This window comes from Clavibacter michiganensis (assembly GCF_002151125.1).
Classification (GTDB): domain Bacteria; phylum Actinomycetota; class Actinomycetes; order Actinomycetales; family Microbacteriaceae; genus Clavibacter; species Clavibacter michiganensis_C.
In genome coordinates this window covers 167,638-223,375 of sequence record NZ_MDJZ01000017.1, presented here as the reverse complement: position 1 = coordinate 223,375, position 55,738 = coordinate 167,638, and the positions used below count along the sequence as shown (strand labels likewise).

The window sequence follows — 55,738 nt, the reverse complement described above, 5'->3', positions numbered from 1 at the left end:
CCACTCGTCGAGCGTCAGCTCGCGGCTGCGCTGCCGGTAGCCGTCCTCGATCCGGCGCATCTCGCGCACGAAGCCGGGGCCGCGCACCATGAGCGACACCTCCATGTTGAGGCTGAACGAGCGCATGTCCATGTTGCTCGACCCGATGACGGCCACGTCGTCGTCGATCGTGAAGTGCTTGCTGTGCAGGATGTACGGGGCCCGGTACATCCAGATCCGCACGCCGGCCTTCAGCAGCTCCTCGTAGTACGAGCGCTGCGCGTGGTAGACCACGGGCTGGTCCCCGATCTCGCTCACGAACAGCTCCACCGACAGCCCGCGCTGCACGGCCGTGGTGATGGCGTACCGCATCGAGTCGTCGGGCACGAAGTACGGCGACGTGATGACGATCCGCTCCTGCGCGTAGTAGAGCAGCGCGTTGAACAGCCGCAGGTTGTTCTCGCCCGGGAACCCGGGGCCGGAGGGCACGACCTGGCAGTCGAGCTCCTCGTCGACGTCGGAGGCGGCGATCTCGATGGGCTCGGTCTCGCGCACGAGCAGCTGGTCGGTCTCCGCGTACCAGTCGGTGATGAAGATCGCGTTGAGGCCGCTCACGATGGGGCCCTCGAGGCGGGTCATGAGGTCCTGCCACTTGAGGCCGCGCTTGCGGTTGACGACCTTGTTGTAGCTGCGGTGCACCATGTTCTGGGATCCCATGAAGCCCACGCGCCCGTCGACCACGAGCACCTTGCGGTGGTTGCGGAGGTCCGGCCGCTGGTAGCGCCCGCGGAGCGGCTGCACGGGGAGCATGAGGTGCCAGTCCGCGCCGATGGCCGTGAGCTTCCGCGTCGTCCGCTTGTAGCCGGGCGCGCGCAGCGAGGCGATGTGGTCGAGCAGCACGCGCACGGTGACGCCGCGTTGCACCGCGCGCTCCAGCGCGTCGAAGAAGGGGGCGCTCGTGACGTCCCACGCGAGGATGTAGAACTCGACGTGCACGTAGCGCGTCGCCTTCTCCACCTCCGCGGTCATCGCGGCGATGGACTCGTCGTAGTGGCTGTAGAGCTTCGCCCGGTTGCCGCCCACGAGCGGCATGGATCCCAGCGTGCGGTTGAGCTCCACGACCGAGTCGAGCCAGCTCGGCCACGAGTGCTCGCGCGTGACGCGCTCGATGCCCTCGGTCGACTCGATGATGAACCGGTTGATCTCCTGCTGCTTCTCGCGGCGCCGCTTCGGCAGCCGGGTCGAGCCGATGAGGAGGAACAGGAAGATGCCGAGGTACGGCAGGAAGAAGATCGCCATCAGCCACGCCATGGCGGTCGACGGCCGGCGGTTGCGGGGGATGACCAGCAGGGCCACCACGCGCACGATGAAGTCGATGACGACCGCGATCCCCGCGAGGACGAGGGTGGTCATCGAGGCTTCCATCAGCCGGAGTCTATCCGGGGCGTCCCGCGGCCGACGGGGCGGGGGGGGCTCGACGGACACGCGCCCGGAGCCCCCGCGGATCAGCGGAAGTTGACGAACTGCAGGTCGAGGTCGACGTCGGCGCCCTTGAGCAGCGCGATGGTCTGCTGCAGGTCGTCGCGGCTCTTGCTCGAGACGCGGAGCTCGTCGCCCTCGACGCGGCTCTTGATGCTCTTCGGGCCCTCGTCGCGGATGATCTTGCCGAGCTTCTTCGCGTTGGCCTGGTCGATGCCCTGCTTGAGGGTGACCTCGATCCGGTACTCCTTGCCGGAGGCGAACGGCTCGCCCTCCTCGAGGCTCTTGAGGCCGATGCCGCGCTTGATCATCTTGGTCTGCAGCACGTCGAGGATCGCCTTCACGCGCTCCTCGCTGGACGCCTTCATGAGGATGGTGTCGCCGCTCCACTCGATGGAGGCGCCCACGTTCTTGAAGTCGTAGCGCTGCTCCACCTCCTTCTGGGTCTGGTGGACGGCGTTGTCCGCCTCCATGCGGTCGACCTTGCTGACGACGTCGAACGAGGAATCTGCCATGCCGACCATGTTAAGGGACGCGCGCCGCGGGGCCCACGGGGGCGGCGGCCGGGCGATTTCGGTTCGCGGGGCGGCGACCGCTATCATCGACGAGCGTCTCCGGTCCGTGATCACACAGGTCGGGTGCGCATGGCGAGTTACCCTAGCGGCCAAAGGGATCTGACTGTAAATCAGACGGCTCAGCCTTCGGGGGTTCGAATCCCTCACTCGCCACCGCACGGAACGGCCCCGCTCGCACGGGGCCGTTCGTCTGCCCCGCCGCATCCGTCGGGGCCCGCCCGCGCCGGCAGAGTCGCCCGCGCGCCCGACGACCTGGATCCACCACCGATGTTCCCCGCCGCCCCCGGCCCACGCACGCGCGCCCTCGGCACGTCCGGCGTCGTCGTCTCGACCCTCGGCCTCGGCACGAGCGGCTTCGGCTGGACCGCCGACCGCGACGAGGCATGGGCGATCCTCGACGCCTACCGCGAGGAGGGCGGCACGTTCGTCGACACCGCGTCCTCCTACTCGCAGTGGGTGCCCGGCCACGCGGGCGGCGAGTCGGAGGCGATCATCGGCGGCTGGCTGGCCGCGCGCGGCTGCCGCGACGACGTCGTGGTCGGCACCAAGGTCGGCAAGAGCCGGGACGCGCCCGGCACGTCGGCCGACTCCATCCGCCGCGGGGTCGACGCGTCGCTCCGCCGCCTCGGGACGGACCGCGTCGACGTGGTGCACGCCCACCTCGACGACACCCGCACCCCGCTCGAGGAGACGGTCGCCGCGCTGTCCGACCTCGTGAAGGAGGGCAAGGCGCGGCTCGTGGGCGTCTCGGGCTTCTCGCCCGACCGGCTGGAGCAGGCGCTGGCGCTGGCCCACGGATCCGGGGCGGTCCCGGTGGGCGTGGTGCAGGAGGAGTACAGCCTGCTGGCGCGCGAGCGCACGGAGGGGCGGCTGCAGGCGGTCGTCCGGCAGGAGGGCGTCGGCCTCGTCGCGCACAGCGTGCTCGCCAAGGGCTTCCTCACGGGCAAGTACCTGCCGGGCGCGCCCGCGGTGCCGTCGGCCCGCGCGCTCGACGCGGAGCAGTACATGTCGCCCGCCGGTCACGCCACCGTGCGGGCCGCGGAGGAGGTCGCGCGGATGCGCGGCGTCACGGTCGCCGAGGTCGCCATCGCGTGGGTGCTCGGGCGGCCCGGGATCGCGAGCGCGCTGGTCGGCGCGCGGACGGCCCGGCAGATCCGGCAGCTGATGCCCGCCGCGCGGCTCGTGCTCGACGACGACGAGGTGTCCCGGCTCGCGTCGGCCGCCGCGCGCGCCACGCGCGAGGCGAGCGCCTGAGCCGCGCGGCGCGTCCCGCCGGCTGACGGTCGACGACGGCCGCGAGGATCCGCCGCGCGCGGCCGCCCGTATCCTGGGGCGACCGCCGCCCGAGCCCCGAGGAGATCCGCCCGTGTCCCGTCCCTGGCCCGAGGGCTCCTACATCGCCGCCCTGCTCGTGATGACCACCGCGACGGGCGCCATCGACGGCGTCAGCTACCTGGCGCTCGACCGCGTCTTCACCGGCAACATGACCGGCAACGTCCTCTTCATCGGCTTCGGGCTGGTGGGCGTCGCCGACATCCCCGTGCTCAACAACATCGTGGCGCTCGTGGCCTTCATGCTGGGCGCCGTGATCGCGTCGCGCATCACCCGGCGCGCGCCCACCGACGTGCACCTGCCGCGCTCCTCCGTCTGGATCCTCGTCACCGGCACCCTGCTCACCCTCGCGCTCGCCGTCGTCTGGCTCGCGGTCGGGACGCTCGACACCGGGATCATGATCGCCATCACGGGCTTCCTCGCGCTGCTGCTGGGCGCGCAGGCGGCCGCCGTCAAGAGCATCGGGCTGCGCGACCTCTCGACCGTGGTCGTCACCATGACGATGGTGAACCTGTCGTCGGACAGCCGCGTCGCGGGCGGGACCGGCGCCGCCTGGGCCCGTCGCATCGGCGCGATCGTCTGCATGGGGCTCGGCGCGCTGGTCGCGGCGCTCATCACGACGCACGTCGGCGGCGCCTGGGCGCTGCTCGCGGCCGGCGGCCTCATGGTGCTCGGCGTCGTCCTGCTCTGGAACGCCCGTCGGATCGAGCGGAAGCGCCTCCGCGAGGCCGCCGCACCGACCTCCGACGAGCGCGCCGCGGCGTCGCCGGCCTGACCCCGGGATCCCGCCCGGCCGCCGCGGCCCCTCTGGCAGGCTGGACGCATGACGACCCCCGGTGACACCGCGCTCCTGACCATCGCCCGCGACATCGCCACCCGCGCCGGGGAGCTCGCGCTCCGCCGCCGCCGCGAGGGCGTCGAGGTCGCCGCCTCGAAGTCGAGCCCCGAGGACATCGTCACGCACACGGACCGCGAGACCGAGGACCTCATCCGCCGTGCCCTGCAGGACGTGCGCCCCGACGACGGCTTCCTCGGCGAGGAGTCCGAGGGCACGTCGGGCACGTCCGGCCTCACCTGGGTCGTCGACCCCATCGACGGCACCGTCAACTTCCTCTACGGCATCCCCGCGTGGGCCGTGAGCATCGCGGTGGTCGAGGGCGAGGCGGATCCGCTCACCTGGACCGCCCGCGCCGGCTGCGTGGTGAACCCGACGCTCGGCGAGGTCTACACGGCGACGGCGGGCGGCGGATCCGCGCTCGACGGCCGTCCGCTCGCCGTCAACGCCGGCGTCCCGCTGTCCCTCGCGCTCGTGGGCACGGGCTTCTCCTACGGCGCCGAGAAGCGGATGCAGCAGGGGCGCGTGATCACCGACCTGCTCGGCGAGGTGCGCGACATCCGCCGCATCGGCGCCGCGTCGCTCGATCTCTGCGACGTGGCGGCGGGCCGGACGGACGCCTACTTCGAGCGCGGGCTGAAGCCGTGGGACCACGCGGCCGGCGCCCTCATCGCGGCCGAGGCCGGCGCGCGCGTGACCGGGATCGACGGCGGACCCGCCTCCGCCGAGCTCCTGATCGCGGCGGATCCGGAGCTCGCGCGCGCCCTCGAGGAGCGGCTGGAGCGCCCGCGCGCATAGCCCCAGAAGGCCCTCCCGCGCATCCCCCGGGTGGCGCGAATCCCTTCCGGCGGTTAGCCTTTACCGATCCGTTACACGACGACCGGGTACGAACCGGTCGTACGCGCACGCCCCGACCGCCGTCGGCCGGCACCGCGCAGCACCTGTCCCTCGCACTAGGAGTCCTCCGATCCTGTCCGTCCTCCACGCCTCGCGTGCCCCCCAGCCCTCCGTCCGGCGGCCCTCGTGCTGACCCCCGACGAGACCGCAGGGGCCGTGTACCCGACGCGACGCGAGCGGCGCGAGGCCGAGCGCCGGGCGGCCGAGGCGGCCCAGGCCGGATCCGCACCCGCGCCCGCGGCCGACGCCCCGCCGGCGACCGAGCCCGCCGTTCCCGCGGACGCCGCGGTCGAGCAGCACGCGGACCCGGTCGCGACGGCGCAGCCCGCGCCCACCGAGCAGCAGGTCGCGACGGCGCAGCCCGCGCCCGCTCCCCGCATCGTCCACGTCGCGGTCGAGGCGCCCGCTGTCCCCACCACGCACCTCCCCGCGGTGGCCGAGCAGGCCGCCGTCGCGGAGGCCGTCACGCTCGCGACCCGCGCCCGTCGCATCCGCGCCGCCCAGGCCGCCGCGCCCGAGTCGCGCCGCTCCTCGTACGTGCCCGCGAAGCGCGCCAGCGTCCCCGCCGCCGCCCCGCACGCCCGGATCCGCGGACGCCGCGTCCCCGCGTCCACGCGCCCCGCCCTCGCCGCCCCGGCGCCCGAGGCCGCCGCCGGCCGCCGTCGCTCGAATGCGTCGCGCGGGCTCACGCTGCTCACCATGGCCTTCGTCGCGACGGTCACCATCGCGACCTCGCTGCCGTCCTCCGCGTTCCTCACCGGCCAGGACATGGCTCAGGCGACCGTGGTCACGGACTCCCCGGCCACCTCCGTCCCCAGCCAGAGCATCGCGCTCTCCGCCGCCCCCGAGGCGCGGGTCGTCGGCGGCACCGACGACGCGTTCACGGCCACGACGCCGCAGCAGATCATGCTGGCCCAGACGTCGAAGGGCGCGGGCGCCTTCACGAACGACATCAACGGCACCATCCAGTGGCCCTTCGCCTCGGGCGTGCCCATCAGCGGCGTCTTCGGCAAGCGCATCGCGCCCTGCTCCAACGGCTGCTCGAGCAACCACCAGGGCGTCGACTTCGCGCCGGGCATGGGCGCGCCGATCCAGGCGATCGCCGACGGCGTCGTCCGCGAGGCCGTGAACAGCGACACCGGCCTCGGCGTGCACCTCGTCATCGACCACGTCATCGACGGGCAGCTCGTCACGAGCGTCTACGGCCACCAGCTGCCGGGGTCCCTGCGCGTCAAGGCGGGCGACCCGGTCAAGGTCGGCCAGCAGATCGGCCAGGTCGGCAACACGGGCGCGTCCACCGGCCCGCACCTCCACCTCGAGATCCGCATGGCGGACGGCACCGCGGTGGATCCCTTCGCCTGGCTCCAGGAGCACGCGAACTAGCCGACCCGCTCCACCGACGACGACGCCCCCCGGCCCGAAGGCCAGGGGGCGTCGTCGCGTCCGGAGGACGGCCGTGCGGTCAGTCGCGGATCAGCCACACGGTCGTGTCCGACGGCACGGCGTCGCCGTCGAGCGGCCGGCTGGCGAGCAGCACGCGCCCCTCGGGCAGCGGCACGGACGCGGCACCGAGGTTCGCGATCACCGTGACGCCCGCGCTCGCGAACGCGATCACGTCGTCGCCCTGGGCGGTGATCCACTCGAGCGTGCCCAGCGCGAGGCCGTGCTCGCGGCGCAGCAGCAGCGCCTCCGTGTAGAGCGAGAGGGTGGAGGAGGGATCCGCCTGCTCGGTGTCGCGCGCGAACCGGTCCCAGTCGTCGGGCTGCGGCAGCCAGCTGGCGTCGCCGTCGCTGAAGCCGTAGGACGGCTTCCCGGCCTCCCACGGGATCGGCACGCGGCAGCCGTCGCGGCCGTAGCGCTCGCCCGCGGTGCGGTGGAAGGTCGGATCCTGGCGCGCCTCGTCCGGCAGCCGGATGTCCTCGGGCAGCCCGAGCTCCTCGCCCTGGTAGACGTACGCGCTGCCGGGCAGCGCGAGCATGAGCGCGCTGGCGGCGCGGGCGCGGCGGAGGCCGAGCTCCTCGTCCACCGTCACGGTCGACCGCGGGCCGACTCCGACGCCCTGCGGGTTCTCGCCCGAGAGCGCGAGACGGCTCGCGTGCCGCACCACGTCGTGGTTCGAGAGCACCCAGGTGCTCGGCGCGCCCACGGAGGAGAAGGTCGCGAGCGACGCGTCGATCGTGCGGCGGAGCGCCGCGGCGTCCCACGGCGTCTCGAGGTAGCTGAAGTTGAAGGCCTGGTGCATCTCGTCGGGGCGGACCCAGTCGGCGAGCTTCGCCAGCGGCTCGACCCACGCCTCGGCCACCATCGCGCGGTCGCCCTCGTAGGAGTCGAAGATCTCGCGCCACTCGCGGTAGATCTCGTGCACGCCCTCCTGCGCGAAGTACGGCGGCGGGGGAGCGGGCTGGTCGTCCACGCCGCCGGCGCCGCCCATGCTGCCCTGGCCCTCGGGCGGCGTGTAGTCGGGGAGGCCGGGCGCCTTGACCATGCCGTGCGCCACGTCGACCCGGAAGCCGTCGACGCCGCGGTCGAGCCAGAAGCGGAGGATCTCGCGGAAGCGCTCGCGCACCCACGGGTTCGTCCAGTCGAGGTCCGGCTGCGAGGAGTCGAACAGGTGCAGGTACCACTGGCCGGGCGTGCCGTCGGGCTCGGTGAGGCGCGACCAGGCCGGCCCGCCGAAGATCGACTCCCAGTTGTTCGGGGGCAGCTCGCCGGCGGCGCCCTTCCCGTCGCGGAGCATGTAGCGCGCGCGCTCCTCGCTGCCGGCGGGGGAGGCGATCGCCTCCTGGAACCAGCGGTGCGCGGAGGAGGTGTGGTTGGGGACGATGTCGACGATCACGCGGAGGCCGAGCTCGTGCGCGCGGCGCTGCATCCGGTCGAAGTCGTCGAGGGTGCCGAACAGCGGATCCACCTGGCAGTAGTCGGCCACGTCGTAGCCGGCGTCGTTCTGCGGCGAGAGGAAGAAGGGGGAGAGCCACACGGCGTCGACCCCGAGCTCGCGGAGCGCGGGCAGGCGCTCGGTGATGCCGGGCAGGTCGCCGATGCCGTCGCCGTCGGAGTCGGCGAACGAGCGCGGGTAGATCTGGTAGATGACGGCGGTGCGCCACCACTCGGATCCGGTGCCGTGCTGCGGGGTGCTGTCGGGATGGGCCGAGGTGTCGTCCCGGGCAGCCGTGGTCGGGGCTGTGGGAGCAGGCGAAGTCATGCATCGAGCCTAGGTGACGGCCCCCGAGCGGTCCCGCGCAGCGCACGGCCGCCCGGGCCCGCGGGCCGCCGGGCCGAGCCCGGATGCGGCAGCGCGCGGAATAGCCGGGCGACGGCGCGCGCTGGGGAAGGGGGCGGCCACCGCCCCATCACCGGACGAAGGAGATCAGCAATGACGGACCCCGCACGCGTGCCCCTCGGATCCAGCGGCCTGGAGGTGTTCCCGCTGTCCTTCGGCGGCAACGTCTTCGGATGGACGGCCGACGAGGCCACCTCGTTCCAGCTCCTCGACGCCTACACGGCGGCCGGCGGGAACTTCGTCGACACCGCCGACGTCTACTCGGCGTGGAAGCCGGGCAACTCCGGCGGCGAGTCCGAGGAGATCATCGGCCGCTGGCTCGCGTCGCGCGGCCGGCCCGACGGCCTCGTCATCGCCACCAAGGTCGGGGCGCACGAGGCCGCGAAGGGCACGTCGCGCGACAGCGTCCGCCGCGGCGTCGAGGCCAGCCTCCGCCGGCTCGGCGTCGACGCGATCGACCTCTACTACGCCCACGTCGACGACCGGGACACCCCGATCGAGGAGACCGTGACGGCGCTCGCCGAGCTCGTCGCCGAGGGCAAGGTCCGCGCGATCGGCGCGTCCAACTTCACGGCCGAGCGCCTGCAGGCGGCGCTCGACGTCTCCGCGCGGGAGGGGATCGCCCGCTTCGAGGTCCTCCAGAACCGCTACAACCTCGTCGCCCGCGACGACTACGAGGGGGAGCTCGCCGACCTGCTCGTCCGCGAGGGCATCGGATCCGCCCCGTACTCGAGCCTCGCCAGCGGGTTCCTCACCGGCAAGTACCGCGGCTCCGAGGTCGACAGCCCCCGCGCCGGCACGGCCTCGAAGTACTACGACGACCACGGCCGTGCCCTCCTCGAGGTGCTCGACCGGGTCGCCGAGGCCCACGGCGTCTCCGTCACGACGGTCTCGCTCGCGTGGCTCCGGGCCCAGCCCTCGGTCACCGCGCCCATCGCGAGCGCGCGCGACCTCACGCAGCTGCCGGACCTCCTCGCCTCGGTGGAGCTCGAGCTGACGGCCGGCGAGCTCCGGGACCTGTCCGCGGTCTGATCCTCCGCTCGCCCGTCGGCCGTGCCCCGGTCCGGGGCCGTCACGCGTCTCGCGGGCGGTCCCGGACCTGCTATCGTCGTATGGTTCCAGCGCGTCTCCGACGCGCCCGGGCACGCCCCCATAGCTCATTGGTAGAGCACTTCCTTGGTAAGGAAGAGGTAGTGAGTTCAATCCTCACTGGGGGCTCGATACCTCAGTCGGCCGCGGTCGACGACGAGGGTCATGGCGGGGTAGCTCAGGTGGTTAGAGCACACGGCTCATAATCGTGGTGTCGCGGGTTCAAGTCCCGCTCCCGCTACGGAAGCGCGGGTCCTCACACGGATCCGTCCTCCTCGATAGGCCCCGGACACCTCTCGCCAGGTTCCGGGGCCTTTCCTCTGCCCGCGTGTCCTCCCGCGGCGCCCGGCCTTCCGGCGTCCCCGGCCACGGCGTAGCCTCCGGGCATGACCCATCACGAATCCCCCGACCACCCCGACCACGCCACGGGCGCCGAGCACGACGACGTGCTCTACAAGACCCAGGGCAACCCCGTCCCCGACGCGCACGACGAGGAGCGCCGCGAGGCAGCCGCCGGCGGCGACTACACCGCGAGCGAGTCCGAGGAGGAGAAGGAGGCCCGCGAGGGCGACGCCTGATCCGCATCCCGCGCCCCGAGCGCACGAGGGCCGCCGCGACGCGTTCGCGGCGGCCCTCGTGCGTCCCGTGCGGCTCGGCCCGACGGGTCGCGACCGGCCGTCCCGGCACCCGCCGAGGAGCTCGATCGAGGCGACACGCCGGGCCGACGCGGACGCGGGATCACGCTCGCCTGCCCGGATCCGCATGACGACGCGGAAGGCGCCGCGACACGCCGAAACACTAGATGTAGTGGAATGACAGGTCTGTAGTTCGGGTTATATAGTGGAGAACCTCACCGCCCCACCGGGTGGCCGAGCACACCGGATCCTCGCGAAGACGCGGATCCGGAGGCCATCGGGGCGAGAGCCACGAGACCTGAGGAGCCGCACCGGCGGTTCCCGACCAGACACAACGGGAGGCACCCATGGACTACGACAACAACGACACCGTCGGCGGTTACGCGATCCCCGTCGACCCCATGGAGCTCCTGCAGTGCGACTCCTGCCAGTAGGCAGCTGACGCCGCAGCGGCAGCATCGCGGACCCGGGCCCCGGTCCCCACGAGGAGTGGGGGCCGGGGCTCTCGCATGCCCGGCGGTCGCCCGTCCGCCCGGGCGCGCGGACGGCCGCCGCGTAGGATCGTCCGGTGCCAGTGAATCCAGAGCTCCAGGGCCGCGTGCTCCCCGCCGCCGCCCCGTACCTGGTGGGACGCGAGAAGGTGCGCGAGTTCGCCCGCGCCGTCGGCGCCACCCACCCCGTCCACCTCGACCCCCAGGCCGCGCGTGCCGCGGGCCACGCCGACGTGGTCGCGCCGAGCACCTTCCCCGTGGTCGTGCAGGAGGCGACGCTCGCGCAGCTGCTCGCGGAGCCCGACGCCGGCATCGACTTCAGCCGCGTGGTCCACGGCGAGCAGGCCTTCACGTACTCGCGGCCCGTGGTCGCGGGCGACGAGCTCACCGCGACGCTGACCGTCACGAAGGTGGCGACCCTCGGCGGCAACGCGATGGTGACCGCCGAGTCCGCGATGGTCGACGGATCCGGCGCCCACGTCGTCACGGCCGTCTCCACCCTCGTGGTCCGCGGGGACGACGCGTGAGCGCCGCGGCCGGCGCCGTGCCCGTCCTCGCCGACCTCGCCGTGGGCGACGTCGTCGCCGAGCGGTCCCTGCACCTCACGCGCGACTCCCTCGTCCGCTACGCGGGCGCGTCGGGCGACTTCAACCCCATCCACTACCGCGACGACGTGGCCGCGTCGGTCGGGCTGCCCGGCGTCCTCGCGCACGGCATGCTCACGATGGGTCAGGCCGTGCAGCCCGTGGCCGACTGGGCGGGCGATCCGTCGCGCATCGTCTCCTACGGCGTGCGCTTCACGCGCCCCGTGGTGGTGGATCCCGCCGACGGTCAGGCCCTGACGGTCGTCGCCAAGGTGGGCGCCATCGACGCCGAGGCCGGGACCGTCCGCATCGACATCGCCGTCTCGGTCGAGGGCAAGACGGTGCTGGGCCGCGCGCAGGCGCAGGTCCGGCTGGCGTAGGGCCCCCGTGACGATCGAGACGCACCGCGACGCGCCGCTCGCCGAGCTCACCACGCTGCGCGTGGGCGGGCCGGCGGAGGAGCTCGTGACCGTGAGCGAGCGCGACGAGCTCGTCGACACCCTCCTCGGCCTCTGGGCCGTGGGCGAGGACTGGATGGTCCTCGGCGGCGGATCCAACTCCCTCATCTCCGACGAGGGCGTCGCCGGCACGGTCATCCGCATCGCGACCCGCGGCGTGGAGGTCGGCGAGGAGCGGGCCGACGGCACCGTCCTCGTGCGCGTGCAGGCGGGCGAGCCGTGGGACGCGCTCGTGGCCCGCACGGTGGCCGACGGCCTCGCGGGCCTCGAGGCGCTGTCCGGGATCCCCGGATCCACCGGCGCCTCCCCCGTGCAGAACATCGGCGCGTACGGCCAGGAGGTCGCGGACGTGCTCGAGGGCGTCGACTTCCTGGACTACGAGACGGGCGAGGTCGAGCGGCTGGGCGCCGCGGACCTCGGCCTCGGCTACCGCACGTCGTCGCTCAAGCGCGGCCGGGTCGGCGTGGTGCTCTCGGTGGACTTCGCGCTCACCCGCGGCGAGGGCCCCGACGCGCTCGGCCTGCCCGTCGCGTACCCGCAGCTCGCCGGCGCGCTGGGCGTGGAGCTCGGCGACCGCGTTCCCGTGGCGCGCGTGCGCGAGACCGTGCTGGCGCTCCGCGCGTCCAAGGGCATGGTGCTCGACGACGCGGATCCCGACACCTGGAGCGCCGGGTCCTTCTTCACGAACCCCATCGTCAGCGCCGCCTTCGCGCGCACGCTGCCGGCCGACGCCCCGCGCTGGCCGCAGGAGGACCCGCCCCAGGACCTCGTCGTGCCGCTCGGCGACGCGTGGGAGGTCGCCGACGCGATCGAGCGCGAGGCCGCCGCGCGCCGCCGCCGCGAGCCCGCGGGCGTCAAGCTCAGCGCCGCGTGGCTCATCGAGCGCTCGGGTGTGCGTCGCGGGTTCCGGCTGCCGGGATCCGGTGCGGCCGTCTCCTCGAAGCACACGCTCGCCCTCACCAACCGCGGCACCGCGACCGCGGAGGACGTCGCCGCCCTCGCGCGCTACGTGCAGGGCCGCGTGATGAGCGAGCACGGCGTGATCCTGCAGCCCGAGCCCGTGCTGGTCGGCCTGTCTCTCTAGGGGCGGGCCGACCCGCTCGGTCCGGGCGGCGGATCAGGCCAGCAGGTCGCGGATCCGGCGCACGCCCTCGAGCAGCGCGTCGTCGCCGAGCGCGTAGCTGAAGCGCAGGAAGCCGCTCGGGCCGAACGCCTCGCCGGGCACCGCGGCGACCTCCGCCTTCTCCAGCAGCACGTCGGCCACCTCGAGCGAGGTGGTGGGCGTGACGCCGTCGATGTCGCGGCCGAAGAGGCCCGTGACGTCGGGGTAGACGTAGAACGCGCCCTGCGGGGTGGGCGTGACGAAGCCGGGGATGGCGTCGAGCTCGGCGACGATGGTGCGGCGTCGGCGGTCGAAGGCCTCGCGCATCCGGTCGACGGTGTCGCGCGGGCCGCGGAGCGCCGCGACGGCCGCGCGCTGCGAGACGTTCGAGACGTTCGACGACAGGTGCGACTGCAGGTTGCCGGCGGCCTTGATGGCGTCGGCGGGTCCCACCATCCATCCGACGCGCCAGCCGGTCATGGCGTAGGTCTTGGCGACGCCGTTGACGAGGATCGTGCGGTCGGCCAACGCCGGCACGACGTCGACGATGCTCGCGGCCTCGGCGCCGTCGTAGACGAGGTCCTGGTAGATCTCGTCGCTGATGACCCAGAGGCCCTTCGACTCGGCCCACTCGCCGATCTCCCGGGTCTGCTCCCGCGAGTAGACGGCGCCCGTGGGGTTCGACGGCGAGACGAAGAGGAGCACCTTGGTGCGCGGGGTCCACGCGGCCTCGAGCTGCTCGACGGTGACGAGGTAGCCCTGGTCGGCGCCCGCGAAGACGTCGACGGGCACGCCGCCCGCGAGTCGGATGGCCTCGGGGTAGGTGGTCCAGTAGGGCGTGGGCACGAGGACCTCGTCGCCCTGGTCGAGCAGCGTCTGGAACGCCTGGTAGACGGCCTGCTTGCCGCCGTTGGTGACGATGATCCGGTCGATGCCGACGTCGAGGCCCGACGACGCACGGGTCTTCTCGGCGATGGCCTCGCGGAGGTCGGGGAGGCCGGCGGCGGCGGTGTAGCGGTGGTTGCGGGGATCCCGCGCCGCCTCCACCGCGGCCTCGACCACGTAGTCGGGCGTCGGGAAGTCGGGCTCGCCCGCGGCGAAGCTGATGACGGGGCGTCCGGCGGCCTGCAGGGCCTTGGCCTTGCCGTCGACCTTGAGGGTCGCGGACTCGGCGATGGATCCGATGCGGGTGGAGACGCGGCTGAGGGGGACGGTGCTCTGCGGTTCGGCCATGCTGACGAGCATAGGGATGCGGGCCGGGCGCCACGCGGGGCCGCCGGGTCGCTTCGGCGGCCGGCCCGACCGGGTGCCCGCGGATGCTGGTACACTCGTCCGGGTCGGTATCTCCGCCATGCTCTTCCGCGCCTTCTTCCCACCGTGCTCGCACGGTCGAGGAGCGCAGGGGCAGGCGGGTGTCGACGCAGAGGGTGGTGGCTCAATTGGTAGAGCAGCGGTCTCCAAAACCGCAGGTTGCAGGTTCGAGTCCTGTCCGCCCTGCTAGATGGAACGGGTCCCCGGGCGCGTGACATCGCGGCTCGCCCGAACTCCGGGCGCAGCCGAGCAATGCAGGAAGGGACCCACGCGTGGCGCGGAAGATCGTCGACGAGCCGAGCGAGGAGATCGTCGCGCAGGCTCGCGAGCAGCGGGACGCGCGACGCAACCCCTTCGCCCGGCTGGTGCTCTTCATCAAGCAGGTCGTGCAGGAGCTCAAGAAGGTGGTCACCCCCACCCGCAAGGAGCTGCTGACGTTCACGGGAGTGGTGCTGGCCTTCGTCATCGTCATGATGGTGATCGTCTCGCTCCTCGACCAGCTGTTCGGGTACCTCGCCATCGTGGTGTTCGGCAACGGCGCCTAGCACCAGGGCCTCCACGCGGAGGCGGCACGGGCCGGAGGGCGGGCGGCGCAGAGGATCCACGGATCCGGGCGCCGCGGAGCACGAGCGGCCGGAGCGCGGCGGATCCCCGCAGGAGCGCGGCCCGGTGCCCGAGAGCAGCACGGCACGACGAACGGCAATGCACGACGAAGAACGAGGGAAGTAGATCCATTGGCTGAGAGCAAGCGCGACGACGTCGACCTCGCCCCCGCGGCGGAGCAGTCCTCCGAGGTGGACGAGGTCCAGGAGGGCCACGCCATCGAGTCCTCCGAGGAGAGCTCGGACGCGGCGGAGCACACCGCCCTGCACGTCGAGGGCGACACCGTCGAGACCGACCTGACGGCGGCGCTCGACGCGATGGAGTCCGTCGAGGACCCCGAGGCCGACGCGGTCGTCGAGGACGCGCTCGACGTCGACTCGCCCGACGAGGCCGAGGCCGCCGTCGAGGCGACCGACGACGAGGCGGAGGAGGAGGCGGCCGAGGAGGCCCTCGAGCCCGCCGACGTCACGCCCGCCACGGCCGACGACATCGCCGAGGCCGAGGCCGACCTGGTGCCCGACGCCGACGCGTCCGAGGACGCCGCCGACGTCGACCCCTACGAGGACTTCCGCAAGGAGCTCCGCTCCAAGCCGGGCAAGTGGTACGTCATCCACTCCTACGCGGGCTTCGAGCGCCGCGTGAAGAGCAACATCGAGAACCGCATGGTGTCGCTCAACATGGAGGACGACATCTACCAGATCGAGGTCCCGATGGAGGACGTCGTCGAGATCAAGAACGGCCAGCGCAAGATGGTCAACCGCGTGCGCATCCCGGGCTACGTGCTCGTGCGCATGAGCCTCAACGAGGACAGCTGGTCGGTCGTCCGCCACACCCCCGGCGTCACGGGCTTCGTCGGCAACGCCCACAACCCCACGCCCCTCCGCTTCGAGGAGGCCTTCTCCATGCTGAAGAGCCTCGTCGAGATCAAGGAGGTGGCGCAGGTCAAGGGCCAGCCCACCAAGGGCGGCCAGGCGCAGCGCGTCATCGCCGCCGAGGTCGACTTCGAGATCGGCGAGACCATCACGATCAAGGAGGGCTCGTTCGCGGGCCTCCCCGGCTCCATCAGCGAGATCAAGCCCGAGAGCGGCAAGCTCACGGTGCTCGTCTCCCTGTTCGAGCGCGAGACCCCGGTCGAGCTCAGCTTCGACCAGGTCACCAAGCTCTAGGCGGTCGGGCCGCGCGGCCCGCTCGATCTAGCAATCAAGAAGAAGGAAGAGAAATGGCACCGAAGAAGAAGGTCACGGGTCTGATCAAGCTGCAGATCAAGGCCGGCGCCGCCAACCCCGCACCGCCCATCGGGCCGGCGCTGGGACAGCACGGCGTCAACATCATGGAGTTCTGCAAGGCGTACAACGCCCAGACCGAGTCGCAGCGCGGCAACGTCATCCCCGTCGAGATCACCGTCTACGAGGACCGGACGTTCACGTTCATCCTGAAGACGCCCCCGGCAGCGGAGCTCATCAAGAAGGCCGCCGGAGTCGCCAAGGGCTCGGGCACGCCGCACACGGTCAAGGTCGCGAAGCTCACGATGGACCAGGTCCGCGAGATCGCCGAGCAGAAGCAGGCCGACCTCAACGCCAACGACATCGACGCCGCGGCGAAGATCATCGCCGGCACCGCCCGCTCCATGGGCATCACGGTCGAGGCCTAGCCTCCACCACCCAAGTGGATCCCGTCCGGGATCCGCTCCAGCATCACGCGGGAGAGCCGGCCAGGCTCACATCAACCGCACTCTCGAATCAGGAGACACGAATGGCGAAGTCAAAGGCCTACCGGGCCGCAGCCGAGAAGATCGACCTCACCAAGGCGTACACCGCCTCGGAGGCCGTCGAGCTCGCGCGCGAGACCGGTTCCAGCAAGTTCGACAGCACCGTCGAGGTCGCGCTCAAGCTCGGCGTCGACCCCCGCAAGGCAGACCAGATGGTCCGCGGCACCGTCATCCTTCCTCACGGTACCGGCAAGACCGCTCGCGTCATCGTCTTCGCGACGGGCCCCGCGGCCGAGGCGGCCATCGCCGCCGGAGCCGACGAGGTCGGCGGCGATGAGCTCATCGAGAAGGTGGCGGGCGGCTACACGTCGTTCGACTCCGCCGTCTCGACGCCCGAGCTCATGGGCAAGGTCGGTCGTCTCGGCAAGGTGCTCGGCCCGCGTGGCCTCATGCCCAACCCGAAGACCGGCACGGTCACCCCGGACGTCGCGCGCGCGGTGTCCGACATCAAGGGCGGCAAGATCGAGTTCCGCGTCGACAAGCACGCGAACGTCCACTTCGTGGTCGGCAAGGCGAGCTTCTCGCCCGAGCAGCTCTCGGAGAACGTCGGCGCCGCGCTCGAGGAGATCGTCCGCCTCAAGCCGTCCTCCTCGAAGGGCCGCTACGTGCAGAAGGCCACGGTCTCCACGACCTTCGGCCCCGGCATCCCGGTGGACGTCAACTCCATCTAGCCCCACCGCGCGGAAGCGCACGCACGACCAGCAGCACAGGAAGGGCCCGCCTCGGCGGGCCCTTCCTTCGTTCCCGCGGGTCTCGGCTGCCTAGGCTCTCCAGGGTGAGCATCCCGGATCCCGCCGTCGCCCCCTCCGCCCCGTCCCTCCGCGTCGCCGCGCCCGCGGACACGGACGACGTGGCCGCGCTCGCGGCCCGCACCTTCGCGCTCGCGTGCCCGCCGACCACGACGGCCGAGGCGATCGCGGAGCACATCCGGACCGTGCTCTCGCCCGCGCGATTCCGGGCGCACCTCGCGGATCCCGCGCGCCGGGTGGTGGTCGCCGAGGTCGACGGGCAGACGGTCGGGTACACGATGGTCGTCGCGGCGCCGCCGGCCGATCCCGACGTGGCAGGCGCCCTGCGGCTGCGGCCGGAGATCGAGCTGAGCAAGGTGTACGTCGAGGCGGGATCCCACGGCGTGGGGGTCGCGCGGCCGCTCATGGCGGAGACGCTGCGGATCGCGCGCGAGCTCGCCGGCGAGAGCGGACGGGATGCGGGGGCCGGGATCTGGCTCGGCGTCAACGAGCACAACGCGCGCGCCATCCGCTTCTACGAGCGCAGCGGCTTCCGCATCGTCGGGACGCGGTCGTTCCGGCTATCGGACGCGGTGGAGACGGATCACGTGATGGAGCGCGCGCTCGTCGCGACGGCCTGACGCGCGGGGCGGTCCCGGATCGGCTGCGCGCCACGTCGAGCGCGCCCGCGACCGTCGCCGCGGTCAGCCCCGCGCCACGTTGAGCACGACCTTGCCGCGCGCGTGGCCGCTCTCCATGTGGCGGTGCGCCTCGGCCGCGTCCTCCAGGTCGAAGACCTCGTCGACGTAGACCTTGATGTCGCCCGACTCCAGCAGGCGCGAGATCACCGCGAGGGTCTGGCCGTCGGGTGCGACCTCGTAGTGCGTCGCGCGCACGCCGGCCGCGCGGGCGTCCTGCACGAGGGTCGGCCAGCCCCGCACGGGCGCACTCACCAGCAGGCCGCCGCGGCGGAGGACCTGGAGGGATCGGGTGCCGGTGTCGTCCGTGCAGTTGCCGACCAGGTCGATCACGACGTCGACGTCGGCGAGCACGTCCTCGAAGCGGACCTGCGTCCGGTCGATGACCTCGTCCGCCCCGAGCTCCGCCAGCCAGTCGACGTTGCGGGGCGAGCCCGTGGCGACGACGCGGGCGCCGAAGTGGCGGGCGAACTGCACCGCGAAGTGGCCGACGCCGCCCGCGCCCGCGTGGATCAGGACGACCTGGCCCTCGTGCGCCTTGCCGATGTCGACGACCATGCCCCACGCGGTGAGGGCGCTCACGGGCGTCGCGGCGGCCTCGACGTGCGAGAGGCGCGCGGGCTTGCGGGCGAGGCTCACGCTCGGGACGGCGATGTAGGGGGCGTAGCTGCCGGGCATCCGCGGCACCATGGCGAGGCCGAACACCTCGTCGCCCGGATGCAGCGCGTGGTCCTCGTAGGGAGACTCGACCACGACGCCGCTGAAGTCGCGGCCGAGGACCGCGGGCAGGCTGCCGAGCGTCGGGCCGCCGGGCTCGCCCGCGCGGAGCCGGAGGTCGATGGGGTTGACGCCCGCGGCGACGACCTTGACGAGCACCTCGGAGTCGAGGCGGTGCGGCACCGGGACGTCGGCGAGGTGCAGCACGTCGGGTCCGCCCGTCTCCGTCACGACGACCGCGCGCATGGTCTCGCCGTGGGGTGCGAGGGCGACCGCGGCGGCCGCCCGGTCCCGCTCGGCCTCGGCGGCGACGCCGGCTCTCGACTGGACGACCTGGCTCATCGTGCGACCCCTCCTCGGAACGCGGCGACATGGTGGATCCCACTGGCCCCCGCTCGTCCAGTGAAGTCGCCGAGTGAGTCGGGCGTGTTTCCGCGGTGTTCCCCGGGCGAGAAGAATGCGCGGGAGCGGTCGCGGTGTCGGGCGGGTGGCAGCCGGATCAGGCCAGGCCGCGGGCTCCCGCCGGTGCGTTGGCCATCCGCACGATGAGGGCGATGAGGTCGTTCGCGCGCGCCACGAGCGCGGCGATCTCGGCCTCGTCCCGGTCGATCCACTTCCACTTCGGGATGTCGTGCACGGGCACGAAGTCCACGTGCTGCTCCCAGACGATGAGCGAGCGCTCGGCGCCGAGGACGTACTGCTGCCACCAGATCTGGCGCAGGTAGTTGCGCGGGATGCTGCGCCACGGCTTCGCGGTGGTCTTGATCTCGGCGAGCTCGAGCCGGCCGTCGGCGCGGAGGCCCACGCCGTCGGGGGTGGCGAGGTGGCGCCGCTGGCCCGGCGCGTGGAAGAGGTGCGCGCTCGGCACGATGCCGTGCTCCGCCTCGACCCAGCGGGCGATCTCCGGCTCGCGTTCCCGTCCGTGGTCGGTGTAGCGGTTGCCGCCGAAGCCGGATCCGTAGAGCTTCTCGAGCGCGACGGCCTGCAGCGACGCGTCGGTCGCGAGGCGCGCGACGTCGGTCGCGGTGATGCCGAAGCTGCGGGCGCGGAGCCAGGCGACCCGATCCGACGAGTGGGCGACGATGCGCGTCAGGTGCGGCGGGGGAGGGGGCGGCGCGGGGGCGGCGGGGGCGAGGTCGTCCTCCCAGGGGAAGGCCAGCATCTCGTCCGTCACGGGCTCCAGGGTACGCGCCGGATCCGACCCGGACGGCCCCGACGCGGGCGGATCGTGCCGCGATCCGGACCGGTTGTCAACAGGTGATGCGCATCTGCCCAGGGCACGGAGGATCGTGCTAGAAAGACGTCGTCCCACCCACCCAGAGGAAGGAACGGCAATGTCACTGCTCATGGAGACGGCGGCCCCGGCACCGTCGCGCACCACCGCACCCGAGGTCGCGCCCGCGGCCGGAGGCCACGAGACGTCCGACGCGCTGCTGGCGGAGGCCTTCGGCTTCACCATCACGCACCGCGGCGCGGAGGAGGAGCTCGTGATGGGCGACGTCACGCTGTGCTGCAGCACGACGTGCTCGTCGAGCGGCAGCGGCCACCAGCAGCCTCGCTGATCGCCCGCGCATGGATTCGTCGACCACGTACTCGGTGAGTCCCCGCTACGCCGCCGGGGAGGTGGAGGACACCCTCCACCTCCTCGGGGGTCGTGAGCTGGTCTCCCTGCAGCTGCCCTCGGGCGACGCCGTCTCCGCGGTGTCGCGTCTCCTCTCCCGTCCCTTCACGCGCGCCGACGTCGACCGCGCGTTCGCCGCCCACGCCCCGGCGGTGGCCCGCCTGGTCGACGAGCTCGTGCTGCGCGACGTCGTGGTCGGGGCGCCGGCCGGCTCCGCGGCATCCGTGCCCGACGAGCTCGCGCACGTCCTCGACGAGGCGCGGCGCAACGGCGGCGACCGCACCGGGCTCGGGCCCGTGCGCGATCCGGCCTCGCCCGCCCAGGTGGCGCTCGTGGGCGACATGATCCCCTCGCTGCTCACGGGCCTCGCGGAGGCCCTCCCCTCGGCCGAGCTCGGCGACGAGGCCGACGCCGACCTGGTCATCGCGGCCGGATCCCGGTCGGTCCTCCGCGACGTCGGGGCGCGCATGCACGCCGCCGGTCGCGCGTGGCTCCCGGTGCACCCGTTCGACGGCCGGTTCCAGCTCGTCGGGCCGGTGATCGTCCCGGGCGAGGGGCCGTGCCTGGAGTGCGTCGCGCTGCGCTGGGCGTCGACCACGCCGTTCGCGGCGGACCACGCCGCGGCGGCCGACGCGGTCGCCGTCGTGCCGCGCGACCCGAGCCTGGACGCCATCACGGCGGGGTTCGCCGCGCGCTACGCCGCCCGGTGGATCCACGCGCACGACTGGCTCGTCGCCAGCACCGTGCTCGTCATCGAGCCCAAGGTCATGGAGGCGGAGGCGCACGCCGTCTTCCGGGTCGCGCGCTGCGGCACGTGCGGTCCCCGTCCCTACGCGGGCATCGTCTCGCCGTGGCGGGCATGAGCCGCGGCGGCGCGGGCGTCGTCAGCCCGTACACCGGCCTCGTCGAGCACGCGCATCCCATGGCCTTCACGCCCGACGCCATCCCGGACGCGCTGTACTCGGGCCGGTCCGCCGACACGGAGTTCCTCACCGGCACGCCGTCCGAGCGCTTCAGCATGGGGCCCGGCGGATCCCGGCTGGAGGCCCGCCGGTCCTGCATCGGCGAGGCGGTCGAGCGCATGTCGCTCGCGGGCGCGCCCGGCGGATTGTGCGCGCCGCTCGGCGCCGACGCCCGCCAGGTGGGGCCGGACGCCTTCCAGCGCTTCCACCCCGCGCAGCGGGAGGATCCGTCCTTCCACTACGAGCGCGCCGAGCAGGGCGACCTCCTCACCTGGATGCCGGCGCGCTCCCTGCACGGCGGCGCGACCGTGCACGTGCCCGCGCAGCTCGTGGTGTTCGACGACCCGCACCGGGCCGACGGGCACCGCGAGCCGCACGTGGAGCCGGCGACGTCGTCCGGGGTCGCGGCGGGGCCGCACTTCGGGTTCGCGGCCGGCCGCGCCGTGCTCGAGCTCGTGGAGCGCGACGCGTTCCAGCGGATGTGGCTGCGCGGATCCACGCCCCCGGCCTTCGACTGGCGCGGCAGCCCCCGGCTGACCGCCGCCACGCTGCGCGAGCTCGAGCGCCTCGAGGAGCTGTGCGGCCGGTTCGGCGCGTCGTTCACGGTGCGCGTGCTGGACGCGGCCGCCGACGTGCCCGTGCTGCTGGCCGTCATGCGCAGCGACCGGATCGGGGTCGCGGTGGGCTGCGCGGCCGACTTCCGGCTCGACCGGGCCGTGCTCAACGCGGTCCGCGAGGCGCTGCACACGCACAACTGGTGCCTGCGGCTGCTGGCGGAGCCGACGATCGACCCGGCGGACGTGGTCGAGTTCGAGGACCACATCCGGCTGCACTGCCGCCCATCGGCACGCGGTCTCACCGCCGCGCTCGACGCGTCGGACGAGCGGGTCGCAGCCGTCGGCGGCCCGGCCAGCTGGGCCGCGGTGGTGACCGGGCTCGATCGCGAGGGCATCGAGGTGCTGCTCACGGAGATCACGGCCCCCGAGGTGCGCGCCGCCGGCTTCCACGTGGTGCGGGCGCTCAGCCCCGACCTCGTGGCGCTCGACGTGGTCCACGCGGCCCGGTTCCTCGGGCACCCGCGCCTCTACCGGCGGTGGCGCGACGGGCCCGCCCTCGACGGGCCGGCCGACCTCGTCCCCGTCCCGCACCCGTTCCCGTGACCGCCCGCGCCCGCGTCCCCGCCGGCGTCGTCCGGCCCACCGCCCGCAGCACCAGGAGGATCCCATGAGCACCATCGAGACCGACGCCGCACCCGACCGGGTGGCGGCCCCGACGGATCCGTCCGCCCCGGCGCATCCCGGTGGCGCCGCGTCCGCCCGGTCCCTCGGGAGCGTGGGGCCGATCTTCAGCGTCGGAGGCGCCGTCGACCGGCAGGCGGGCGACCCCGCGGAGGACTTCCACGAGGCGTCGAAGATCACGCGGATCACCCACCCCGGCTGGACCGACGTCCGGTACGCGCACCAGATGGCACAGGAGGCCCAGGGCGTCGCGGACGCCGGCCCGGGCGGTGCCACCTCCGCGCCGCGGCTGCTCCCCGCGCTCCCGCTGCCGCGTGCGCTCCCGCTCCGGCACGAGCTGGGCGCGACGCTGGCGGCGCGCCGGTCGGCGGATCCGCGCACGCTCGGGCGTCCGGTCGATCTCGCGGACCTCGCCACGGTGCTGCGGCTGGCGTACGGCCCGCGGGGCGGCGGCACGCCGGGTCGGTTCGTCCCGTCGGGCGGCGGGCTGTACCCGCTCGACCTGCACGTGGTCGCGCGGTCGGTCGTGGGGCTCGAGCCGGGGATCCACCAGCTCGACCCCCTGGAGGAGACGCTCGTCGACGTCTCCGGGCTCGACCGCGACGGGCGGCTCGCGCGCTTCCGCCGGGCAGCGCCCTCGCTCATGGCGCCCATCCCGGAGACCGCCGCGGTGACCGTCGTCATCACGGGCAGCTTCGAGCGCTCCCGCTGCAAGTACGGGCTGCGCGGCTACCGGCTCACCCTGCTCGAGGCCGGGCACGTGGGGCAGAACGCGCTCCTGGTCGCGACGGCGCTCGGGCTGCCGGTCCTCGGCTGGGTCGGCTTCGTGGACCACGAGCTCGACGCGGTGCTCGGACTCGACGGCGTGACGCAGTCGTCCCTGTACGCGATCTCCTTCGGCGGCGCCGAGCCGGGCGCGCGGCGCCTGGCGCGGGAGGAGGCGTCGCATGACTGACGCGGTGGAGCTCGACGGGATCACGCGCACCTTCGGTCGGACGCGCGCGCTCGACGGCGCGTCCTTCTCGCTCGCACCGGGGCTCGTGCACGCCCTGCTCGGGCCGAACGGATCCGGCAAGACGACGGCGATCGACGTCCTGACCGCCACCCGGCGCCCGGACGCGGGCCGGGCGCGCGTGCTCGGCCACGACGTGCGGCGCGGCGGGCCCACGGCGGCGCTGGTCGCCGTGATGCCGCAGGCGCTCGCGTTCCCCGAGTACCTCACGGTGCGCGAGGTGCTGGCGCTCGCCCTCGTGCCGCACGCCGGCGCGCTCACGCCGGCCGCGGCGATCGACCGCTTCGACCTCGACCGCCTCGCGGCGCGCCAGACCGGCGGGCTGAGCGGAGGCGAGCGCCGACGCGTCGCCCTCGCCTGCGTCGTGGGCGCGGGCACGCCCGTCGTGGTGCTCGACGAGCCCTCCGCGGCGCTCGACATCCCGGGTCGGGCCGCCGTGCGCGACGCCATCGCCGCGGTCCGCGACTCCGGGCGCACCGTGCTCCTCGCGTCGCACGACATGGAGGAGGTGGCGGCGCTCGCCGACACCGTCGTCTGCCTCGACCACGGTCGCGTCGTCGGGCACTGGACCGCCGCCGACTTCCGCGGGCTGACCGGCGTGCGGCGGGTCGGCTTCGACGCGACCGCCGCCGAGGCGCGGCGCCTGCGGTCATGCGGCGCGGTGCCCGAGGCGGGGGAGGAGCCCCGCGGCCTCGAGCGGATCCGGTGGGTCATCGACACCGACCGCTCGGACGTCGTCGCCGGGCTCGTGCTCGCCGCCGTGCCGCAGCCGGCCATCACGGTCGTCGAGCCGGGACTCGGCGAGATCGTGGAGCGCGTGCTGGCGGGCGGCGCGGAGGCGATCCCCGGGGAACCGTCGCGCGCCGCGGATGCCGTGGGCGCTGGCGGTCCCGTGGGCGCTGGCGGTCCCGTGGGCGCCGAGGGTCCCGTGGGCGCCGAGGGTCCCGTGGGGTGCCCCCGATGACCGCCGCGCCGACGACGACCCCGACCCGCCCCACCGCGCGCCGCCGGCTGGCGATCTACCGCGCCCACGTCGTGAGCGAGCTCGCGCAGAACGCGCGCATGCCCGCCTTCGTGCTGCCGCTCCTCGCGTACCCCGTGCTCATCTACGCGGTCGTCGGCCTGCCGCAGGGCGGTCCGCCGAGCGCGAGGCTCAGCGTGCTGCTCGGCTACGTGCTCTTCTCGGTGCTCGGCACGGTGACGTTCCAGTTCGGGGTCGGCGTCGCGTCGGCCCGGGAATCGCCGTGGGAGCGCTGGCTGTTCACGGCCCCGGTGCCCGCGTGGATCCGGCTCGCGGCCAAGCTCACGGTCGCGTGCGTCTTCGGGGTGGCGTTCGTGATCCCGGTGGTCGCCGTCGGGGTCCTCGCGGGCGGCGTCCGGGTGGACGCGCCGACGCTCGGCGCCGTCGCGCTCGCCGTCGTGGCCGGCGCCGTCCCGATGGCGCTGCTGGGGCTCGCGATGGGCTACTGGTTCCCCGCCCGCGGCGCGCTCGGCCTCGCCAACCTCGTGTACCTGCCACTGTCCTTCGCGGGCGGCCTGTTCACGGGCGGCGACACGAGCGGCACCCCGTGGGAGTCCCTCACTGTGCTGCTGCCGACGGGCGCATGGAGCACGCTGACGAGCGCCGCGGCCCGGCACGACACGGCCGCGACGGGGATCCCGCTGCTCCTCCTCGCGGCCTGGGCGCTGCTCCTCGGCGGCATCACCCTCGCGGGCTACCAGCGCACGCAGTCGGCGAACTTTCGCTGACGCCCACCCGTGAGCGGGCGCGGCCCGGTGTGTAGCGTGGATCCCGCGCGCCGTCACCGGGCCGCGCCACCGCACCGCACATCACCCGTCACCGTCGACGAGAGGGAACCATGCCCCAGATCACCACGCCCGTAGCGCTCTTCACCGGCCAGTGGGCCGACCTGCCGCTGGAGGAGGTCGCCCGGCTCGCGAGCGGCTGGGGCTTCGACGCCCTCGAGATCGCGTGCTCCGCCGAGCACCTCGACGTGTGGCGCGCGGCGGAGGAGCCGGCGTACCTCCGCGGACGCCTCGAGATCCTCGAGCGGCACGGCCTCCGGGTGTCCGCGCTCTCGCAGCACCTCACCGGCCAGGCCGTGTGCGACGACCCCATCGACTTCCGGCACCAGGCGATCCTCCGCTCGAAGGTGTGGGGCGACGGTGAGGCCGAGGGCGTGCGCCAGCGCGCCGCCGAGGAGCTGAAGCTCACGGCGAAGGCGGCCGCCGGGCTCGGGGTCACGCGCGTGACGGGCTTCACCGGATCCCGCATCTGGCCGTACGTCGCGATGTTCCCGCCCGTGCCGGCGTCGGTCATCGACGCGGGCTACCAGGACTTCGCCGACCGCTGGAACCCGATCATCGACGTGTTCGACGACGAGGGCGTGCGGTACGCGCTCGAGGTGCACCCGAGCGAGATCGCCTACGACTACTGGACCACCCGCCGCACGCTCGAGGCCATCGGGCACCGCCCCGGCTTCGGGCTCAACTGGGATCCGAGCCACATGATGTGGCAGGACATCGACCCGGTGGGCTTCCTCCTCGACTTCGCCGACCGGATCTACCACGTGCACGCCAAGGACACGAAGGTGAGCACCTCGAACGGCCGCGGCGGCCGGCTCGGATCCCACCTCGGCTGGGGCGACCCGCGCCGCGGCTGGGACTTCGTCTCCGTCGGCCACGGCGACGTGCCCTTCGAGCGGGCGTTCCGGGCGCTGCGCAGCATCGGCTACGACGGCCCGGTCTCGGTCGAGTGGGAGGATGCGGGGATGGACCGACTCCACGGCGCCCCCGACGCCCTCGCGCAGGTGCGCTCCCTCCTCTGGCCGACGCCCGACAACCTCTTCGACTCGGCGTTCGCGAACAACCGGGACGACGCGCCCACCGGAACCACCGCGTGACGCTGCGCGACGGCCAGCTGGCCCGCCTCCTCGTCGTCGACGTCGAGACGGGCGCCGAGCGCATGGTCGCCGAGTCGGCCGTGCTGCACATCGAGGCGCCCAACTGGACGCCCGACGGCCGCTGGCTCGTCGTCAACGCCGAGGGCGGGCTGTGGCGGCTGCCCGCGCCCGACGCCGAGGAGCCGGATCCGGACCTGCCCGAGCCCGCCGTCGACTTCCAGGCGGTCGACCTCGGCGGCGTCCCGCCCATCAACAACGACCACGTCATGTCGCCCGACGGCGCGCACGTCTACGTCTCCGGCCGCGACGGCCACCTCTACGACGTCCTCTGGAACGACGGCGCGGGCGGGGAGGGGCGGCGGATCACGGCCGATCGGGATCCGGCGCTCGGCTTCAAGAACTACCTGCACGGCGTCTCGCCCGACGGTTCGATGCTCAGCGTCATCGGCGGCCAGGTCGACGCGCGCGGCGAGTGGACCACGAACATCCACCTCGTGCCCGTCGACGGCGGCCCCACCACGCAGCTCACCGACGACGGCTTCCCCGACGACGGCGTCGAGTTCTCGCCCGACGGCGGCTGGCTCTACTTCAACTCCGAGCGCGGGTCGGACGCGCCGGGCCACGCGCAGCTGTTCACGATGCGCGTCGACGGCACCGACACGCACCAGTTCACGTCCGACGAGCGCGTCAACTGGTTCCCCCACCCGTCGCCGGACGGCGAGCACATCGTCTACCTGAGCTTCCCGCCCGGCACGCTCGGGCATCCGGCCGACCGCGACGTGATCCTCCGCGTCATCGACCGGCAGAGCCACCGCACGCGCGACCTCGCCGCCTTCCCCGGCGGCCAGGGCACCATCAACGTCACGAGCTGGGCGCCGGACTCGCGCCGGTTCGCCTACGTCGCGTACCCGTTCGAGGCGCCGAGCCTGACCTGACGCGGCGGCGCACAGCGCGCGGCACGGACGATCCGCGGAGCGTAGGCGCAGGCATTTCCCCGGTGTGAGGACATCCCGCATGGGATCATGGTCGAGTCCGCGCGCCACCCAGCCGTCCCCGATTCCCGTCGGCCTCATCACCGGAGACCCCCGTGAACATCACCACGACCACCTGGCTCATCACGATCGCGGTCACCATCGCGTTCTTCGTCTACGAGTTCTTCACCCACGTGCGCAAGCCGCACGAGCCCACCATCGGCGAGTCCGCCCGCTGGTCGGCCTTCTACATCGGCCTCGCGCTGCTCTTCGGCGTCGGCATCGGCTTCACGAGCGGCTGGGGATACGGCGGCGAGTACTTCGCCGGCTACCTCACCGAGAAGGCCCTGTCGATCGACAACCTGTTCGTGTTCCTGCTGATCATGACCGGGTTCGCCGTGCCGCGGAAGTACCAGCAGAAGGTGCTGATGATCGGCATCGTCATCGCGCTGATCATGCGCGCCGGCTTCATCGCGCTCGGCGCCGCGCTCATCGAGAACTTCTCCTGGGTCTTCTACATCTTCGGCGCCCTGCTGTTCGTGCTCGCGTACCAGCAGCTGAAGGGCGACCACGGCGGCAACGCGGCGGACAACCTGTTCGTGCGCGTCGCACGCCGGATCCTCCCCGTCCACGACGAGTTCGTCGGCGACCGCTTCACCACCAAGATCGACGGCAAGCGCTTCGTCACGCCGCTGTTCCTGTGCGTCGTCGCGATCGGCTTCATCGACCTGGTGTTCGCGCTCGACTCGATCCCCGCCATCTACGGCCTCACGAACGAGGCGTACATCGTGTTCACCGCGAACGCCTTCGCGCTGATGGGGCTCCGCCAGCTGTACTTCCTCATCGGCGGCCTGCTCGAGCGCCTCGTGTACCTGTCGCAGGGCCTCGCGGTCATCCTCGCGTTCATCGGCGCGAAGCTCGTGCTGCACGCGATGCACGTCAACGAGCTGCCCTTCATCAACGGCGGCGAGCCGATGCTGTGGGCGCCCGAGATCCCCATCTGGTTCTCGCTCCTCTTCATCGGCGCGACCATCGCGGTCGCCACCGTCGCGAGCCTCGCGAAGACCCGCGGCGACAAGGAGAAGGGCGACCGGAAGACGGTCGAGGGCGAGACCGTGACGCGCGCGACGGAGGACAAGCACTAGCCGTCCGCACGACCCCGCATCGACGACGGGCCCGGCGCACCACGCGCCGGGCCCGTCGTCGTCCCGGGCCCGTCGTCGTCCCGGAGCCGCCGCAGTCGCTCCATGGCCGCCTCATGGACGTCTCATAGGAACGTGCGGATGATGGATCCCGTGACCACCGCAACGCCCTCCGGCTTCCAGCCCGCCGCCGCCCCGCAGCCCCGCCTCACCCGCGCCGACGGGTCGCCCATCCGGGTGCTCGTCGTCGACGACGAGGCGTCGCTCACCGACCTGCTCCAGATGGCGCTGCGCTACGAGGGCTGGCAGATCCGCACGGCCGAGAACGGGCACCAGGCGCTCGCCGCCGCCCGCGAGTTCAAGCCCGACGCCGTGGTGCTCGACATCATGCTGCCGGACCTCGACGGGCTCCAGGTGCTCTCGCGCCTGCGCGCCGACGCCGAGGACATCCCCGTGCTGTTCCTCACCGCGAAGGACTCGCTCGACGACCGCCTCGCCGGCCTCACCGCCGGCGGCGACGACTACGTGACCAAGCCGTTCAGCCTCGAGGAGGTCGTCGCCCGGCTGCGCGGCCTCATCCGCCGCTCGACCCTCGTGGTCAGCGACACCGTCGACCCCGTGATCCGCGTCGGCGACCTCACCCTCGACGAGGACAGCCACGAGGTCGCCCGCGCCGGCGACCCGATCGAGCTCACCGCGACCGAGTTCGAGCTGCTGCGCTACCTGATGCGGAACCCGCGCCGCGTGCTGAGCAAGCTGCAGATCCTCGACCGGGTGTGGAGCTACGACTTCGGCGGCAAGTCGAGCGTGGTCGAGATCTACATCTCCTACCTGCGGCGCAAGATCGACGCCGGGCGGAACCCGATGATCCACACGGTGCGCGGCAGCGGCTACATGCTCAAGGCCGCGGAGTGACGCAGCCGCAGGGGACGCAGCCGGAGGGGATGCGGCAGCATGGTGCCCCGCCGTTGCGCGATCGACTGGCCACCGCGGCGCGCGGCATGACCCTGCGTCGCCGCCTCGTCCTCAGCGTCGTGGGGCTGCTGGCGCTCGCGAGCATCCTCATCGGCGCGGTGAGCATCCTCGCGCTGCGGGCGTCGCTGATGCAGCAGGTCGACCAGCAGCTGCAGGCCACGGCGGCCCGGTCGCAGAGCTTCGTCGACCAGGATCCGGGCGGTTATGGCAGCTTCCCCGGCGCCCCTCCCGGCGGCCTCGGCGCGTTCGGGCAGCAGGTCGGCACGATCAGCGCGACCATCATCGACGGCGTCGTCTCCGGCGGCTACATCGCCGACCGCTCCGCCGCCCAGGGTGAGCCCGGCGGCGCCGGCGCGGTGGAGCTCACCGAGCGCCAGAGCCAGCAGCTGCAGAGCGTGCCCACCGACGGCGTCCCGCGCACGGTCGACCTCGGCGGCGCGCTCGGCAGCTACCGGCTCGTCGGCGACACCTCGTCCTCGGGCGCGACCATCGTCACGGGACTGCCGACGAAGCCGGCCGACGACGTGGTGGAGCAGCTCGTCCTGGTGATCACGGTGGTCGCCGCCCTCACGCTCGCCCTCGCCGCCGTGCTCGGCGCCGTCATCGTGCGCCGCGCGCTGCGGCCGCTCGACCGGGTCGTCGACACGGCGACCCACGTGGCCGCGCTGGAGCTCGACCGCGGCGACGTCGCCCTCGAGGCGCGCGTGCCGGAGTCCGACACCGACGAGCGCACCGAGGTCGGCCGCGTGGGCGCCGCGCTCAACGGACTGCTCGGCCACGTCGCGGCGGCGCTGTCGTCGCGGCAGGCGAGCGAGGCGAAGGTGCGGCGGTTCGTGTCGGACGCGAGCCACGAGCTGCGCACGCCGCTCGCCTCCATCCGCGGCTACGCCGAGCTCACGCGCCGCGGCCCGCACCAGCTGCCCGAGGACGTGACGCACTCGCTGTCGCGCATCGAGTCGGAGTCGGTGCGCATGACCACGATCGTGGAGGACCTCCTGCTGCTCGCGCGCCTCGACGAGGGGCGCGAGCTGGAGTCGGATCCGGTCGACCTCACGCGCATCCTCCTCGACACGGTCGGCGACGCGAGCGCCGCGGGCCCGGACCACGACTGGGACCTCGACCTGCCGGACGACTCCGTGACCGTCCCCGGCGACGACGCACGGCTCCGCCAGGTGGTCGTCAACCTGCTCGCGAACGCCCGCACGCACACGCCGGCCGGCACGCGCGTCGTCGCGTCGCTCGCCGTGGAGGGCGCCGGGGCGGACGCGCACGCCGTGATCCGCGTGACCGACGACGGCCCCGGCATCCCGTCCGAGCTGCAGGCCTCGCTGTTCGAGCGCTTCGTGCGCGGCGACGGATCCCGCGCCCGCTCCACCGGCGGCACCGGCCTCGGCCTCGCCATCGCCCAGGCCATCGTGTCGGCGCACCACGGCGCGGTCTGGGTGGAGTCGGAGCCGGGCCGCACGGTCTTCGGGGTGCGGCTGCCGGTGGAGCGGCGTGCGGCGGAGGCGCGGGTCGCGTCGGGCGCGCCTGCCGATGCGCCGTCCGACCGCTGGGCGCCGCCGTCGGGCGCGCCCGTCGCGGACCGGCCGGGCCCGATCGCGGCCGGCTGACATGGATCCCGTCCGGCGCCTCATGTTCTGGCTGCGCGTGCCGTTCGTCGCGGACGCGGCGCTCGTGGTGATCGGGATCGCGCTCATCGTCGGCGGCGACGGGGTCGGGTGGTGGGTGCTCGTGTTCGCCGGGCTGCGGGCGGTGGTCGGCGTGGTGGCGATCGCGTGGATCGCGCCGCGGATGATCGCGCGGCTCGCGCCCGGCGCCGAACCGCCCGACGCCGAGCCGACCGCCCCGGACGCGGGAGACGCCCGTCGCTAGGCTGGACCCCTGATCCGGGCGCCCGAGCCGCGGATCGAGAGGGTCGTCATCGTGAGCGCAGAGCCAGTCGTCGTCGAGTCCGCGGAGCCCGCAGGCGGCGTCACCGTGCGACGTGCGCGCACCGGCGACGTGCCCCGGATCCAGCAGCTCGTCGAGCCGCTCGTGATGGAGGGGATCCTCCTCGGCAAGGACCTCGTCGTGCTCTACGAGAACGTGCAGGAGTTCCGGGTCGCGGTCGACGCGTCCGGCGAGGTCGTCGGCTGCGGCGCGCTGCACGTGATGTGGGAGGACCTCGGCGAGATCCGCACGCTCGCGGCCGCCCCGCACACGCGTGGCACCGGCGTCGGCCACGCGATCCTCGAGCGCCTGGAGGACGACGCGCGCGAGCTCGGCCTCAGCCGCCTGTTCTGCCTGACCTTCGAGGTCGGCTTCTTCACGCGCCACGGCTACCACGAGGTCGCGGAGTCGATCATCGCGCAGGAGATCTACTACGAGATGCTCCGCTCGCACGACGAGGGCATCGCCGAGTTCCTCGACCTCTCGCGCGTGAAGCCGAACACCCTCGGCAACACGCGCATGCTCAAGGCCCTCTGACCCGGCCCTCCGGTGTCCGCCCGGGCCCCGGATCCCCCGAGGGACGTGGGCGGCGGGCGCGCCGACCCGGCCCGGCGCGCGCCCGACCGTAGCCTGTGCTCATGTCCTCGACCTCGCCCGGAGGCCGCCCGTCCGCGGCCGTGTACCGCCGTCGCCGCCTGCTCGCGCTGCTCGTCGTGGTGGCCGTGATCGCGGTGATCGTGATCATCGTCTCGAACCTCGGCCGCGGCGCGGCCGACACCGCCGCCCCCGGCGCCACGCCCAGCGCGGACGCCGCCGACGACGCGGGCGCCGCCCCCGAGGCGACGCCGACGCCCACCCCGAGCGCGAGCGCCGGCACGGAGACGAACGCCGACGGATCCTGCGCCGCGGGCCAGCTGACCGTCACCCCCGTCACCGACGCCGCCTCCTACAAGGAGGGCGTGCTGCCCAAGCTCTCCTTCACCGTGACGAACACGGGCATGGAGCCCTGCACCGCGAACCTCGGGACGACCACGCAGGTGTTCACGATCTCGAGCGGATCCGACGTGTACTGGAAGTCGACCGACTGCCAGACGGGCGCCGAGGACGCGCAGGTCGAGCTCGCCGCCCGCACGCCGCAGACGTCGTCGCCGTTCGAGTGGTCGCGCCAGCGTTCCTCCACCACCACGTGCGAGGAGAAGGAGCGCCCGGCCGTCCCCGCCGGCGGCGCGACCTACACGCTGTCGGTCGAGGTGGCCGGCGTGAAGAGCGCCGAGCCGAAGTCGTTCCTGCTGTACTGACCGGCGCCGCGGCGCCCGTCCGTGCGCGCTCATGATCCCGGTTATCGATTGGATGCATCCATTGCAATCCATGCATGCGTCTGTCATCCTGATGCTCCACCCACGGAAGGACGCACCATGACCGACACCACCGAGACCCACGCCGAGCACACCGTCGCCGAGCACCAGCACGGCGCCGACTGCGGTCACGAGACCGTCACGCACGAGGACCACGTGGACTTCGTCCACGACGGCCACAAGCACGCCGAGCACGGCGACCACTACGACGAGCACTGATCCGACGCGCGACGACGCGCGACGACGCGCGAGGATCCTGACGGGGACCAGGCCTTCCGGCCCGGTCCCCGTCGTCATGTCCGCGACCGGCCGCCCGTCTCCCTCGCCCTAGGATCGACCAGGTGACCTACCCACCCGCCGGCTTCGAGCAGGCCGCCGACCTCTTCAAGGTCCTGTCGTCGTCCGCGCGCCTGGGCCTGCTGGGTCTGCTGGCGGCGCGGCAGATGACCGTGACGGAGCTGGTCGCCGAGTCCGGGCTGTCGCAGCCGCTCGTGTCGCAGCACCTGCGCGTGCTGCGGGCGGCGGGTCTGGTGAACGTGGAGCGCACGGGGCGCATCGCCCACTACGAGGTGGCCGACACGCACGTGACGCACGTGGTGGAGGACGCCGTGGCGCACGTGCGGGAGCACGGCCAGGACGCGCCCGTCGCCGGCTGACGCGCCCGTCTCGAGCTGACGCGCCCGCGACGGATCAGAACGCCTCGTCGAGCTCCTTCTCCCGCTCGCCCTTCGCGAGGGAGAACGCGCGGCCGAGCGCCGAGAACAGCGGCCCCCACTCGGCATCGACGATCTGCGTGAAGCCGAGCCGTCGGGCCTCCGCCGCGCGCTGCGGCGCCGACGTGACCCCGCGGATCTCGCCCGCGAGGCTGATCTCGCCGAACGCCGCGAGGTCGTGCGGCATGGCCTTGCCGTTGACGGCGGAGACGAGCGCGACGGCGATGGCGAGATCCGCCGCGGGCTCGGTGAGGCGCACGCCGCCGACCGTGGAGACGTAGACGTCGCGATCCGAGAGCCGCACGTTGGCGCGCTTCTCCAGCACCGCGAGGAGCATGGCGACGCGCGACGCATCGACCCCGTTGACGACCCGGCGTGGCTGCGGCGCCTTCGTGTCGACCACGAGCGCCTGCACCTCCACGGGCAGAGCGCGGCGGCCCTCCATCGCGACGGTGACGCACGTGCCGCTCACGGAGTGGACGCCGCGCGAGAGGAACATGCCGCTCGGATCCGGCACCTCGACGATGCCGTCGCCCGCCATCTCGAAGCAGCCGACCTCGTCGGTGGGGCCGAAGCGGTTCTTGAGCGCGCGGATGAAGCGGAGCGACGTCTGCCGGTCGCCCTCGAACTGGCACACGACGTCGACCAGGTGCTCGAGGAGCCGCGGGCCGGCGATGGATCCGTCCTTCGTGACGTGGCCGACGAGGAGCAGCGGCAGGTCGCGCTCCTTGCAGACGCGGATGAGGGTGACGGCGACCTCGCGCACCTGGCCCGGGTGGCCGGGCAGGCCGTCCGACGTGCTGCTGGAGACGGTCTGCACCGAGTCGACGATGAGGAGATCCGGGGACACCTGCTCGATGTGGCCGAGGATCGTGCCGAGGTCGGTCTCGGCCGCGATCATGAGCGACTCCTGCAGCCCGCCCGTGCGCTCGGCGCGCATGCGCACCTGCGCGACCGACTCCTCGGCCGTGACGTAGAGGACCTTCGCGCCCTTCGCCGCGGCGCGCGCCGCGACCTCGAGCAGCAGCGTGGACTTGCCGACGCCGGGCTCGCCGCTCATGAGGATGGCCGCGCCGGGCACGATGCCGCCGCCGAGCACCCGGTCGAGCTCGCCGACGCCGCTCGGCAGGTGGCTGGCCGACGCGGTGCCGACGTGCATGATCGAGCGCGCCTGGCTGGATCCGGCGGGCGTGAGCGTGGTGACCCGGCCGGCGGCCGCGGGCGTCTGCGACACCTCGGCGACCGTGTTCCAGCTCTGGCACTCGGCGCACCGTCCGACCCACTTCGGCGTGGTCCACCCGCACTCCGAGCAGCGGTACGTGGAGTGGGTGCGGGCCATGCGGGGGACTCTACCGGCGGGCACCGACACCGCAGGACCGGCCGGCGCTAGGCGTCGCGGTGGCGGAAGAGGAGGGTCGCGGCGGTCGCCGGGATCAGGATCCAGGCCGCGACGACCGCGACCTCGAGGCCGGTCACGGGCGGTGGGGCGATGCTGCCGGTCGTGCCCGTGAGGATCCGGCCCGCTGTCGTGAGCAGCAGGTCGTACGCCGGGACGCCGCCGAGGTCGGGCACGAGGCCGATGAAGGTGGGGAGCACGAGCTGGATCGCGATGAACGCGGTGATGGCCGCGACGCCGCTGCGCGTGAGGGTCGCGAGCGCCAGCCCGAGCAGGGCGATCATCGCGAGGTACGCGCCGGATCCGAGCAGCGGCCCGGCGACGCCCCGCGACACGAGGCTGCCGTCGTAGCCGAGGTCGGCGCGGGTGCCCATGGTCAGCAGGTAGGCGGCGAGTCCGGGCACGACCCCGAGGGCGAACGCGACCAGCGCGACCGCCAGGGCCTTCGCGGACAGCGCCTCGAGGCGGTTCGGCACCGCGGCGAGGGTGGAGGCGATCGTGCCGCTGGCATACTCGGAGCCCATCGCGAGGACCCCGAGCACGCCCACGACGATCTGGCTGAGCAGCAGGGGCGTCGCGAGGATCGCCGCCGTGCCCGCGTCCGCGGTCGACGACGAGGATCCTGCGGGGAGCGGGTCGGCGACGAGCGATGCCATGACGCTCATGCCGACTCCGGCGAGCACGACCAGCGCGACGGTCCAGCGGGTGGAGCGGAGCGTGGCGAGCTTGAGCAGCTCCGCGTGGATCGCGTGGGGGAAGGTGACCCGGGTGCGCGCGGGGGCGGAGGCGGCGGGCCGGCTGCTGGTGGTGCGGGGTGCGCGGGTCATGCCGCCGACGCTACGGAGCCGGCTCGGGGTGCCGAGTCGGGCGGCGGTGCCTCGCCGGTGGGTCGGGGGTGCCGTCCGCTGACCCGGCTTCGGCACCCGGGGACGGCGGGTGCCCGGCGTGCTGACACGGACGGCCGATCAGTCGCCGGGATCCGGGTCCGCCGCAGGCCGGGCCGTGAGGCGGGCCAGCGCGCGGATGTAGAGGAGCAGCGAGGCCGCGAGGGCGGCCGCGCCCACCCACGGCGGGTCGAAGGTGCCCGTGATGAGCAGCGCCCCGACGATCAGCGTGACCACGAACCAGAGCGTGCCGGTCGGCGGTGGCGCGAGGGCGCGGTCGCGGCCGCGGACGCGCACGTACAGGAAGACGGACAGCGCGAAGGCGGCCGCGGAGATCCAGGGCGAGACGACGGCGCCGGTCACGAGCATGGCCCCCGAGACGAGCCCGATCACCAGCCAGAGCGTGCCGGTGGAGCGGGCGTCGGGGGTGTCGTCGGCCATGGATCCACCCTACGGACGCAGCCCGGGCGGACGCGAGCGCCTCAGCGTCCCGCCACCTCCAGCGCCCGCACCGTCGCCGGGAGGAACGGCAGGAACGCGCTCGCCCAGACGCGGTAGCCGCGGTCGTTCGGGTGGAAGAGGTCGCCCGCGGCCTGGGTGATCGCGAGCACGGCGGTCTGGCGGCGGGTGGTGCGGTGCAGCGGCGCGATGCGCAGGCCGCGATCCGTGGCGAGGCGGTGGACGATCTCGTTCGCGACCCGGACCTTGCGCTCGCTCGCGGGGAAGTGGAAGCACGGCAGGTCGGCGACGACGGTGGTCGGCGGGACGGCGTCGAGGATCCGGCCGAGGTCGTGCTCGAACGCGACCGGCTCGAAGGCGGCGATGTCGTTGGCGCCGATCGCGAGGGTCACGACGTCGGGTCGCAGCTTCGCGAGGCGGGGGAGCTGGTACTCCACGAGGTCGGCGACGCGGGCGCCCGAGACGCTGAGATTGACGGTGCGGACCGTGCGGCCGCTCAAGGCGCGAATCCGGTCGGCGAGGATCCCGACGTAGCCGTTCACCGGACGGCTCGCGCCGATGCCCTGCGCGGTCGAGTCACCGAGCGCCACGTAGAGGAGGTCGCCCTCGGTCTTCGCGTGCTCGCGCCACCAGGCCGAGTTCACGGGGAGCGTCTCGTTGAGGACCACGGCGCGCTCGCGGCGGCCGGCCTCGAACCGACGCGGCACCACGAGGGCGGCGGCGGTGAGGCCGCCGAGCGCGGCGGCGGCGGAAGCGATGACGGCGGCGGGACGGGCGGAGCGGGTGGATCTCTGGGGCACCACGGGAGCATACGCTCGCGGATCCGGGTGCCGGCTGGCCGCCGCGACGCCGTGCGCTACTCGGCTTCCGGCGCCCGCCCCGCCCCCGCCGGCACGAACCGGTACCCCATGCCCGGATCGGTGAGCAGGTGCCGCGGGTGCGCGGGATCCGGCTCGAGCTTCTTGCGCAGCTGCGCGACGTAGAGGCGGAGGTAGCCGCTGTCGTTCACGTGGGTCGGGCCCCAGATCTCGGTGAGGAGGGTCTGGCGGGAGACGAGCCGGTCGGGGTTCCGCACGAGCAGCTCGAGCACCTGCCACTCGGTGGGGGTGAGGCGCACGCGCTGGTCGCCGCGCGTGACGACGCGGGCCGCGAGGTCGACCGTCACGTCGGCGAACGCGACGACAGCGGAGCGGTCCTCGTCGGGGGCGGCGCGGCGGCCGAGGGCGCGGATCCGGGCGAGCAGCTCGTCGATGGAGAACGGCTTGGTGACGTAGTCGTCGGCGCCCGCGTCGAGGGCCTCGACCTTGTCGGCGGCGCCCGAGCGGCCGGAGACCACGAGGATCGGCGCGGTCGACCACAGCCGCAGCGCCTGGATCACCTCGACGCCGTCGAGCCGCGGCATGCCGAGGTCGATCATGTAGAGGTCGGGCTTCTCGGCGACGGCCAGGCGGATGGCGGCCGCGCCGTCGTCCGCCGTGAGGATCTCGTAGCCGAGGCTCGTGAGGGTGATGCGCAGCGCCCGCAGGATCTGCTGGTCGTCGTCGGCGATGAGGATCCTCACGCGGTCACCTCCGATGCGGTCGGGGGAGCGTCCGCGACGGGTGCGACGCCCGCCCGGCACGCCGGCAGCGCGACCACCATCGTGAGCCCGCCGCCCGGGGTGTCCTCGGCGGTGAGCGTGCCGCCCATCCCCTCGGTGAAGCCCTTCGAGAGCGCGAGGCCGAGGCCGAGGCCGGACGCGTTGTCGGTGTCGCCGAGGCGCTGGAACGGCACGAACATGTCGTCGCGGCGCTCGGGCGCGACGCCGGGGCCGTGGTCCACGACGCGGATCTCGACCGCCTCCGCGAACGCGCTCGTGCTGAGCCGCACCGGCACGCCCGCGGGCGCGTGCCGCACGGCGTTGCTCAGCAGGTTGACGACCACGCGCTGGAGGAGGCCCGGATCCGCGACCGCGCCCGGCAGGTCCGGTGCGAGGTCGAGCACGGCGTCGGCGGGACCGAGGTCGAGCTCGTCGAGGGCGGCGAGCACGACGTCGTCGAGGTCGACGTCCATCAGCCGGACGCCGAGCACGCCGGCCTGCACGCGGCTCACGTCGAGGAGGTCGGTGACGAGGTCGGCGAGCGTGCCGAGGCTCTCCTCGGCGGTGGCGAGGAGCTCCTCGCGGTCGCCGTCGGCCCAGGCCATGCCGGGGGAGCGGAGCGCGGTGACGGCCGCGGTCGCGGCGCTCAGCGGGCGGCGGAGGTCGTGGCTGACGGCGGAGAGGAGGGCCGTCCGCACGCGGTCGGTCTGGGCGAGCGGGCCGACCTCGCGGGCGGTGTCGGAGAGGTCGCGGTGCTCGAGCGCGGCGTCGAGCTGCGCGGCGATGACGCGGAGCAGGCGCCGGCCGGACGCCTCGAGGTCGTCGCCGTAGAGGGTGAGCACGGCGCGGGATCCCACGGCCACGTCGGTCGCGGCGGCGCCCGTGACGACGCCGTCCCACGCGATGGTCTCCCCGCGGTCGACGAGCTTCACGCCCTGCAGGCCGAACGCCTCGCGGGTGCGGCTGACGAGCGCGTGCACGGCGCCCTCGCCGCGGAGCACGGATCCCGAGACCGTCGCCAGCAGCTCGGCCTCCGCGGCCGCGCGGCGGGCGAGGCGGGTGCGGCGGGCGGCCTGGTCGACGATCCAGCTGACGAGCAGCGCGATGACCACGTAGAGCACGAGCGCGAGCATGTGCAGCGGCTCGTCGACCGTGATCGTGTAGAGGGGATCGATGAAGAAGTAGTCGAGCGTGAAGCCGGAGAGCACGGCCGCGAACAGGGCCGGCCAGATCCCGCCGACGAGCGCCACGAGCACCACGAGCAGCTGGTACGAGAGCACGTCGCTCGTGATGGAGTCGTCCGAGCGCGTGGCCGAGAGCAGCCAGGTGAGCAGCGGGCCGCCGCCGAGCGCGAGCAGGGCGCCCAGGATCCGGCGGCGGATGCTGAGGGCGCCGCCGCGGATCCGCGGCAGCCGGAAGCGCCCGCCCGCCGCCGCGTGCGTGACGATGTGCACGTCGATGTCGCCGGACTCGCGGATCACGGTCGCGCCGATGCCGGGCCCCGTGGTCGCGGCGGCCAGCCGGCTGCGGCGGCTCACGCCGAGCACGAGCTGCGTGGCGTTGGAGGCGCGCGCGAACTCGACGAGCGCGCGCGGGATGTCGTCGCCGACGACCTGGTGGTAGCTGCCGCCGAGCGTGTCGACGAGCGCGCGCTGGCTCGCGAGCGCCTCCGGGCTGCCGGAGCGGAGCCCGTCCTGGCTGGAGACGTGGACGGCCATCAGCTCGCCGCCGGCCGACCGGGCCGCGATCCGGGCGCCGCGCCGCAGCAGCGTCTCGCCCTCGGGTCCGCCGGTGAGCGCCACGACCACGCGCTCGCGGGCCTCCCACCGGGCGTCGATCCCCTTCTCGTCGCGGTAGGCGGCGAGCGCGGTGTCGACCTCGTCGGCGAGCCAGAGGAGCGCGAGCTCGCGGAGGGCCGTGAGGTTGCCGAGCCGGAAGTAGTGGGAGAGGGCGGCGTCGATCCGCTCGGCCGGGTACACGCGCCCACCGGCGAGACGGTCGCGCAGGGCCTCGGGCGCCAGGTCGATGACCTCGATCTGGTGCGCCTCGCGGAGCACGCGGTCGGGGATCGTCTCGCGCTGCGGCACGCCCGTGATCTTCTCGACCACGTCGTTGAGCGACGCGATGTGCTGGATGTTGACGGTGGAGATCACGTCGATGCCGGCGTCGCGGATGAGGTCCACGTCCTGCCAGCGCTTCTCGCTCCGGCCGCCCGGCGCGTTGGTGTGGGCGAGCTCGTCGACCAGCGCGATGGTCGGACGGCGGGCGATGACGGCGTCCACGTCGAGGTCGGTGATCTCCACCCCGCGGTGCGACACCTCGCGCCGGGGCAGGATCTCCAGCCCCTCGAGCATCGCGGCCGTGGCGGCGCGGCCGTGGGTCTCCACGACCGCGACCACCACGTCGGCGCCCTCGTCGCCGAGACGCCTGCCCTCCTCGAGCATCGCGTAGGTCTTGCCCACGCCGGGCGCCGCGCCCAGCAGCACCCGCAGTCGACCGCGCTTCATGTCTTCTCTTCCCGTGCCCGCGTGGTGCGGACGTCAGCCGCCGAGGCCGGCGAGCGCGATGTTCAGCTCGAGCACGTTCACGGTCGGCTCCCCGAGGTACCCGAGGTCGCGGCCCTGCACGTGCTCGTCGACGAGGCGCGCGACCTCCTGCTCCGGGATCCCCCGGGCCGAGGCGACGCGCGCCACCTGGAGTCGAGCGTATTCCGGGCTGATGTGCGGATCGAGCCCCGAGGCCGACGCGGTGAGCGCGTCGGCCGGGATGGCGGCCGGATCCACGCCGTCGGACGCGGCGATCGCGGCCTTCCGCTCCTCGATGGCGGCGACGAGGTCCGCGTTCTCGGGGCCGAGGTTCGAGCCGGTGGACGCGGACGCGTCGTAGCCGTCGCCCGCGGCCGACGGCCGGGACTGGAACCACTCCGGGAGGGCGGCGCCGTCGGAGTCCTGGAAGGACTGGCCGATCAGCGACGAGCCGACGACCTGCCCGTCGGCGGAGACGAGCGAGCCGTCCGCCTGCGCGGGGAGCGCGAGCTGGCCGATGCCCGTGACGACGGCCGTGTAGCCGACGCCGAGGACGACGGTGAGGACGGCCATCGCGCGGACGGCGACGCCGGCGGTGCGGAGGGACTGGCGGGGGGAGGGCATGGGGTTCCTTGTCTGGTGTGCGGTGAGGGGATCAGAAGCCGGGGATCAGGCTGACGACGAGGTCGACGAGCTTGATGCCGACGAAGGGCGCGACCACGCCGCCGACCCCGTAGACGAGCAGATTCCGGCTGAGCACCTTCGAGGCGCTGAGCGGCCGGTACTTCACTCCCTTGAGGGCGAGCGGGATGAGCACCACGATGATCAGCGCGTTGAAGACGATCGCGGAGAGGATCGCGGACGCCGGCGAGTGCAGCTGCATCACGTTCAGCACCGCGAGCTGCGGGAAGACGCCCGTGAACATCGCGGGGATGATCGCGAAGTACTTGGCGATGTCGTTGGCGATGGAGAACGTGGTGAGCGCGCCGCGGGTGATGAGCAGCTGCTTGCCGATGCGGACGATGTCGATGAGCTTGGTCGGGTCCGAGTCGAGGTCGACCATGTTGCCGGCCTCCTTCGCGGCCGACGTGCCCGTGTTCATCGCCACTCCCACGTCGGCCTGCGCGAGCGCGGGCGCGTCGTTGGTGCCGTCGCCGGTCATGGCGACCAGCCGCCCGCCCTCCTGCTCCTTGCGGATCAGCGCGAGCTTGTCCTCGGGGGTCGCCTCCGCGAGGTGGTCGTCGACCCCGGCCTCGGCCGCGATGGCGCGGGCGGTGAGCGGGTTGTCGCCCGTGATCATCACCGTGCGGATCCCCATCGCCCGCAGCTCCGCGAAGCGCTCCCTGAGGCCGTCCTTCACGACGTCCTTGAGGTGCACGACGCCGAGCACGCGGCCGGTGCCGGCGGGGTCCTTCGTCGCGACGACGAGCGGGGTGCCGCCGCCGTTCGAGACGGACTCGACGGTCTCCATGAGCTCGGCGTGCAGCGACGACGGCAGCCGGCGGCCGCCCTCCTCGAGCCACGCGATGACCGCGGACGAGGCCCCCTTGCGGACGACCGTGCCGTCGGGCAGGTCCACGCCGGACATGCGGGTCTGCGCCGTGAACGGCACGTCGATCCCGCGGGGGAGGGACGCGGTGTCCACGCCCTGCTCGCGGGCGAGGTCGACGACGCTGGATCCCTCGGGCGTCGGATCCGCGAGCGACGACATGGCCGCGGCCCGGGCGAGCTCCTCCGCGCCGACGCCGTCCACCGCGACCAGCGCGCTGGCCCGGCGGTTGCCGTAGGTGATGGTGCCGGTCTTGTCGAGGAGCAGCGTCGTCACGTCGCCCGCGGCCTCGACCGCGCGGCCGGACATCGCGAGCACGTTGCGCTGCACGAGCCGGTCCATGCCGGCGATGCCGATGGCGGAGAGCAGCGCGCCGATGGTGGTCGGGATCAGGCAGACGAGCAGCGCGATGAGCACCGGCACGCTCACGGTCGCCGCCGAGTAGGAGGCGATGGGGTTGAGCGTGAGCGCCACGACCACGAAGACGATCGTGAGGCTCGCCAGCAGGATGTTCAGCGCGATCTCGTTCGGCGTGCGCTGGCGCGACGCGCCCTCGACGAGGCCGATCATGCGGTCGACGAAGGTCTCGCCGGGCTTCGAGGTGATCCGCACGACGATCCGGTCGCTCAGCACCCGCGTGCCGCCCGTGACGGCGCTGCGGTCGCCGCCGGACTCGCGGACGACGGGCGCGGACTCGCCCGTGATGGCCGACTCGTCGATGGAGGCGATGCCCCACACGACGTCGCCGTCGCCCGGGATCGACTCCCCGGCGACCACGACGACCGTGTCGCCGAGCGTGAGGTCCGCGCTCGAGACCTCGCGGAGCTCCGCGCGCTCGGCGCCCGGATCCGCGGCTTGGTCGTAGGACGCGACGACGCGCGCCATGGTGCTGGTGCGGGTCTTGCGCAGGCTGTCGGCCTGCGCCTTGCCGCGGCCCTCGGCCACCGACTCCGCGAGGTTCGCGAAGATCACGGTCAGCCAGAGCCACAGGGCGATCCCGGCCGTGAAGGTCGCGGGCACGGCGCTGCCGCCGGAGGATCCCGCGCCGCCCGTGAAGGGCTCGGCGATCGCGAGGACGGTGGTGAACGCGGCGCCGACCTCGACGATCAGCATCACCGGGTTCCGCCACATGAGGCGCGGATCCAGCTTCCGGAACGCGCCGGGGAGCGCCTCGGCGAGCTGCCGGGCGTCGATGGCCCGGGCGCGCGTCGCGGTCCCGGATGCGGGAGCCGGTGCGGCCGGCGCCTCGGGGGTGGTCAGGACGGTCATGATGCGAGCCCTTCCGCCAGGGGACCCAGCGCGAGAACGGGGAAGTAGGTGAGAGCGGTCACGATGACCGTCACCCCGATGAGGAGGCCGACGAACTGCGGCCGGTGGGTGGGCAGGGTCCCCGCCGTGGTGGGGATGCGGTCCTGCGCCGCGAGGGATCCGGCGAGCGCCAGCACGAGCACGATCGGCAGGAACCGGCCGAGCAGCATCGCGACGCCCAGCGCCGTGGCGAACCACGGCGTGCTCGCGGTGAGGCCGGCGAACGCGGATCCGTTGTTGTTGCTCGCGGAGGTGAACGCGTAGACCACCTCCGACAGGCCGTGCAGGCCGCCGTTGAGGATCGAGGTGCCCTCGACGTCCGCGCGGACCGCGGGGATCGCGAAGCTCAGCGCGGTGCCCGTGAGCACGAGGATCGGCGTGACGAGGATGTAGAGGCTCGCGAGCTTGATCTCGCGCGGCCCGATCTTCTTGCCGAGGTACTCGGGTGTCCGGCCGACGAGGAGGCCCGCCACGAACACCGCGATCACGGCGAGCACGAGCATGCCGTAGAGGCCGGAGCCGACGCCGCCGGGGGCGACCTCGCCGAGCATCATGTTGAGCATCGGCATCATGCCGCCGAGCGCCGTGTACGAGTCGTGCATCGAGTTGACGGCGCCGGTCGAGGTGAGCGTGGAGGTGGATCCGAACAGGGTCGAGAGCACGATGCCGAAGCGCTGCTCCTTGCCCTCCATCGCGCCGCCCGCGGCCATCGGGGCGGAGCCTGCGCCGTTCAGCTCGAAGATCGTGAGCGCGGTGAAGGAGGCCAGGAAGATCGTCGCCATGACGGCCGCGATCGCGGTGCCCTGGCGGGTGTCGCCGACCATGCGCCCGAAGGTGCGGGGGAGCGAGAACGGGATCACGAGCATCAGCAGCACCTGGAACGCGCTGGTCCACGCGGTTGGGTCCTCGAACGGGTGCGCGGAGTTCGCGTTGAAGAACCCGCCGCCGTTCGTGCCGAGCATCTTGATCGCCTCCTGCGAGGCCACCGGCCCGCCGGGGATGGTCTGCGTGCCGCCCGCGAGGGTCCGCAGCTCCTGGAAGCCCGCGAAGTTCTGGATCACGCCGCCGGCGATGAGGACCACCGCGGTGACCAGCGAGAGGGGGAGGAGCAGGCGGAGGGATCCGCGGATCAGGTCGACCCACAGGTTGCCGATGGTGCCGCTGCGCGTGCGGGCGAAGCCGCGGACCAGCGCGATGGCCACCGCGATGCCGACCGCGGCCGACACGAAGTTCTGCACCGCGAGCCCGGCGAGCTGGACCGTGTAGCCCATCGTCGCCTCGGGCGAGTACGACTGCCAGTTCGTGTTGGTGACGAACGAGACGGCCGTGTTGAAGGAGAGGCCCTCGGGCACGGCGGGGAGGCCGAGCGCGTAGGGGAGGAACGCCTGGAGGCGCTGCATCGCGTAGACGACGAGGACGCCTGTGAGCGAGAAGGCGAGCACCGCGCGCAGGTAGGCGGGCCAGGTCTGTTCCGAGCGGGGATCCACGCCGATGAGGCGGTAGATGCCGCGCTCGACGCGCCAGTCGTGGCGCGACTCGTACATGCGCGCCATGAGGTCGCCCAGCGGGCGGTGGACGAGGACGAGGACCAGGACGACGGACGCGACCTGGAGGATGCCGGCGAGCGCGTCCATCAGAACCGCTCGGGGCGGATCAGGGCGTACACGAGGTACACCACGGAGGCGATGCCGAGCACGGCGGCGGCGAGGCCGGCCGCGTCGGCGAACGAGGTGATCACAGCTTCTCCACCCCCCGGCCGACGAGGCCGACGAGGGCGAACAGGACGATGACGCCTGCGATGTACACGAGGTCGAGCACGGGGATCCTCCGGTGAGGGGTGCCGCGGCCGGTCGGACGCGGGTGCCCGGCGGGGCACGAGGCACCACTAGACACCTCGCGCGCGGGCGCCCTCACGCATCCATACGGTTCCCTCACGGGGGCGGGGGGAACCTCACGACACTCCTACGCGGGTGCCCGGCGGGGCGCTCGTCAGCCTGGGATTGCGATGCCGATGGCGTCAGAGGAGGTCGTCGAACGCGCCCCAGCAGATCGCGCTGCGGGCGCGCTGGTCGGCGAGGACGGCGACGCGGAGGTGGGCGGGGATCCGCTCGCGCTGCCAGGCGCGCTCGGCGTCGCGGGCGGCGTCCCGCTCGGCGGGCGGCGCGGCGGCCGTGGCCGCGCGGATCGCGTAGGCCGCGGCGCCGAGGTCGTGCGCCGCGACGTGCGCGACCGCCACGGCCTGCCGGTCGCGAGCGCCGCGAAGCGCGCGGGATCCGGCAGACCCTTCCCGGCCGCGTTCGCCCGGAACGCCTGCTGGTGCGCCTCCGTCATCGGCACCTCGCCGCGCACCCAGCCGCGTGCGAGCTCGAGCGTCGCGCGGAGGACCGGGTCGTCGGGCCGCTCGGCCGCGAACAGCGGCAGCACGTGATCCGCGCACGCGATGGCCCACGTCGCGAGCAGCCGGTGGTCGTCGTCGCTCAGCGTGCCGCCGCGGCGCACGGTGATGAGGGCGGGGTCGCGGTCCTTCGGGAGGATGGGCATGCGGGGAGCCTGCGCGTCGCGGCCGTCAGTCGGCGACGGAGAGGTCGACGGTGCCGGCGGTCTTCGGGCCCTCGCACCGGTCGAAGGGATCGACCGGCCTCCAGGAGAGCTCGGGCGTCACCTCGGTCACGGTGGTCCCATCCGCTGCCAGCGCGGTGATCGTCGCCTGCGCCGGGGTCGTCATGCCCCGCGCGATCGTCCAGCGGCCGGGGCCGGTGGCGGTGGCCATGTGCTCCGGCAGGTCGGACTCCGGGATGGCCGGCAGGCGGGACTGCTCGAGCGTCTGCGAGCATCCCTCCTCGTCGCACATGCGCACGAGCACCACCTGCGCGACGGCCTCCTCGGATCCGACGACCTGCACGTCGAGGGTGTTCGCGTAGCCGGGCTCGTTGCATGCGTAGCCGAACGTCGTGCATGCGCTCAGTGAGACCGACGCGAGCAGCGTCGCGGCGAGCAGACCGAGGACGCGGGGCGCGCGTGCGGTGCGGGGCATGCCCGACCTTCTCACGGGGTCGGCGAGCGGCACCAGGCCAGCGAAGGGGAGATCACCCCGCCCACTCCGCCATCACGTCCGACCCCACCTTCACGATGAGCACCGCGACCACCACGATGAACGCGATGCGGATGAAGCGGCTGCCGCGCGCGACCGCCATGCGGGATCCCGCGTAGCCGCCGACCATGTTCGCGACGCCCATGCCGAGCGCGAGCGCCCAGAGCACGTGGCCCTGCGGGATGAAGAAGGCGAGCGCGCCGAGGTTCGTGGCGACGTTCACGATCTTGGCCTTGGCGCTCGCGAGCACGAAGTCGTAGCCGAGCGCGGTGATGAGCGCGATGATCAGGAAGGTGCCCGTGCCGGGTCCGATGAGGCCGTCGTAGAACCCGATCACCACGCCGAGCAGGGCCGCGATTCCGTGGTGCTTGCGCCCCGTGTGCCGGAGCGCGGCCACGTCGCCGAGCTTCGGGCGGGCGATGGTCACGACGGCGACGATGATCAGCGCGACCACCACCAGCGGCTTGAACACCGACGCGGGCAGCAGCGCCGCGAGGCTCGCGCCGCCGTAGCTGCCCGCGAGCGCGACGACGGCCATGGGCAGCGCGGTGCGGAGATCCGGGTGCGTGCGCCGGTACCAGGTGACCGCGCTCGTCGACGTGCCGAACAGCGACGCGAGCTTGTTGGTCGCGAGCGCCTCCACCGGCGTGATCCCCGGCACGAGCAGCAGCGCCGGCAGCTGCAGCAGGCCGCCTCCGCCCACGACCGCGTCGATCCAGCCGGCCGCGAGCGCCGCCAGGATCATGAGCAGCGCGACCGTGAGCGTGATCTCGCCGAGGGAGCCGCCGATGTCCATGCGCGCTCGCTACTCGGCGGCGGAGGAGGTGGAGCGCGACGCGTCCGCCGACTCGAGCGCCACCAGGCGGCGGATCTCGTCGGCGTCCACGTTCACGCCGAACAGCGAGCGGCCGGGCTCCAGCACGCGGCCGGCGCTGAGCGGGCCGATGTCGACGGGGTCGAAGCCGAACGCGTCCACGAGCGCCGCGACCGTCGCGCGCGCCGCGTCGTCGTCGCCCGCGACCGCGATGCCCTTGCGGCCGGGCGCACCCGACGGCCGGGGTCCCTCGTCGAGGTCGTGGTACCCCATGTGGTTGAAGGCCTTGACGACCGTGGAGTCGGGGAGGAAGTCGGCGACGAGCTCGCTCGTGGAGGAGGCGGGGTTCGCGAGGTCGTCGCGGTGGCCGTCGACCTCCCACCAGTAGTTCATGGCGTCGACGACGAGCTTGCCGCGGAGCTGTGCGACGGGCACGGAGGGCAGCTTGCCGAGGGGGAGGGCGAGGATCACGACGTCGGCGCGGGCGGCCGCGTCCGCGGACGTGGTGGCGACGGCGCCGGGCGCGAGCACGTCGACGATGAGGGCGATGCGCGACGGATCCCCCGAGCCGGAGATGAGCACGGGGTGCCCGGCGGCGATCGCGCGGCGGGCGAGCACGGTGCCGACCTTGCCGGCGCCGAGGATCCCGACGGTCGCGCGCTCGGGGGACCGCTCCCCGGAGGCGGTGGCCGGCGCCCCCTCCTCGTCGTCGCGGCGGGCGGGGGCGTCGGGGGACTGCGTCATGCCTCCATCATCCCCGTCGCGACGGCCGACCTCGCACGCGCGGGTGGGAGCGGGCGGCGCGCGCGGCGATAGGGTTGCCGAGCGCGGGCGGATGCCGGCGCGGCTCGCACCCCGGTGCCCGTCGACGGGCGGAGGGAGCGACATGCGCACCATCCCACCTCGCGAGGATCCCCGTGGCTGACCGCGCCCGCTACTCCGCCGCCGTCCTCGCGCTCGAGCACGCGACCGCCGCCGGATCCGACCTCTGCGGTCCCCTCGTCGCCGCCACCGGCATGAGCGGCGCCGCGGTCTCCACCCTCGGGGATCCGCTCGGCAGCGAGACCGTCTGCGCGTCGGACGACCGTGCGGCACGGCTCGACGAGATCCAGCTCGACCTCGGCGAGGGACCGTGCTGGGAGGCGCTGGCCACGCGCAGACCGGTGCTCGAGCCGGACGTGCAGGGATCCGCCGGCACGACCTGGCCGCTCGCCCGCGAGGCCATGCACGCCGCCGGGCTCGGCGCGGTCTTCGCGTTCCCGCTCGTGGTCGCGGGGCTCGACCTCGGCGCGATCGACCTCTACTCCCGCACCCCGCGCGACATCTCCGACCAGGAGGTGGTGGACGCCACCACCCTGTCCCGGATCGTCGCCCGACAGGTCCTCCGCCGCGCTCTCCTGGCCGCCGAGCGTCCGCAGGAGGACACTGGATCCTGGGGAGGCCGGTACTCGCGCCGCGAGGTGCACCAGGCCACCGGGATGGTGGTGGCGCAGATGGGGATCCTGCCGGCCGACGCGCTCCTCGTCCTCCGCGGCCACGCCTTCGCCACCGGCCGCAGCCTGCGCGACGTCGCCGAGGACGTCGTGGGCCGCGTCCTCGACTTCGGCCCCGACCGCTGACCCGCACCATCGCCACCACCACCACCGAACGCCCGATCGACCCAGAGGAACCACGCCGATGCCGGAGACCCGGGAAGAGCTGCTCGTCCACACCTTCGTCAGCCTCGCCGACTCGCTCGTGGGCGACTTCGACGTGCTCGACCTGCTGCAGACGCTCGTGGACCAGGTGACGCTCCTGTTCGACGCGAGCGCGGCGGGGATCATCATCGGGCCGGACGCCCAGCACCTCGAGGTGGTCGCGTCCACGAGCGAGAAGAGCCGGCTGGTCGGGCTGATGCAGCTCGAGGTCGGCGAGGGCCCGTGCGTCGAGGCCGTGAGCACGGGCCGCGTCGTGTCCGTCGCCGACGTGCGCGAGATCGCCCACCGCTGGCCGGCCTTCTCGGCGGAGGCGCAGGGTGCCGGTTACGTGTCCGTCCACGCGATCCCGCTGCGGCTGCGCGGGCAGGTCATCGGCTCGCTCAACCTCTTCCGCGAGCACGAGGGCGCGCTCAACGAGGCCGACGCGACGGCGGCGCAGGCGCTCGCCGACGTGGCGACCATCAGCGTGCTGCAGGAGCGGACGATCCGCGACAGCACCGTCGTGCACGACCAGCTCCGGCATGCACTCGACAGCCGTGTGGTCATCGAGCAGGCCAAGGGCGTGATCGCCCACACGCACGGGGTCGACATGGACGAGGCGTTCCGGCTGATCCGCGCGGAGGCCCGGAGCACCAGCACGGCGTTGCCCGCGATCGCGGCGGGGATCGTGGAGGGTCGCGTGACGCTGGAGGCCGGGGCGCGCTAGCCGCTCGGGCGGATCCGGGCCGACTGCCTAGCGGGGCGTCAGGCGAGCGTGCCGTCGAGGATCCGGTCGAGGGTCTCCAGGCCCTCCCAGACGTGGGCGTGGATGCCGGCCTCGCGGGCGGCGTCGACGTTCGCGGGCTTGTCGTCGACGAACAGGATCCGCTCGGCCGGGCTGCCGAGGCGCTCCACGGCCAGCGGCCACACGTCGGCGTCGGGCTTCGCCATCCCGATGCGCGCGCTGACCAGCACCACGTCGAAGCGCGCGCCCCAGCCCTCCGGGTCCTCGAGCACGTCGGCGAGGTCGTGCGGGGCGTTGGAGAGGATCGCGAGGCGGTAGCCCGCGGCGACGGCGCGATCCAGGGCGGCGACCGTCTCGTCGTCCGGCGATCCCCAGCGGCGCTGCTCGATCGCGACGAGCTCGGCGAGCCCGTCGTCAGTGGGGACGGGGGCGTCCGAGTCCCGGGCGACGGCGTCCCAGAACTCCCGGGCGCTCCCGCCGCGGTCGTACGCCTCGCGGTGAGCGTCGAAGGCGTCGCGGACGCGCGCCTCGGCGTCCTCGCCGGTGACGCCCGCGGGATCCAGCGCCCGGCTCAGCGCGCCGATGTCGTCGGGCCGGGTGATGAGCACCCCGCCGATGTCGAAGAGGAGCCAGGGGAGGGCGGGGTCGCGGTTCTCGGGCATGCGTCTCCTTCGGGATGCGGCGGACGGGGTCCCTCGAGCATGCCCTCTCGCGGGGCGTGCCGCGCGCGTCGTCCCGTGCTCGGGCGTGCGGATCCCGTGAGGGTCGCCGCCCCCGGCGCACGGCTTCCGTGAGGGCGGGCCGCCGTCGCCGTCCACGGCGGTAGACCTGCTGCCATGACCCTCACCGCGATCCTCCCGTCGCTCCGCCGCAGCATCCCGGATCCGCTCGCCGCCGCCCTCTGGCCCAGCGGCACCGCGGCCACCACGACCGACCTGCGCGTCGGCGACGTGTCGCTCGTCGCGCTCGCCGCGGAGCGCGGCACGCCGTGCGCCACCACGGCGGCGGCCGTCGAGCCGGGGAGCAGCGGCCGCGCGTCGCGGACGGCGTCGGCCTCGGCGGTCGTGCTGCGGATCCTCGCCGTCGCTCCCGCGACCGCCGACACCCCGCGCGCGATGCTCGTCGACGCGGACATCGCCGGCCTCGTCTGCGCGTGGGGGGAGGCGCGGCTGATCGGCCGGGCGTCGACCGCCGCGGCCCGGCCCGCGGAGATCAGCGGCGCGGCCGTGCGCCTGCCTGCGGACGTGGCCGCGGGCGACCTGGTCGTCGTCCCGGTGCCCGGCGCGGTCGAGGTGCGCGGGATCCGCGTGGTCGACGCGGCGGCACCCGTGGTCGTCCCGCGCGCGGCCGGCCCCGCGACGGCGCCGGCGCGTGTCGGGGTGCCGCTGACGGTGCCCGAGCTGACGACCGCCCGCTGATCCGCGGCGGCGGGCGGGGCTGATGCCCGACTGCTCGTCGGCCGTCGCGATCCGCCCGCCGCCGCCCGTGCGGGTCCCGCCCGGCCCTGTACTACACTCGATCCCGGTGGCGTGTCCGAGCGGCCTAAGGAGCACGCCTCGAAAGCGTGTGTGGGGGAGACTCCACCGTGGGTTCAAATCCCACCGCCACCGCCAGCAGGATCCGGCACCGCGCCTCGCGCACCGCCGGGATCCGCGCGAAGGGCCCCGGGAGACCGGGGCCCTTCGTCGTGCGCGGCCGGTGCACGTCGCGCATCCAGCCAGGGGGCTCATGCTCACGTGCGCCTCGAACTGCCGCGCCGATCCGTCGGCCGCGTGCATGATGGGCGCCGTACCCGCGACCCGTGGCGGGGACGTCCACCTCCACGTGATCGGAGCCCGTCCATGCCCAGCCGCCGCGAGCCCGCCGCCGTACCCGACCGTGCACCCGCACCCGCACCCGGGGATCGCGCCCTCCCGCCCGGCGTCCTGCTCGCGGCCGAGTGGTCGTGGCGCCTGCTCGTCATCGGCCTCGCCGTGGCGGCCGCCGTGTGGATCCTCGTCGCGGTCAAGGAGGTGGTCATCCCGTTCCTCGTCGGCCTCCTCGTCTGCGCGCTGCTGGAGCCGCTCGTGGGCGCGCTGCGGAAGCGGCGGTGGCCGGCGTGGCTCGCCATCACCGCGACGCTCGTCGGCACCGCGGTCGTCATCTCGGGGCTCGTGCTCCTGCTGGTCACGCAGATCCGCACGGGCATCCCCACCCTGCAGCGCGAGGCGATGGACTGGTTCGAGTCCGTCCGCGACCTCCTCGCGCAGCCGCCGTTCAACGTGGTGCCGTCCGACTACGACGCGCTGCTCGCCTCCGCCGGCACGGCCCTCGAGAACAGCCGCGAGGCCCTGCTCACCGGCGCGCTCGACGCGGGGCTCGGCGTCGGCCACCTCGTCACGGGCGCCCTCCTCGCGTTCTTCACCATCGTCATCGTGCTCATCGACGGCCGCGGCATCTGGCGCTTCGCCGTCTCCGTGTTCCCGCGCCGCGCGCGTCCCGCCATCGACGGCGCCGGCCGCGCGGGCTGGGGCACGCTCTCCGCGTTCACGCGCGTGCAGATCTTCGTGGCCGCCGGCAACGCGGTCGGCATCGGCATCGCGGCGTGGATCCTCGGCCTCCCGCTCGCGATCCCCATCGCGGTCCTCGTGTTCCTCGCGTCCTTCATCCCGGTCGTCGGCGCCATCGTGTCGGGCGCGTTCGCGGTCGTCATCGCGCTGGTGTTCGTGGGGCCGCTGCAGGCGGTCATCATGCTGGCCGCCGTCATCGGCGTGCACCTGCTCGAGTCCCACGTGCTGCAGCCGCTCGTGATGGGCGGGGCCGTGCACGTGCATCCGCTCGCGGTCGTGCTCGCCGTCGCGGCGGGCTCGTACGTCGGCGGCGTCGCGGGCGCCCTGTTCGCGGTGCCCTTCGTCGCCACCCTCAACGTCATGGTCCGGTACATCGCGGGCGGCGGCTGGAAGGCCCGCACCCCCGCCGTAGGATCGTGACGACGAACCTGCGGAGTCGACGGAGCCGCCCGCGCACGTCTCTACGGGAGGACCCCACATGACCGAGGAGAACTACTCGAATCCGGATCGCAACCTCGGGATGGAGCTCGTCCGAGCCACCGAGGCCGCGGCCATCCGCTCCGCCCCCTTCATCGGCAAGGGCGACAAGAACGCCGCCGACGGCGCCGCGGTCGACGCGATGCGCAAGTTCCTCGGCACCGTCGCCTTCGACGGCCTCGTCGTCATCGGCGAGGGCGAGAAGGACGAGGCGCCGATGCTCTTCAACGGCGAGCACGTCGGCAACGGCTTCGGCCCCGCGTGCGACATCGCGGTGGATCCCATCGACGGCACGAGCCTCACCGCCGCCGGCCGCATGAACGCCCTCTCCGTCATCGCGGTGAGCGACCGCGGCAGCATGTTCGACCCGTCGGCCGTCTTCTACATGGACAAGCTCGTCACCGGCCCCGAGGGCCGCGGCGTCGTCGACCTCGACCGCCCCATCGGCGACAACATCCGCGCGCTGGCCGACGCGAAGGGCCTCGCGGTCGAGGACATGCAGGTCGCCGTGCTCGACCGGCCCCGGCACGCCGACCTCATCGCGCAGATCCGCGCGGCCGGCGCCTCCACCCGCCTCCTGCTCGACGGCGACGTCGCCGGCGGCATCAACGCGGCCCGCCCCGACAGCCGCATCGACATGTGCGTCGGCATCGGCGGCACCCCCGAGGGCATCATCACGGCGTGCGCGATCAAGGCGCTCGGCGGCGTGCTCCTGTCCCGCCTCGCCCCCAAGGACGACGTCGAGAAGCAGCGCGCGATCGACGCCGGCCACGACCTCGACCGGATCCTCGACCAGGACGACCTCGTCACCGGCGACAACGCCTACTTCGTGGCCACCGGCGTCACCGACGGCGCGCTCGTCGCGGGCGTCACGCGCCACCGCGGCATGATCCGCACCTCGAGCATCGTGCTCCGCTCGCACTCCGGCACCATCCGCCGCGTGGAGGCCGACCACCTGGTCTCCAAGTGGTACAGCCCCGCCAGCTGAGCGGATCCGGGCACACCCCCTCATGACGCGCACCCGCCGCAGCCTGCTGTCCCGCCTCGCCCCGCCCGCGATCGCCCTGATGGGCGGCCAGCGGGAGTTCGCGTCGCCCGCGCGCACGATGGGCGGCGCCCGGCGGCGCGTGGTGAGGCCGGGGGCGTTCGCGCCGCCGCCGCTGCTCCGCGGGGTGCGGGTCACGGCCCGGGTCGAGGGCGGCTGGCACGTCTACGAGGTGGCGCCCGCAGGTCCGGCCTCCGGGCGGCGCGCGCTCTACGCGCACGGCGGCGGCTGGACCCACGAGATCAGCCCGTTCCACTGGTGGCTGGTCGCAGGGCTCGCCCGCCGCTCGGGGACGACCTTCACCGTGCCGATCTACCCGCTCGTCCCGTCGGCCACGGCCGCCGACGTCGTCGCGCGCACGGCGGACCTCGCGGAGGCGCTCGTCGCCGAGGCCGGCGCGGGGAACGTCACGCTGATGGGCGACTCGGCCGGCGGGCAGATCGCGCTGTCGACCGCGATGGTCCTCCGCGACCGGGGCGTGCCCGCGCCGCGCGACGTCGTGCTCATCTCGCCCGCGCTCGACCTGTCGTTCACGGATCCGCTCATCGCCCGCATCCAGCCCACCGACCCGTGGCTCGCGGTCGACGGCATGCGCGCGGCCGTGGAGTCGTGGCGCGGCGACCTGCCGGTGGAGGATCCGCGGGTCAGCCCGATCCACGGATCCCTCGCGGGCCTCGGCCGCGTGACGGTGTTCTCCGGCACGCACGACATCCTCTTCGCGGACGCGCGCGCCTTCGAGCGGAAGGCGGCGGCGGTCGGGCACCCGGTGCGGATCCACGTGGAGCCGAACCTCCTGCACGTGTACCCGCTCATGCCCATCCCCGAGGGCGCCCGCGCGCGCGACGCGATGGTGGAGCTGCTCCTCTCCTGACCCGGCCGGTGCGCGAACGGCCCGGATCGCGACAGGAGAAGCGGCGTACGTTCGAGGAGCGGGCGACGAGGCCCGGTGCGCTCGGAGGGATCCACATGACCAGGACACACAGGACGCTCGCCGTCATCGCGGCGGCCGCCACGGCGACGCTCCTCGCGGGATGCGGGACCGGCGGCACCGGCGCGGCCGACGCCTCCTTCACCACGGAGGCCACGGGCACCCTGAAGGCCTGGGCCTTCGACGGCGCGGACGACGTGGGCGAGGCCCGCCTCGCGCACGCGGCCGACGCGCTCTCCGACGTGGAGGTCGACCTGGACTCCACCGCGTTCGACGCGCAGAAGTTCACCACCCGCGTGGCCAGCGGGCAGACCCCGGACGTCGTTCAGATGGACCGCCAGTTCGTGGCGACCTACGCGGCGCAGGACCTCATCCTCCCGCTCGACGAGTGCTACTCCGTGAACGACGTGGATCCGGAGGAGCGCTTCTACGAGTCCGTCACGAACGACATCCGGTACGACGACGCGATCTGGGCCGTGCCGCAGTTCTTCCAACCGCCGGCGATCCTCCTCAACGAGCGCGTGCTCGGCGCCGCCGGCGTCTCGGGCGAGCAGTTCGACACCTCGGAGCCCGACGAGCTGCTCGACGCGGTCGGGAAGGTCTACCAGGAGTCCGGGGGCGACCCCTCCGTGCTCGGCCTCGACGCGGTGCCCACCAGCCAGGCCGCGCTCTGGATGCTCGGCTTCGGCGGCCAGCTCGTCGACGACGAGGGGAAGCCCACGCTCGACGACGAAGCCAACCTGCCCGGCCTCGAGTTCCTGAAGGAGCTGTCCGACGCGCAGGGCGGCTACGCCAAGGGCAAGAGCTTCAGCGACGCGTTCGACACCTTCGGCGACGGCAACCAGTTCGTGAAGGACCAGGTCGGCGCGCAGATCGACGCCCAGTGGTACCTCAACGTGGTCGCGCCCTACCGCGACGACATCGACATCTCGGCCGTGCCCTTCCGCGACCAGGACGGCGAGCCGTTCGCGGTCGCCGGAGGATCCGCGTTCGTGATCCCCGCGGGCGCCGCCAATAAGGACGCCGCCTGCGCGTGGATGCTCGACCTCACCGGCCAGGAGGCGTGGGAGGCCGCGGGCGACGTCCGCGCCGAGACGGTCGCCGAGAACGGCGGCATCTACACCGGCCTGTTCACCGGGTCCCCGGCCGCCGACCAGGCCATCCGCGACGCCCACGTCGTGCCGAGCGGCGACGACGGCATCGACCAGGCCATCGCGACGTACTACGACGTGGTGGCGGAGGGCCGCTCGATCGGCGGGTCGCCGGCCGGGCAGCAGATCCAGAGCGAGCTGCAGAACGCGGTCGCCTCGACGCTCCTCGGCGACAAG

General features: G+C 73.6%; 57 protein-coding genes, 5 tRNA genes and 1 pseudogene (2 of these 63 running past the window's edge). 42 read left to right on the top strand and 21 right to left on the bottom strand.

The window, feature by feature from the left end:
- Both cls and BFL37_RS12965 read right to left on the bottom strand, forming a co-directional pair.
- Positions 1-1,404, bottom strand: partial view of a cardiolipin synthase gene (cls, locus tag BFL37_RS12970; RefSeq protein WP_086515512.1) — the 5' portion only. The gene continues 66 nt to the left of window position 1, outside the view; only the first 1,404 of its 1,470 coding nucleotides appear in the window; it begins with the start codon at positions 1,402-1,404; its stop codon lies beyond the left edge, outside the window.
- A gap of 80 nt (positions 1,405-1,484) precedes the next feature.
- Positions 1,485-1,973: a YajQ family cyclic di-GMP-binding protein gene (locus BFL37_RS12965; RefSeq protein WP_086515728.1), complete on the bottom strand. Its 489-nt coding sequence runs from the start codon at positions 1,971-1,973 to the stop codon at positions 1,485-1,487.
- Positions 1,974-2,104: 131 nt separating this feature from the next.
- Between BFL37_RS12965 and BFL37_RS12960 the strand changes: the two genes are divergently transcribed.
- The 5 genes from BFL37_RS12960 (at position 2,105) to BFL37_RS12940 (ending at position 6,480) form a co-directional block, all read left to right on the top strand.
- A tRNA-Tyr gene (locus tag BFL37_RS12960) sits at positions 2,105-2,186 on the top strand.
- A gap of 114 nt (positions 2,187-2,300) precedes the next feature.
- Entirely contained in the window at positions 2,301-3,287 is a 987-nt protein-coding gene (locus BFL37_RS12955; protein WP_086515511.1) for an aldo/keto reductase, read from the top strand.
- Between the two features lie 112 nt (positions 3,288-3,399).
- Positions 3,400-4,140 (top strand): YoaK family protein, encoded by a 741-nt coding sequence (locus BFL37_RS12950; RefSeq protein WP_086515510.1) that lies wholly within the window; start codon positions 3,400-3,402, stop codon positions 4,138-4,140.
- Positions 4,141-4,188: 48 nt separating this feature from the next.
- Positions 4,189-4,998 (top strand): inositol monophosphatase family protein, encoded by an 810-nt coding sequence (locus tag BFL37_RS12945; protein WP_086515509.1) that lies wholly within the window; start codon positions 4,189-4,191, stop codon positions 4,996-4,998.
- Between the two features lie 225 nt (positions 4,999-5,223).
- Positions 5,224-6,480 carry a M23 family metallopeptidase gene (locus BFL37_RS12940; RefSeq protein ID WP_086515508.1) on the top strand — a complete coding sequence of 419 codons (1,257 nt, stop codon included), beginning with the start codon at positions 5,224-5,226 and terminating at the stop codon, positions 6,478-6,480.
- 79 nt (positions 6,481-6,559) lie between these two features.
- Here the strand turns inward: BFL37_RS12940 and BFL37_RS12935 are convergent, their stop codons facing one another.
- Entirely contained in the window at positions 6,560-8,299 is a 1,740-nt protein-coding gene (locus tag BFL37_RS12935; protein WP_086515507.1) for a glycoside hydrolase family 13 protein, read from the bottom strand.
- 171 nt (positions 8,300-8,470) lie between these two features.
- Between BFL37_RS12935 and BFL37_RS12930 the strand changes: the two genes are divergently transcribed.
- From BFL37_RS12930 to BFL37_RS12895, 7 genes are all read left to right on the top strand, one after another.
- Entirely contained in the window at positions 8,471-9,409 is a 939-nt protein-coding gene (locus BFL37_RS12930; protein WP_086515506.1) for an aldo/keto reductase, read from the top strand.
- 114 nt (positions 9,410-9,523) lie between these two features.
- Positions 9,524-9,595 (top strand) — tRNA-Thr (locus BFL37_RS12925).
- Between the two features lie 38 nt (positions 9,596-9,633).
- Positions 9,634-9,707: transfer RNA gene (locus BFL37_RS12920), tRNA-Met, on the top strand.
- 145 nt (positions 9,708-9,852) lie between these two features.
- Positions 9,853-10,044 (top strand): hypothetical protein, encoded by a 192-nt coding sequence (locus tag BFL37_RS12915; RefSeq protein WP_086515505.1) that lies wholly within the window; start codon positions 9,853-9,855, stop codon positions 10,042-10,044.
- Positions 10,045-10,669: 625 nt separating this feature from the next.
- Positions 10,670-11,119: an FAS1-like dehydratase domain-containing protein gene (locus tag BFL37_RS12905; protein ID WP_086515504.1), complete on the top strand. Its 450-nt coding sequence runs from the start codon at positions 10,670-10,672 to the stop codon at positions 11,117-11,119.
- Positions 11,116-11,556, top strand: a complete 441-nt coding sequence (locus tag BFL37_RS12900; protein ID WP_086515503.1) for a MaoC/PaaZ C-terminal domain-containing protein — start codon at positions 11,116-11,118, stop codon at positions 11,554-11,556. Before BFL37_RS12905 ends, BFL37_RS12900 begins: the two co-directional genes overlap by 4 nt.
- Before the next feature lie 7 nt (positions 11,557-11,563).
- The gene (locus BFL37_RS12895) at positions 11,564-12,718 is read left to right on the top strand and encodes a UDP-N-acetylmuramate dehydrogenase (RefSeq protein WP_086515502.1); all 1,155 of its coding nucleotides are present in this window, start codon (positions 11,564-11,566) and stop codon (positions 12,716-12,718) included.
- 33 nt (positions 12,719-12,751) lie between these two features.
- On the opposite strand, the gene BFL37_RS12890 is transcribed toward BFL37_RS12895, so the two are convergent.
- Positions 12,752-13,981, bottom strand: coding sequence for a pyridoxal phosphate-dependent aminotransferase (locus BFL37_RS12890; RefSeq protein ID WP_086515501.1), 1,230 nt, complete (start codon positions 13,979-13,981; stop codon positions 12,752-12,754).
- 179 nt (positions 13,982-14,160) lie between these two features.
- Between BFL37_RS12890 and BFL37_RS12885 the strand changes: the two genes are divergently transcribed.
- From BFL37_RS12885 to BFL37_RS12860, 6 genes are all read left to right on the top strand, one after another.
- Positions 14,161-14,233 (top strand) — tRNA-Trp (locus BFL37_RS12885).
- An 86-nt stretch (positions 14,234-14,319) separates the two neighbouring features.
- Positions 14,320-14,592: a preprotein translocase subunit SecE gene (gene secE, locus BFL37_RS12880; protein ID WP_012039478.1), complete on the top strand. Its 273-nt coding sequence runs from the start codon at positions 14,320-14,322 to the stop codon at positions 14,590-14,592.
- Positions 14,593-14,781: 189 nt separating this feature from the next.
- Positions 14,782-15,816 (top strand): transcription termination/antitermination protein NusG, encoded by a 1,035-nt coding sequence (gene nusG / locus BFL37_RS12875; protein ID WP_086515500.1) that lies wholly within the window; start codon positions 14,782-14,784, stop codon positions 15,814-15,816.
- Positions 15,817-15,869: 53 nt separating this feature from the next.
- Positions 15,870-16,301 (top strand): 50S ribosomal protein L11, encoded by a 432-nt coding sequence (gene rplK, locus BFL37_RS12870; protein ID WP_012299878.1) that lies wholly within the window; start codon positions 15,870-15,872, stop codon positions 16,299-16,301.
- Between the two features lie 101 nt (positions 16,302-16,402).
- The gene (gene rplA, locus BFL37_RS12865) at positions 16,403-17,089 is read left to right on the top strand and encodes a 50S ribosomal protein L1 (protein WP_012299879.1); all 687 of its coding nucleotides are present in this window, start codon (positions 16,403-16,405) and stop codon (positions 17,087-17,089) included.
- 104 nt (positions 17,090-17,193) lie between these two features.
- Positions 17,194-17,787, top strand: coding sequence for a GNAT family N-acetyltransferase (locus BFL37_RS12860; protein WP_086515499.1), 594 nt, complete (start codon positions 17,194-17,196; stop codon positions 17,785-17,787).
- 63 nt (positions 17,788-17,850) lie between these two features.
- Here the strand turns inward: BFL37_RS12860 and BFL37_RS12855 are convergent, their stop codons facing one another.
- Positions 17,851-18,807, bottom strand: coding sequence for an NADP-dependent oxidoreductase (locus BFL37_RS12855; RefSeq protein ID WP_086515727.1), 957 nt, complete (start codon positions 18,805-18,807; stop codon positions 17,851-17,853).
- Between the two features lie 253 nt (positions 18,808-19,060).
- The gene (locus BFL37_RS12850; RefSeq protein WP_086515726.1) at positions 19,061-19,723 is read right to left on the bottom strand and encodes a YqaJ viral recombinase family protein; all 663 of its coding nucleotides are present in this window, start codon (positions 19,721-19,723) and stop codon (positions 19,061-19,063) included.
- A 172-nt stretch (positions 19,724-19,895) separates the two neighbouring features.
- Between BFL37_RS12850 and BFL37_RS12845 the strand changes: the two genes are divergently transcribed.
- The 16 genes from BFL37_RS12845 (at position 19,896) to BFL37_RS12770 (ending at position 33,328) form a co-directional block, all read left to right on the top strand.
- Positions 19,896-20,123, top strand: coding sequence for a hypothetical protein (locus tag BFL37_RS12845; protein WP_086515498.1), 228 nt, complete (start codon positions 19,896-19,898; stop codon positions 20,121-20,123).
- 10 nt (positions 20,124-20,133) lie between these two features.
- A complete protein-coding gene (locus BFL37_RS12840; RefSeq protein WP_086515497.1) occupies positions 20,134-21,045 on the top strand; it encodes a TOMM precursor leader peptide-binding protein in 912 nt (303 codons plus the stop codon).
- Positions 21,042-22,304: a YcaO-like family protein gene (locus tag BFL37_RS12835; protein WP_086515725.1), complete on the top strand. Its 1,263-nt coding sequence runs from the start codon at positions 21,042-21,044 to the stop codon at positions 22,302-22,304. The genes BFL37_RS12840 and BFL37_RS12835 overlap by 4 nt, the downstream gene beginning before the upstream one ends.
- A gap of 64 nt (positions 22,305-22,368) precedes the next feature.
- The gene (locus tag BFL37_RS12830) at positions 22,369-23,337 is read left to right on the top strand and encodes a SagB/ThcOx family dehydrogenase (protein WP_086515496.1); all 969 of its coding nucleotides are present in this window, start codon (positions 22,369-22,371) and stop codon (positions 23,335-23,337) included.
- Positions 23,330-24,358, top strand: coding sequence for an ABC transporter ATP-binding protein (locus BFL37_RS12825; RefSeq protein WP_241534077.1), 1,029 nt, complete (start codon positions 23,330-23,332; stop codon positions 24,356-24,358). Before BFL37_RS12830 ends, BFL37_RS12825 begins: the two co-directional genes overlap by 8 nt.
- Positions 24,355-25,143: an ABC transporter permease gene (locus tag BFL37_RS12820; protein WP_086515724.1), complete on the top strand. Its 789-nt coding sequence runs from the start codon at positions 24,355-24,357 to the stop codon at positions 25,141-25,143. The genes BFL37_RS12825 and BFL37_RS12820 overlap by 4 nt, the downstream gene beginning before the upstream one ends.
- Positions 25,144-25,253: 110 nt before the next feature.
- Positions 25,254-26,297, top strand: a complete 1,044-nt coding sequence (locus BFL37_RS12815) for a sugar phosphate isomerase/epimerase family protein (protein WP_086515495.1) — start codon at positions 25,254-25,256, stop codon at positions 26,295-26,297.
- Positions 26,294-27,232 carry a TolB family protein gene (locus BFL37_RS12810; protein WP_086515494.1) on the top strand — a complete coding sequence of 313 codons (939 nt, stop codon included), beginning with the start codon at positions 26,294-26,296 and terminating at the stop codon, positions 27,230-27,232. The genes BFL37_RS12815 and BFL37_RS12810 overlap by 4 nt, the downstream gene beginning before the upstream one ends.
- 152 nt (positions 27,233-27,384) lie before the next feature.
- The gene (locus BFL37_RS12805) at positions 27,385-28,413 is read left to right on the top strand and encodes a TerC family protein (protein WP_086515493.1); all 1,029 of its coding nucleotides are present in this window, start codon (positions 27,385-27,387) and stop codon (positions 28,411-28,413) included.
- A gap of 138 nt (positions 28,414-28,551) precedes the next feature.
- Positions 28,552-29,325 (top strand): response regulator transcription factor, encoded by a 774-nt coding sequence (locus BFL37_RS12800; protein ID WP_015491335.1) that lies wholly within the window; start codon positions 28,552-28,554, stop codon positions 29,323-29,325.
- A gap of 86 nt (positions 29,326-29,411) precedes the next feature.
- The gene (locus BFL37_RS12795) at positions 29,412-30,998 is read left to right on the top strand and encodes a sensor histidine kinase (protein WP_172403817.1); all 1,587 of its coding nucleotides are present in this window, start codon (positions 29,412-29,414) and stop codon (positions 30,996-30,998) included.
- A gap of 1 nt (position 30,999) precedes the next feature.
- Complete coding sequence (locus tag BFL37_RS12790) at positions 31,000-31,260, top strand: hypothetical protein (protein WP_086515491.1); 261 nt, start codon at positions 31,000-31,002, stop codon at positions 31,258-31,260.
- A 51-nt stretch (positions 31,261-31,311) separates the two neighbouring features.
- Positions 31,312-31,854 carry an amino-acid N-acetyltransferase gene (locus BFL37_RS12785; RefSeq protein ID WP_086515490.1) on the top strand — a complete coding sequence of 181 codons (543 nt, stop codon included), beginning with the start codon at positions 31,312-31,314 and terminating at the stop codon, positions 31,852-31,854.
- Positions 31,855-31,955: 101 nt separating this feature from the next.
- Complete coding sequence (locus BFL37_RS12780; protein WP_086515723.1) at positions 31,956-32,615, top strand: hypothetical protein; 660 nt, start codon at positions 31,956-31,958, stop codon at positions 32,613-32,615.
- A 117-nt stretch (positions 32,616-32,732) separates the two neighbouring features.
- Complete coding sequence (locus BFL37_RS12775; protein WP_086515489.1) at positions 32,733-32,891, top strand: zinc transporter permease; 159 nt, start codon at positions 32,733-32,735, stop codon at positions 32,889-32,891.
- Between the two features lie 122 nt (positions 32,892-33,013).
- Positions 33,014-33,328, top strand: coding sequence for an ArsR/SmtB family transcription factor (locus tag BFL37_RS12770; protein WP_086515488.1), 315 nt, complete (start codon positions 33,014-33,016; stop codon positions 33,326-33,328).
- A 34-nt stretch (positions 33,329-33,362) separates the two neighbouring features.
- Here BFL37_RS12770 and radA read toward each other — a convergent pair whose 3' ends face one another.
- The 14 genes and pseudogenes from radA to BFL37_RS12695 all read right to left on the bottom strand — a co-directional run bounded on the left by radA (position 33,363) and on the right by BFL37_RS12695 (position 47,734).
- Positions 33,363-34,724: a DNA repair protein RadA gene (gene radA, locus BFL37_RS12765; protein ID WP_086515487.1), complete on the bottom strand. Its 1,362-nt coding sequence runs from the start codon at positions 34,722-34,724 to the stop codon at positions 33,363-33,365.
- Positions 34,725-34,771: 47 nt separating this feature from the next.
- Complete coding sequence (locus BFL37_RS12760) at positions 34,772-35,608, bottom strand: ABC transporter permease subunit (protein ID WP_086515486.1); 837 nt, start codon at positions 35,606-35,608, stop codon at positions 34,772-34,774.
- A gap of 138 nt (positions 35,609-35,746) precedes the next feature.
- A complete protein-coding gene (locus BFL37_RS12755; RefSeq protein WP_086515485.1) occupies positions 35,747-36,106 on the bottom strand; it encodes a hypothetical protein in 360 nt (119 codons plus the stop codon).
- Between the two features lie 41 nt (positions 36,107-36,147).
- Positions 36,148-36,924, bottom strand: coding sequence for an SGNH/GDSL hydrolase family protein (locus BFL37_RS12750; RefSeq protein ID WP_241534076.1), 777 nt, complete (start codon positions 36,922-36,924; stop codon positions 36,148-36,150).
- A gap of 56 nt (positions 36,925-36,980) precedes the next feature.
- Complete coding sequence (locus BFL37_RS12745; RefSeq protein WP_086515722.1) at positions 36,981-37,685, bottom strand: response regulator; 705 nt, start codon at positions 37,683-37,685, stop codon at positions 36,981-36,983.
- On the bottom strand, positions 37,682-40,210 hold the full coding sequence (locus BFL37_RS12740; protein ID WP_086515483.1) for a DUF4118 domain-containing protein: 2,529 nt from the start codon (positions 40,208-40,210) through the stop codon (positions 37,682-37,684). The genes BFL37_RS12745 and BFL37_RS12740 overlap by 4 nt, the downstream gene beginning before the upstream one ends.
- A gap of 33 nt (positions 40,211-40,243) precedes the next feature.
- Positions 40,244-40,852 (bottom strand): potassium-transporting ATPase subunit KdpC, encoded by a 609-nt coding sequence (gene kdpC / locus BFL37_RS12735; RefSeq protein ID WP_086515482.1) that lies wholly within the window; start codon positions 40,850-40,852, stop codon positions 40,244-40,246.
- A gap of 31 nt (positions 40,853-40,883) precedes the next feature.
- Positions 40,884-43,046: a potassium-transporting ATPase subunit KdpB gene (kdpB, locus tag BFL37_RS12730; RefSeq protein WP_086515481.1), complete on the bottom strand. Its 2,163-nt coding sequence runs from the start codon at positions 43,044-43,046 to the stop codon at positions 40,884-40,886.
- Entirely contained in the window at positions 43,043-44,719 is a 1,677-nt protein-coding gene (kdpA, locus tag BFL37_RS12725) for a potassium-transporting ATPase subunit KdpA (RefSeq protein WP_086515480.1), read from the bottom strand. Before kdpA ends, kdpB begins: the two co-directional genes overlap by 4 nt.
- Positions 44,719-44,823 (bottom strand): K(+)-transporting ATPase subunit F, encoded by a 105-nt coding sequence (kdpF, locus tag BFL37_RS12720; protein WP_043668301.1) that lies wholly within the window; start codon positions 44,821-44,823, stop codon positions 44,719-44,721. Before kdpF ends, kdpA begins: the two co-directional genes overlap by 1 nt.
- A gap of 279 nt (positions 44,824-45,102) precedes the next feature.
- Positions 45,103-45,626 (bottom strand): annotated as a pseudogene (locus BFL37_RS12710) (putative immunity protein).
- Between the two features lie 25 nt (positions 45,627-45,651).
- The gene (locus BFL37_RS12705) at positions 45,652-46,119 is read right to left on the bottom strand and encodes a hypothetical protein (protein WP_086515479.1); all 468 of its coding nucleotides are present in this window, start codon (positions 46,117-46,119) and stop codon (positions 45,652-45,654) included.
- 52 nt (positions 46,120-46,171) lie between these two features.
- The gene (locus BFL37_RS12700; protein ID WP_086515478.1) at positions 46,172-46,972 is read right to left on the bottom strand and encodes a sulfite exporter TauE/SafE family protein; all 801 of its coding nucleotides are present in this window, start codon (positions 46,970-46,972) and stop codon (positions 46,172-46,174) included.
- A 9-nt stretch (positions 46,973-46,981) separates the two neighbouring features.
- Entirely contained in the window at positions 46,982-47,734 is a 753-nt protein-coding gene (locus BFL37_RS12695) for an NADPH-dependent F420 reductase (RefSeq protein WP_086515477.1), read from the bottom strand.
- 173 nt (positions 47,735-47,907) lie between these two features.
- Between BFL37_RS12695 and BFL37_RS12690 the strand changes: the two genes are divergently transcribed.
- Together BFL37_RS12690 and BFL37_RS12685 are read left to right on the top strand one after the other, a co-directional pair.
- Entirely contained in the window at positions 47,908-48,609 is a 702-nt protein-coding gene (locus BFL37_RS12690; RefSeq protein WP_086515476.1) for a GAF and ANTAR domain-containing protein, read from the top strand.
- 58 nt (positions 48,610-48,667) lie between these two features.
- Positions 48,668-49,393, top strand: coding sequence for a GAF and ANTAR domain-containing protein (locus BFL37_RS12685; protein WP_086515475.1), 726 nt, complete (start codon positions 48,668-48,670; stop codon positions 49,391-49,393).
- A 38-nt stretch (positions 49,394-49,431) separates the two neighbouring features.
- Here BFL37_RS12685 and BFL37_RS12680 read toward each other — a convergent pair whose 3' ends face one another.
- Positions 49,432-50,073, bottom strand: coding sequence for an HAD family hydrolase (locus BFL37_RS12680; RefSeq protein WP_086515474.1), 642 nt, complete (start codon positions 50,071-50,073; stop codon positions 49,432-49,434).
- Positions 50,074-50,247: 174 nt separating this feature from the next.
- On the opposite strand from BFL37_RS12680, the gene BFL37_RS12675 reads away from it, so the two are divergent.
- The 6 genes from BFL37_RS12675 to BFL37_RS12650 all read left to right on the top strand — a co-directional run.
- Positions 50,248-50,829 carry a hypothetical protein gene (locus tag BFL37_RS12675; RefSeq protein ID WP_086515473.1) on the top strand — a complete coding sequence of 194 codons (582 nt, stop codon included), beginning with the start codon at positions 50,248-50,250 and terminating at the stop codon, positions 50,827-50,829.
- Between the two features lie 105 nt (positions 50,830-50,934).
- Positions 50,935-51,024: transfer RNA gene (locus BFL37_RS12670), tRNA-Ser, on the top strand.
- Positions 51,025-51,252: 228 nt separating this feature from the next.
- Positions 51,253-52,380, top strand: a complete 1,128-nt coding sequence (locus BFL37_RS12665; protein ID WP_241534075.1) for an AI-2E family transporter — start codon at positions 51,253-51,255, stop codon at positions 52,378-52,380.
- A 58-nt stretch (positions 52,381-52,438) separates the two neighbouring features.
- A complete protein-coding gene (glpX, locus tag BFL37_RS12660) occupies positions 52,439-53,425 on the top strand; it encodes a class II fructose-bisphosphatase (protein WP_086515472.1) in 987 nt (328 codons plus the stop codon).
- Between the two features lie 22 nt (positions 53,426-53,447).
- Positions 53,448-54,353, top strand: coding sequence for an alpha/beta hydrolase fold domain-containing protein (locus BFL37_RS12655; protein ID WP_086515471.1), 906 nt, complete (start codon positions 53,448-53,450; stop codon positions 54,351-54,353).
- 95 nt (positions 54,354-54,448) lie between these two features.
- Positions 54,449-55,738 carry the 5' portion of an ABC transporter substrate-binding protein gene (locus tag BFL37_RS12650; RefSeq protein WP_086515470.1) on the top strand. It continues 69 nt past the right edge of the window, so 1,290 of the gene's 1,359 nt are visible here — the first part of the coding sequence; its start codon is at positions 54,449-54,451; its stop codon lies off the right edge, out of view.

Coding starts and splice junctions, on each gene's coding strand:
- BFL37_RS12965 (WP_086515728.1), bottom strand. CDS start 1,973: ATGGCAGATTCCTCGTTCGACGTCGTCAGCAAGGTCGACCGCATGGAG.
- BFL37_RS12955 (WP_086515511.1), top strand. CDS start 2,301: ATGTTCCCCGCCGCCCCCGGCCCACGCACGCGCGCCCTCGGCACGTCC.
- BFL37_RS12945 (WP_086515509.1), top strand. CDS start 4,189: ATGACGACCCCCGGTGACACCGCGCTCCTGACCATCGCCCGCGACATC.
- BFL37_RS12935 (WP_086515507.1), bottom strand. CDS start 8,299: ATGACTTCGCCTGCTCCCACAGCCCCGACCACGGCTGCCCGGGACGAC.
- BFL37_RS12930 (WP_086515506.1), top strand. CDS start 8,471: ATGACGGACCCCGCACGCGTGCCCCTCGGATCCAGCGGCCTGGAGGTG.
- BFL37_RS12915 (WP_086515505.1), top strand. CDS start 9,853: ATGACCCATCACGAATCCCCCGACCACCCCGACCACGCCACGGGCGCC.
- BFL37_RS12890 (WP_086515501.1), bottom strand. CDS start 13,981: ATGCTCGTCAGCATGGCCGAACCGCAGAGCACCGTCCCCCTCAGCCGC.
- rplK (WP_012299878.1), top strand. CDS start 15,870: ATGGCACCGAAGAAGAAGGTCACGGGTCTGATCAAGCTGCAGATCAAG.
- rplA (WP_012299879.1), top strand. CDS start 16,403: ATGGCGAAGTCAAAGGCCTACCGGGCCGCAGCCGAGAAGATCGACCTC.
- BFL37_RS12855 (WP_086515727.1), bottom strand. CDS start 18,807: ATGCGCGCGGTCGTCGTGACGGAGACGGGCGGACCCGACGTGCTGCAC.
- BFL37_RS12850 (WP_086515726.1), bottom strand. CDS start 19,723: ATGCTGGCCTTCCCCTGGGAGGACGACCTCGCCCCCGCCGCCCCCGCG.
- BFL37_RS12845 (WP_086515498.1), top strand. CDS start 19,896: ATGTCACTGCTCATGGAGACGGCGGCCCCGGCACCGTCGCGCACCACC.
- BFL37_RS12840 (WP_086515497.1), top strand. CDS start 20,134: ATGGATTCGTCGACCACGTACTCGGTGAGTCCCCGCTACGCCGCCGGG.
- BFL37_RS12835 (WP_086515725.1), top strand. CDS start 21,042: ATGAGCCGCGGCGGCGCGGGCGTCGTCAGCCCGTACACCGGCCTCGTC.
- BFL37_RS12830 (WP_086515496.1), top strand. CDS start 22,369: ATGAGCACCATCGAGACCGACGCCGCACCCGACCGGGTGGCGGCCCCG.
- BFL37_RS12825 (WP_241534077.1), top strand. CDS start 23,330: ATGACTGACGCGGTGGAGCTCGACGGGATCACGCGCACCTTCGGTCGG.
- BFL37_RS12820 (WP_086515724.1), top strand. CDS start 24,355: ATGACCGCCGCGCCGACGACGACCCCGACCCGCCCCACCGCGCGCCGC.
- BFL37_RS12815 (WP_086515495.1), top strand. CDS start 25,254: ATGCCCCAGATCACCACGCCCGTAGCGCTCTTCACCGGCCAGTGGGCC.
- BFL37_RS12800 (WP_015491335.1), top strand. CDS start 28,552: ATGATGGATCCCGTGACCACCGCAACGCCCTCCGGCTTCCAGCCCGCC.
- BFL37_RS12795 (WP_172403817.1), top strand. CDS start 29,412: ATGACCCTGCGTCGCCGCCTCGTCCTCAGCGTCGTGGGGCTGCTGGCG.
- BFL37_RS12790 (WP_086515491.1), top strand. CDS start 31,000: ATGGATCCCGTCCGGCGCCTCATGTTCTGGCTGCGCGTGCCGTTCGTC.
- BFL37_RS12780 (WP_086515723.1), top strand. CDS start 31,956: ATGTCCTCGACCTCGCCCGGAGGCCGCCCGTCCGCGGCCGTGTACCGC.
- BFL37_RS12775 (WP_086515489.1), top strand. CDS start 32,733: ATGACCGACACCACCGAGACCCACGCCGAGCACACCGTCGCCGAGCAC.
- radA (WP_086515487.1), bottom strand. CDS start 34,724: ATGGCCCGCACCCACTCCACGTACCGCTGCTCGGAGTGCGGGTGGACC.
- BFL37_RS12760 (WP_086515486.1), bottom strand. CDS start 35,608: ATGACCCGCGCACCCCGCACCACCAGCAGCCGGCCCGCCGCCTCCGCC.
- BFL37_RS12755 (WP_086515485.1), bottom strand. CDS start 36,106: ATGGCCGACGACACCCCCGACGCCCGCTCCACCGGCACGCTCTGGCTG.
- BFL37_RS12740 (WP_086515483.1), bottom strand. CDS start 40,210: ATGAAGCGCGGTCGACTGCGGGTGCTGCTGGGCGCGGCGCCCGGCGTG.
- kdpC (WP_086515482.1), bottom strand. CDS start 40,852: ATGCCCTCCCCCCGCCAGTCCCTCCGCACCGCCGGCGTCGCCGTCCGC.
- kdpB (WP_086515481.1), bottom strand. CDS start 43,046: ATGACCGTCCTGACCACCCCCGAGGCGCCGGCCGCACCGGCTCCCGCA.
- kdpA (WP_086515480.1), bottom strand. CDS start 44,719: ATGGACGCGCTCGCCGGCATCCTCCAGGTCGCGTCCGTCGTCCTGGTC.
- BFL37_RS12705 (WP_086515479.1), bottom strand. CDS start 46,119: ATGCCCCGCACCGCACGCGCGCCCCGCGTCCTCGGTCTGCTCGCCGCG.
- BFL37_RS12700 (WP_086515478.1), bottom strand. CDS start 46,972: ATGGACATCGGCGGCTCCCTCGGCGAGATCACGCTCACGGTCGCGCTG.
- BFL37_RS12695 (WP_086515477.1), bottom strand. CDS start 47,734: ATGACGCAGTCCCCCGACGCCCCCGCCCGCCGCGACGACGAGGAGGGG.
- BFL37_RS12685 (WP_086515475.1), top strand. CDS start 48,668: ATGCCGGAGACCCGGGAAGAGCTGCTCGTCCACACCTTCGTCAGCCTC.
- BFL37_RS12680 (WP_086515474.1), bottom strand. CDS start 50,073: ATGCCCGAGAACCGCGACCCCGCCCTCCCCTGGCTCCTCTTCGACATC.
- BFL37_RS12675 (WP_086515473.1), top strand. CDS start 50,248: ATGACCCTCACCGCGATCCTCCCGTCGCTCCGCCGCAGCATCCCGGAT.
- BFL37_RS12665 (WP_241534075.1), top strand. CDS start 51,253: ATGCCCAGCCGCCGCGAGCCCGCCGCCGTACCCGACCGTGCACCCGCA.
- glpX (WP_086515472.1), top strand. CDS start 52,439: ATGACCGAGGAGAACTACTCGAATCCGGATCGCAACCTCGGGATGGAG.
- BFL37_RS12655 (WP_086515471.1), top strand. CDS start 53,448: ATGACGCGCACCCGCCGCAGCCTGCTGTCCCGCCTCGCCCCGCCCGCG.